This is a genomic window from Pseudoalteromonas sp. MBR-15, from assembly GCF_053628915.1.
In genome coordinates this window covers 1-57,671 of the sequence record NZ_JBRJHH010000006.1, presented here as the reverse complement: position 1 = coordinate 57,671, position 57,671 = coordinate 1, and the positions used below count along the sequence as shown (strand labels likewise).

General features: G+C 41.6%; 54 protein-coding genes (1 of these 54 running past the window's edge). 27 read left to right on the top strand and 27 right to left on the bottom strand.

The features are described from left to right. The 3 genes in view from djlA to ACSSVW_RS09745 are tightly spaced (at most 18 nt apart) and all read right to left on the bottom strand, a layout consistent with a single transcriptional unit that may run on beyond the window. On the bottom strand, nucleotides 1-716 hold the 5' portion of the coding sequence (djlA, locus tag ACSSVW_RS09755; protein ID WP_118844612.1) for a co-chaperone DjlA. 145 nt of this gene lie to the left of the window's left edge; only the first 716 of its 861 coding nucleotides appear in the window; its start codon is at nucleotides 714-716; its stop codon lies beyond the left edge, outside the window. 18 nt (nucleotides 717-734) lie between these two features. Beyond that, on the bottom strand, nucleotides 735-1,394 hold the full coding sequence (gene murU / locus ACSSVW_RS09750; protein ID WP_065979658.1) for an N-acetylmuramate alpha-1-phosphate uridylyltransferase MurU: 660 nt from the start codon (nucleotides 1,392-1,394) through the stop codon (nucleotides 735-737). After that, complete coding sequence (locus ACSSVW_RS09745; RefSeq protein WP_036965989.1) at nucleotides 1,391-2,392, bottom strand: aminoglycoside phosphotransferase family protein; 1,002 nt, start codon at nucleotides 2,390-2,392, stop codon at nucleotides 1,391-1,393. The genes murU and ACSSVW_RS09745 overlap by 4 nt, the downstream gene beginning before the upstream one ends. Nucleotides 2,393-2,495: 103 nt before the next feature. Between ACSSVW_RS09745 and lptD the strand changes: the two genes are divergently transcribed. The 7 genes from lptD (at nucleotide 2,496) to ACSSVW_RS09710 (ending at nucleotide 11,223) form a co-directional block, all read left to right on the top strand. After that, complete coding sequence (gene lptD, locus ACSSVW_RS09740) at nucleotides 2,496-4,742, top strand: LPS assembly protein LptD (RefSeq protein ID WP_065979656.1); 2,247 nt, start codon at nucleotides 2,496-2,498, stop codon at nucleotides 4,740-4,742. A gap of 36 nt (nucleotides 4,743-4,778) precedes the next feature. Next, complete coding sequence (surA, locus tag ACSSVW_RS09735; RefSeq protein WP_036965983.1) at nucleotides 4,779-6,071, top strand: peptidylprolyl isomerase SurA; 1,293 nt, start codon at nucleotides 4,779-4,781, stop codon at nucleotides 6,069-6,071. Nucleotides 6,072-6,076: 5 nt separating this feature from the next. Beyond that, nucleotides 6,077-7,066 (top strand): 4-hydroxythreonine-4-phosphate dehydrogenase PdxA, encoded by a 990-nt coding sequence (pdxA, locus tag ACSSVW_RS09730; protein ID WP_065979655.1) that lies wholly within the window; start codon nucleotides 6,077-6,079, stop codon nucleotides 7,064-7,066. After that, nucleotides 7,066-7,872 (top strand): 16S rRNA (adenine(1518)-N(6)/adenine(1519)-N(6))-dimethyltransferase RsmA, encoded by an 807-nt coding sequence (gene rsmA, locus ACSSVW_RS09725; RefSeq protein ID WP_065979654.1) that lies wholly within the window; start codon nucleotides 7,066-7,068, stop codon nucleotides 7,870-7,872. Before pdxA ends, rsmA begins: the two co-directional genes overlap by 1 nt. Continuing rightward, nucleotides 7,856-8,245, top strand: a complete 390-nt coding sequence (gene apaG, locus ACSSVW_RS09720) for a Co2+/Mg2+ efflux protein ApaG (RefSeq protein ID WP_036965974.1) — start codon at nucleotides 7,856-7,858, stop codon at nucleotides 8,243-8,245. Before rsmA ends, apaG begins: the two co-directional genes overlap by 17 nt. A 6-nt stretch (nucleotides 8,246-8,251) precedes the next feature. Beyond that, on the top strand, nucleotides 8,252-9,067 hold the full coding sequence (locus ACSSVW_RS09715) for a symmetrical bis(5'-nucleosyl)-tetraphosphatase (protein WP_036965970.1): 816 nt from the start codon (nucleotides 8,252-8,254) through the stop codon (nucleotides 9,065-9,067). A 140-nt stretch (nucleotides 9,068-9,207) separates the two neighbouring features. Beyond that, nucleotides 9,208-11,223, top strand: a complete 2,016-nt coding sequence (locus tag ACSSVW_RS09710) for a methyl-accepting chemotaxis protein (protein ID WP_036965967.1) — start codon at nucleotides 9,208-9,210, stop codon at nucleotides 11,221-11,223. Between the two features lie 387 nt (nucleotides 11,224-11,610). On the opposite strand, the gene ACSSVW_RS09705 is transcribed toward ACSSVW_RS09710, so the two are convergent. From ACSSVW_RS09705 to rplU, 5 genes are all read right to left on the bottom strand, one after another. Beyond that, the gene (locus ACSSVW_RS09705) at nucleotides 11,611-11,991 is read right to left on the bottom strand and encodes a DUF3718 domain-containing protein (protein WP_036965965.1); all 381 of its coding nucleotides are present in this window, start codon (nucleotides 11,989-11,991) and stop codon (nucleotides 11,611-11,613) included. Nucleotides 11,992-12,070: 79 nt separating this feature from the next. Then, complete coding sequence (gene folA / locus ACSSVW_RS09700; RefSeq protein WP_036969051.1) at nucleotides 12,071-12,550, bottom strand: type 3 dihydrofolate reductase; 480 nt, start codon at nucleotides 12,548-12,550, stop codon at nucleotides 12,071-12,073. Nucleotides 12,551-12,630: 80 nt separating this feature from the next. Then, nucleotides 12,631-13,785, bottom strand: coding sequence for an Obg family GTPase CgtA (gene cgtA / locus ACSSVW_RS09695; RefSeq protein ID WP_036965963.1), 1,155 nt, complete (start codon nucleotides 13,783-13,785; stop codon nucleotides 12,631-12,633). Between the two features lie 157 nt (nucleotides 13,786-13,942). Further along, complete coding sequence (gene rpmA / locus ACSSVW_RS09690) at nucleotides 13,943-14,200, bottom strand: 50S ribosomal protein L27 (RefSeq protein WP_036965960.1); 258 nt, start codon at nucleotides 14,198-14,200, stop codon at nucleotides 13,943-13,945. A gap of 16 nt (nucleotides 14,201-14,216) precedes the next feature. After that, nucleotides 14,217-14,528 carry a 50S ribosomal protein L21 gene (gene rplU / locus ACSSVW_RS09685; protein ID WP_036965957.1) on the bottom strand — a complete coding sequence of 104 codons (312 nt, stop codon included), beginning with the start codon at nucleotides 14,526-14,528 and terminating at the stop codon, nucleotides 14,217-14,219. Between the two features lie 410 nt (nucleotides 14,529-14,938). On the opposite strand from rplU, the gene ispB reads away from it, so the two are divergent. Then, nucleotides 14,939-15,910 (top strand): octaprenyl diphosphate synthase, encoded by a 972-nt coding sequence (ispB, locus tag ACSSVW_RS09680; protein ID WP_036965954.1) that lies wholly within the window; start codon nucleotides 14,939-14,941, stop codon nucleotides 15,908-15,910. A 98-nt stretch (nucleotides 15,911-16,008) separates the two neighbouring features. Here ispB and mdh read toward each other — a convergent pair whose 3' ends face one another. After that, the gene (gene mdh / locus ACSSVW_RS09675; protein ID WP_036965950.1) at nucleotides 16,009-16,944 is read right to left on the bottom strand and encodes a malate dehydrogenase; all 936 of its coding nucleotides are present in this window, start codon (nucleotides 16,942-16,944) and stop codon (nucleotides 16,009-16,011) included. A gap of 226 nt (nucleotides 16,945-17,170) precedes the next feature. Between mdh and argR the strand changes: the two genes are divergently transcribed. Next, complete coding sequence (argR, locus tag ACSSVW_RS09670) at nucleotides 17,171-17,638, top strand: transcriptional regulator ArgR (RefSeq protein ID WP_036965948.1); 468 nt, start codon at nucleotides 17,171-17,173, stop codon at nucleotides 17,636-17,638. 2 nt (nucleotides 17,639-17,640) lie between these two features. Here argR and ACSSVW_RS09665 read toward each other — a convergent pair whose 3' ends face one another. The 11 genes from ACSSVW_RS09665 to ampD all read right to left on the bottom strand — a co-directional run bounded on the left by ACSSVW_RS09665 (nucleotide 17,641) and on the right by ampD (nucleotide 33,243). Further along, on the bottom strand, nucleotides 17,641-18,540 hold the full coding sequence (locus tag ACSSVW_RS09665; protein WP_065979651.1) for a Dyp-type peroxidase: 900 nt from the start codon (nucleotides 18,538-18,540) through the stop codon (nucleotides 17,641-17,643). Nucleotides 18,541-18,604: 64 nt separating this feature from the next. Continuing rightward, a complete protein-coding gene (locus tag ACSSVW_RS09660) occupies nucleotides 18,605-19,648 on the bottom strand; it encodes an ABC transporter ATP-binding protein (RefSeq protein WP_065979650.1) in 1,044 nt (347 codons plus the stop codon). Continuing rightward, a complete protein-coding gene (locus tag ACSSVW_RS09655; protein WP_454179232.1) occupies nucleotides 19,645-21,279 on the bottom strand; it encodes an ABC transporter permease in 1,635 nt (544 codons plus the stop codon). The genes ACSSVW_RS09660 and ACSSVW_RS09655 overlap by 4 nt, the downstream gene beginning before the upstream one ends. Nucleotides 21,280-21,391: 112 nt before the next feature. Further along, entirely contained in the window at nucleotides 21,392-22,396 is a 1,005-nt protein-coding gene (locus ACSSVW_RS09650; RefSeq protein ID WP_036965938.1) for a Fe(3+) ABC transporter substrate-binding protein, read from the bottom strand. Between the two features lie 971 nt (nucleotides 22,397-23,367). After that, the gene (locus ACSSVW_RS09645) at nucleotides 23,368-24,057 is read right to left on the bottom strand and encodes a tRNA-uridine aminocarboxypropyltransferase (RefSeq protein WP_118844616.1); all 690 of its coding nucleotides are present in this window, start codon (nucleotides 24,055-24,057) and stop codon (nucleotides 23,368-23,370) included. A 241-nt stretch (nucleotides 24,058-24,298) separates the two neighbouring features. After that, nucleotides 24,299-25,723, bottom strand: a complete 1,425-nt coding sequence (lpdA, locus tag ACSSVW_RS09640; RefSeq protein WP_036965933.1) for a dihydrolipoyl dehydrogenase — start codon at nucleotides 25,721-25,723, stop codon at nucleotides 24,299-24,301. Between the two features lie 189 nt (nucleotides 25,724-25,912). After that, the gene (gene aceF, locus ACSSVW_RS09635; RefSeq protein ID WP_454179231.1) at nucleotides 25,913-27,838 is read right to left on the bottom strand and encodes a pyruvate dehydrogenase complex dihydrolipoyllysine-residue acetyltransferase; all 1,926 of its coding nucleotides are present in this window, start codon (nucleotides 27,836-27,838) and stop codon (nucleotides 25,913-25,915) included. A gap of 9 nt (nucleotides 27,839-27,847) precedes the next feature. Further along, on the bottom strand, nucleotides 27,848-30,514 hold the full coding sequence (aceE, locus tag ACSSVW_RS09630; RefSeq protein ID WP_074988948.1) for a pyruvate dehydrogenase (acetyl-transferring), homodimeric type: 2,667 nt from the start codon (nucleotides 30,512-30,514) through the stop codon (nucleotides 27,848-27,850). Between the two features lie 84 nt (nucleotides 30,515-30,598). Next, entirely contained in the window at nucleotides 30,599-31,348 is a 750-nt protein-coding gene (gene pdhR / locus ACSSVW_RS09625) for a pyruvate dehydrogenase complex transcriptional repressor PdhR (protein WP_036965924.1), read from the bottom strand. Nucleotides 31,349-31,825: 477 nt separating this feature from the next. Further along, a complete protein-coding gene (gene ampE, locus ACSSVW_RS09620; protein ID WP_075594500.1) occupies nucleotides 31,826-32,677 on the bottom strand; it encodes a beta-lactamase regulator AmpE in 852 nt (283 codons plus the stop codon). A gap of 23 nt (nucleotides 32,678-32,700) precedes the next feature. After that, the gene (ampD, locus tag ACSSVW_RS09615; RefSeq protein WP_180311088.1) at nucleotides 32,701-33,243 is read right to left on the bottom strand and encodes a 1,6-anhydro-N-acetylmuramyl-L-alanine amidase AmpD; all 543 of its coding nucleotides are present in this window, start codon (nucleotides 33,241-33,243) and stop codon (nucleotides 32,701-32,703) included. 189 nt (nucleotides 33,244-33,432) lie between these two features. Here ampD and nadC point away from each other — a divergent pair, with 189 nt between their 5' ends. The 3 genes from nadC (at nucleotide 33,433) to ACSSVW_RS09600 (ending at nucleotide 35,663) form a co-directional block, all read left to right on the top strand. Continuing rightward, the gene (nadC, locus tag ACSSVW_RS09610; protein WP_074988951.1) at nucleotides 33,433-34,281 is read left to right on the top strand and encodes a carboxylating nicotinate-nucleotide diphosphorylase; all 849 of its coding nucleotides are present in this window, start codon (nucleotides 33,433-33,435) and stop codon (nucleotides 34,279-34,281) included. 497 nt (nucleotides 34,282-34,778) lie between these two features. Continuing rightward, nucleotides 34,779-35,219: a pilin gene (locus ACSSVW_RS09605; protein WP_118844620.1), complete on the top strand. Its 441-nt coding sequence runs from the start codon at nucleotides 34,779-34,781 to the stop codon at nucleotides 35,217-35,219. Between the two features lie 18 nt (nucleotides 35,220-35,237). Then, entirely contained in the window at nucleotides 35,238-35,663 is a 426-nt protein-coding gene (locus ACSSVW_RS09600; protein ID WP_118844621.1) for a pilin, read from the top strand. Here ACSSVW_RS09600 and ACSSVW_RS09595 read toward each other — a convergent pair. After that, the gene (locus ACSSVW_RS09595; RefSeq protein WP_118844822.1) at nucleotides 35,660-36,268 is read right to left on the bottom strand and encodes a fimbrial assembly protein; all 609 of its coding nucleotides are present in this window, start codon (nucleotides 36,266-36,268) and stop codon (nucleotides 35,660-35,662) included. The genes ACSSVW_RS09600 and ACSSVW_RS09595 overlap by 4 nt on opposite strands. Before the next feature lie 131 nt (nucleotides 36,269-36,399). Between ACSSVW_RS09595 and ACSSVW_RS09590 the strand changes: the two genes are divergently transcribed. From ACSSVW_RS09590 to yacG, 5 genes are all read left to right on the top strand, one after another. Further along, nucleotides 36,400-37,626 carry a type II secretion system F family protein gene (locus ACSSVW_RS09590; RefSeq protein WP_454179230.1) on the top strand — a complete coding sequence of 409 codons (1,227 nt, stop codon included), beginning with the start codon at nucleotides 36,400-36,402 and terminating at the stop codon, nucleotides 37,624-37,626. A 179-nt stretch (nucleotides 37,627-37,805) separates the two neighbouring features. Then, nucleotides 37,806-38,702 carry a prepilin peptidase gene (locus tag ACSSVW_RS09585; protein ID WP_199524726.1) on the top strand — a complete coding sequence of 299 codons (897 nt, stop codon included), beginning with the start codon at nucleotides 37,806-37,808 and terminating at the stop codon, nucleotides 38,700-38,702. A gap of 2 nt (nucleotides 38,703-38,704) precedes the next feature. Next, complete coding sequence (gene coaE, locus ACSSVW_RS09580) at nucleotides 38,705-39,301, top strand: dephospho-CoA kinase (RefSeq protein ID WP_273008302.1); 597 nt, start codon at nucleotides 38,705-38,707, stop codon at nucleotides 39,299-39,301. A 174-nt stretch (nucleotides 39,302-39,475) separates the two neighbouring features. Further along, nucleotides 39,476-41,152, top strand: coding sequence for a type IV-A pilus assembly ATPase PilB (gene pilB / locus ACSSVW_RS09575; protein ID WP_118844625.1), 1,677 nt, complete (start codon nucleotides 39,476-39,478; stop codon nucleotides 41,150-41,152). A 67-nt stretch (nucleotides 41,153-41,219) separates the two neighbouring features. Further along, on the top strand, nucleotides 41,220-41,453 hold the full coding sequence (gene yacG, locus ACSSVW_RS09570; RefSeq protein WP_036965896.1) for a DNA gyrase inhibitor YacG: 234 nt from the start codon (nucleotides 41,220-41,222) through the stop codon (nucleotides 41,451-41,453). A gap of 61 nt (nucleotides 41,454-41,514) precedes the next feature. Here the strand turns inward: yacG and ACSSVW_RS09565 are convergent, their stop codons facing one another. Beyond that, the gene (locus tag ACSSVW_RS09565; RefSeq protein WP_454179282.1) at nucleotides 41,515-42,045 is read right to left on the bottom strand and encodes a Spy/CpxP family protein refolding chaperone; all 531 of its coding nucleotides are present in this window, start codon (nucleotides 42,043-42,045) and stop codon (nucleotides 41,515-41,517) included. Nucleotides 42,046-42,222: 177 nt separating this feature from the next. Between ACSSVW_RS09565 and ACSSVW_RS09560 the strand changes: the two genes are divergently transcribed. The 3 genes from ACSSVW_RS09560 to ACSSVW_RS09550 are packed head-to-tail and all read left to right on the top strand — an operon-like array spanning nucleotide 42,223 to nucleotide 45,241. Continuing rightward, nucleotides 42,223-42,912: a response regulator gene (locus ACSSVW_RS09560; RefSeq protein WP_454179229.1), complete on the top strand. Its 690-nt coding sequence runs from the start codon at nucleotides 42,223-42,225 to the stop codon at nucleotides 42,910-42,912. A gap of 1 nt (nucleotide 42,913) precedes the next feature. After that, a complete protein-coding gene (locus tag ACSSVW_RS09555) occupies nucleotides 42,914-44,299 on the top strand; it encodes an ATP-binding protein (protein WP_454179228.1) in 1,386 nt (461 codons plus the stop codon). Beyond that, a complete protein-coding gene (locus tag ACSSVW_RS09550) occupies nucleotides 44,300-45,241 on the top strand; it encodes an alpha/beta fold hydrolase (RefSeq protein WP_065979646.1) in 942 nt (313 codons plus the stop codon). On the opposite strand, the gene ACSSVW_RS09545 is transcribed toward ACSSVW_RS09550, so the two are convergent. Further along, nucleotides 45,220-46,128 (bottom strand): cation diffusion facilitator family transporter, encoded by a 909-nt coding sequence (locus ACSSVW_RS09545; protein WP_074988960.1) that lies wholly within the window; start codon nucleotides 46,126-46,128, stop codon nucleotides 45,220-45,222. The two genes, ACSSVW_RS09550 and ACSSVW_RS09545, sit on opposite strands and share 22 nt — an antisense overlap. 193 nt (nucleotides 46,129-46,321) lie before the next feature. Here ACSSVW_RS09545 and trmL point away from each other — a divergent pair, with 193 nt between their 5' ends. Beyond that, nucleotides 46,322-46,786 (top strand): tRNA (uridine(34)/cytosine(34)/5-carboxymethylaminomethyluridine(34)-2'-O)-methyltransferase TrmL, encoded by a 465-nt coding sequence (gene trmL, locus ACSSVW_RS09540; protein WP_036965886.1) that lies wholly within the window; start codon nucleotides 46,322-46,324, stop codon nucleotides 46,784-46,786. 106 nt (nucleotides 46,787-46,892) lie between these two features. Next, a complete protein-coding gene (locus ACSSVW_RS09535; RefSeq protein ID WP_454179227.1) occupies nucleotides 46,893-48,773 on the top strand; it encodes a putative bifunctional diguanylate cyclase/phosphodiesterase in 1,881 nt (626 codons plus the stop codon). Between the two features lie 51 nt (nucleotides 48,774-48,824). Here ACSSVW_RS09535 and gpsA read toward each other — a convergent pair whose 3' ends face one another. Genes gpsA through ACSSVW_RS09515 form a run of 4 tightly spaced genes read right to left on the bottom strand, consistent with a single transcriptional unit; the run spans nucleotide 48,825 to nucleotide 51,085 of the window. Continuing rightward, nucleotides 48,825-49,832, bottom strand: coding sequence for an NAD(P)H-dependent glycerol-3-phosphate dehydrogenase (gpsA, locus tag ACSSVW_RS09530; RefSeq protein WP_454179226.1), 1,008 nt, complete (start codon nucleotides 49,830-49,832; stop codon nucleotides 48,825-48,827). Nucleotides 49,833-49,835: 3 nt separating this feature from the next. Then, a complete protein-coding gene (secB, locus tag ACSSVW_RS09525) occupies nucleotides 49,836-50,324 on the bottom strand; it encodes a protein-export chaperone SecB (protein ID WP_036965880.1) in 489 nt (162 codons plus the stop codon). A gap of 40 nt (nucleotides 50,325-50,364) precedes the next feature. Beyond that, a complete protein-coding gene (gene grxC / locus ACSSVW_RS09520) occupies nucleotides 50,365-50,622 on the bottom strand; it encodes a glutaredoxin 3 (protein WP_036965877.1) in 258 nt (85 codons plus the stop codon). Between the two features lie 31 nt (nucleotides 50,623-50,653). Continuing rightward, nucleotides 50,654-51,085, bottom strand: coding sequence for a rhodanese-like domain-containing protein (locus ACSSVW_RS09515; protein ID WP_036965874.1), 432 nt, complete (start codon nucleotides 51,083-51,085; stop codon nucleotides 50,654-50,656). A 191-nt stretch (nucleotides 51,086-51,276) separates the two neighbouring features. Between ACSSVW_RS09515 and gpmM the strand changes: the two genes are divergently transcribed. The 5 genes from gpmM (at nucleotide 51,277) to ACSSVW_RS09490 (ending at nucleotide 57,556) form a co-directional block, all read left to right on the top strand. Then, a complete protein-coding gene (gene gpmM, locus ACSSVW_RS09510) occupies nucleotides 51,277-52,821 on the top strand; it encodes a 2,3-bisphosphoglycerate-independent phosphoglycerate mutase (protein WP_454179225.1) in 1,545 nt (514 codons plus the stop codon). A 3-nt stretch (nucleotides 52,822-52,824) separates the two neighbouring features. Beyond that, nucleotides 52,825-53,964: a murein hydrolase activator EnvC family protein gene (locus ACSSVW_RS09505; RefSeq protein ID WP_036965867.1), complete on the top strand. Its 1,140-nt coding sequence runs from the start codon at nucleotides 52,825-52,827 to the stop codon at nucleotides 53,962-53,964. A gap of 36 nt (nucleotides 53,965-54,000) precedes the next feature. Next, the gene (locus tag ACSSVW_RS09500; protein WP_118844631.1) at nucleotides 54,001-55,269 is read left to right on the top strand and encodes a S41 family peptidase; all 1,269 of its coding nucleotides are present in this window, start codon (nucleotides 54,001-54,003) and stop codon (nucleotides 55,267-55,269) included. 35 nt (nucleotides 55,270-55,304) lie between these two features. Then, on the top strand, nucleotides 55,305-56,081 hold the full coding sequence (locus ACSSVW_RS09495) for a divergent polysaccharide deacetylase family protein (protein ID WP_454179224.1): 777 nt from the start codon (nucleotides 55,305-55,307) through the stop codon (nucleotides 56,079-56,081). Nucleotides 56,082-56,535: 454 nt separating this feature from the next. After that, a protein-coding gene (locus tag ACSSVW_RS09490; RefSeq protein ID WP_454179281.1) for an IS630 family transposase occupies nucleotides 56,536-57,556 on the top strand; the annotation gives its coding sequence in 2 pieces (ribosomal slippage) (nucleotides 56,536-56,988 and nucleotides 56,990-57,556; 1,020 coding nt in all). Nucleotides 57,557-57,671 lie beyond the last annotated feature (115 nt).

Genomic DNA, 57,671 nt, shown 5'->3' with positions numbered 1-57,671 from the left:
ATATCACGCGCAGACGCATCCTTACTTAAGCCAAGTAACGCAAGTGCCTGAGCACGGTTCATGCTATTGTTTGGCGGGACTCGATGACCCTGCTGCTCATTATGAGTACTGTGTTGTTGGTTTTGTTGCTCATAAAAGCGCTGTTGCTGCTGACGAAATGCAAATTCAGCTTGGTAACGTTTTAGTAAGAATGAAAATTGTGTGCGTGAAATTCCTAACTGTTTACTCACCTCGTGCAATAATTGTTTTTCTTGTTCTGCGAGATGACCATCAGAGAATGCCATTTGAATTTGAATTTCTAGAAATAATTGCAGCAAGTCATGACGACGGGCAAAACGTTCTTTAAAATCATGAACCGTTTCTTTTAGTGAAAAATCGGCTTCTTTACCGCTTCGAAATGCATCTTGTGCTTCACGGCGCTCATCACCCGACAAGCCCATTTCATTCATAAAGACACTCGCAGCTTTAATGTGCGTTTCACTGACTCGACCATTTGATTTGGCAATATGACCCATAACCGCAAAGCAGCTTGAAAAAAACAGCGCTTGACGTTCATTAATATCATCACCTTTAAACAGGCCGGAGAAACCGCCCGCTTTATCAAAGTCTTGTTTTAAACTGCGATCAAACATGTGACCAAGGTACAACCCCAGCAAAGCGCCAACAAACCGGCCAAACATAAAGCCAAAGCAGAATCCCAGTACTTTTCCCCACATAATGATAAACCCTCGTTGTTATTTTACAGCTAAGCGCTGGTTTAGTTCGTCGAGTCTGGCTGGTGTGCCTATGTCGTCCCACTGACCAAGGTACAGCTCAGTGGATACTTGATACTCTGCCAGCTTCTCACGCAGGATAGGCCCTAGTGCAAGCACACCCGGTGTTAGGCCTTTAAAAAAGTCAGCATGAAAACGGCTGATACCTGAAAACGTGTACTTTTGACTATCGGGACCTAAATGGCGTAACGCAAAATCACCGTCAGGATTGTGGGCCGGGTTTTCAACCAAAACAAGGTGCGCTTCGCCGGGTTCTAAATGCAGTTGTGTGAGTGACGTCATATCGTAATCAGTAAATACATCCCCGTTAATCACCACAAAGTGCTCGCCAAGCAAGGGCAAAGCGTGAAGTATGCCACCGGCTGTTTCAAGCCCACCTTCGCACTCTTGGCTGTACTGTATGGTGACACCAAACGCTTCGCCATTGCCAAAATACTGCTTTATTTTATCTCCTTGCCATGCAAGGTTTATGACAATATCAACAATGCCTGCTTGGCGTAAGTTAATAATGTGGTGTGCTAATAATGGTTTACCTGCCACTTTTAACATCGGTTTAGGCAGCGTACTAGTCAACGGCATCATGCGTTTTCCACGGCCTGCCGCTAAAATCATTGCTTTCATTTAATCTCTTTGTCTAACCGCTTTTTAGTCTGCACAATGATAGTGTGTTCAATCCACTCACTGAGTGCACTTAACTCTGGGTAATCTTTACTTACATTACTAATATATTGAAGCGTTGGCAGCACATTATTTAAATAGCCAGATTTTCCATCGCGTAATTTTAAACGACAAAAAATACCGGCCGCTTTCAAGTGACGCTGTATTCCTGTTAAATCAAACCACCGTTTGAACACCTCAAACGTAATACCGTGAATTAACTGCTGCTTGGTAAATTCGTCATAGGCAAAATGCAGTAAATAGTCGAGTTCATGTTCAGGAAGTTGAAAGTAGCAATCTCGAAGTAACGACACTAAGTCATAACACACTGGCCCTTGCACTGCATCTTGGTAGTCAATAATCGCCCACTGCTGTCCTGTACGCATAATATTTCTACTATGAAAATCACGGTGTACGGTCACTATAGGTTGCGCCAGCGCATTATTGACCAGCAGTTGACAGGCATCTTGCCACATCTGTGTTTGCTCATCCGACAACGAACAATCAATAAACGCATCGACAAGCCATTCGCTAAAAATGCTCAATTCAAATTGCAAAAAGTCATCATCAAACACTTTCATATATTGAGCAGGCGGTGTTTGCGCCCATTGTGCACTGAGCTTTATGAGATGCTTATAATGTAGCGTGCGGTCTTCATCGCCAAGTAAGTCAGCTAAATGTGTATTGCCTAAATCACTCAGTAAAAAGAAGCCTTGCTTTTCATCAGCCTGAAGAATTTTTGGTAATTTAAAACCATGTTTAGAGAACACTTTGTTTAGTTCAATATAGGGCGTGTTATCTAATTTATCAGGATCAGAATCCATCACAATGAAGCTTTGTTCTGCGGTATTAATACGAAAATACCGACGAAAACTCGCATCGCCAGTGATGGCTGCTAATTGATATTCATCCTCCTTAAAATGAGGATTTAAAAACTGCTGTAAACTTTTATAACGATTCATTTAGTAAGATATCTATTTTTCACTAAGTCAATTACTGTATTTGCCATTGTTTTCCTTTATTATGTCTAGCTTATATCCAACCAAAGAGCATTAAGGTCATTAAATGAGCAAAACCTGGGGCATAATGATGCTAAGCGTACTTAGCGCACCATCGTTCGCCGAAACTGAACTGGCACACAACTTTTGTGGCACTTCAATGCAAACCAGAGCTTGGCAACCGCTCCCTGGCCTTGAACTTAATATGATCGATATCAAATCCGATGATATTGAACTATTGGGTACCCAAAGCGCAGAATTTACCGGTAATGTAGATATTAACACCCTAACGATGAATTTGTCCGCACAAAGTGCACTGATTGACAAACAACGTGGTCTACTTAATGCAACCGGCCCTATCGTTTATCGCGATAAAGTTAGCCAAATTAATAGCTCTGGGCTCAACGCAGATTTAAATAACTCTGAATTAAGCCTACTTGGCGCTGACTATAAGCTCACCGACCAGCTCGGTCATGGTGGCGCAGAAAAACTGACAGTCAATGAGTCTGGCCTAAACCTCATGAACGCAAGCTTTACTACCTGTCCGGGCGAAACACCGGTATGGGCAATTGAAGCAGATGAAATTGATTTATCGAGTGAAGATGGCTGGGGTGAAACTCACAATACCGTATTACGCGTATTCGATACGCCCGTGTTGTATATCCCTTATTTCACTTTTCCATTAGATGACCGCCGTAAGTCAGGATTATTAACACCTAATTTCTCAAGCTCTGGTCGCTACGGTCTTGAAACTATCACGCCGTATTATTGGAATATAGCGCCTAATTACGACGCAACAATTACGCCGCGCTATATGTCTAAGCGTGGCTTACAAATGATTGGTGAGTTTCGTTATTTAACAGAGCAAAATAACGGTTTAATCGCTGTAGAGTACCTTGATAAAGACGACGAAGAGCCAAGTGTTGACTCGCGCTATTTATTTCACTGGCAACAGCAAAGTTATTTTGGTGAGAACTGGCGCGGCAACATTGATATTACCAATGTGAGCGATGATAACTACTTAACCGATTTAAACTCGAATTATGCCACTCGCACAGATACCCAGTTATATCGTACAGGCTCACTAACGCATTTAGGTGATACGTGGCGTACCGACATCAAACTTCAAAGCTTTGAAGTGCTCGGTGATCACCGTGAATCTTATGCAGCATTACCACAAATTAGTTTTTCACAAACTAACCCATACGACTTTTATGGTGTCGATTTAACACTCGACGGTGAACTTAGCTACTTTACCAATAACAATGCAGTGATTGATGAAGCAAGCCGCCTTCACATTGAACCAAAAGCCAGTTTGGGGTATCAAGAGTATGCGTGGTCTTTTTTATCTGAAGTAAGCCTATTACACACCACTTATAATCAACACGGTGATCTAACGGGCACTGACTTTGAAGAAAAAGTCACACGTACACTGCCAAAAGTACGTTTATACAGCCAACTAAACTTTGAACGTGAAACCGCTTTTTTCTTCAAAGAAGGCATTCAAACGTTAGAACCTCAAATTCAGTATTTGTATACACCCAATAAAGACCAGTCGAATATTGGCCTTTACGATACCACCAAGTTACAAGATGACTTTTTTGGTTTGTTTAGAGATCGTCGCTTTTCGAGCATCGACCGCATTGCAACCGCAAACCAATTTACTTTAGGTGCAACAACGCGCTTATTTAGCAGCGACAATGAAGAAGTGTTTAATTTCAGTGCTGGGCAAATCTTTTATTTAAGCGATGATGCCAAACCGACTTCGCAAGGGATTCAGTCTGATACAAACTACAATGCCTTGTTTGCCGCGCAAACCATGTTACATTGGCACCGTCGCTGGTATTTATCTGGGGGGATTCAATATGACACCGATGGTAAAGAAATAATCCAGTCAAATATCACTTTAGATTATAAAGGTGACGATAAACAGCTCGTACAATTGAACCATCGCTATGCAAATGATGTCTCAGGCAATACAATCGAGCAAGTTGGTCTATTTACCAGCATTCCGCTAACACATGATTGGCAGTTTGTTGGCAGCTATCACCGCGATTTAGAAAGTGGTCGTAGCATTGAGGTTTTCAGCGGCCTGCAGTATGAATCGTGCTGCTGGGCGTTTCAAATCACTGGCCGTCGTCAAATCGAAACCGATTTGAATCAAGCGATTGGCCAAGAGCAAGCCACTTTTGATACCAGTATTGGCTTCAATATCGTGTTAAAAGGACTTGGTAGTAAAAGCCGTTATGATGCACAAAAATTATTACAACAAGGTATTTTTGGCTATCGTAGACCGTATTTTCTTAATAACTAGTACCGCAGTACTATTAGCAAGAGTATTAGAAAAAGTATGAATTTAAAAAAATTATTTGCATCAGCATTATTAACAGTTGGCTTATGCCAAAGCGTTTTCGCAAAACCTGTCGAAATAGACAAAGTTGTCGGCATCGTTAACCAAGGTGTTATCTTACAAAGCGAAGTCGACACAATTATTAATCGCGTAAAAGCACAAGCAGCCGAGCAAGGCCAAGAGCTCCCATCGGATGATACGTTGCGCATTCAAGCGATTGAACGACTTGTAAGCCAAACTCTTATGATGCAACTTGCAGAGCGTATGGGCCTTGAGATTTCGGATTCACAGCTTGACCAAACGCTAGAAAACATGGCTCGCGAGCAAGGTGGCACGATTGCTGATTTGCGTCGCACGATTGAAGCGGCTGGTGAAAGTTTTCCCGCTTACCGCGAAGAAATACGTAAAGAGATCACCACCCAGCAAGTTACACGTGCTAACGTCGATCGCCGTATTTACATCAGCCCACAAGAAATTGATAACCTTTTAAAAATAATGGAAACACAAGGTAAAAATGCCGAAGAGTACAATATCGGCCACATCTTGATTGATATTCCAAGTGATGCAACACCCGATGAAATTGCCAGCGCTAAAACACGTGCTGACAAAGTCATTGAATTTTTAAAAGAAGGTAAAGAGTTCAAGCGCATTGCAATTTCATCATCAAGTGGCTCAAAAGCGCTTGAAGGTGGTCAGTTAGGCTGGATGGGTATTAATGAAATGCCTTCACTCTTTGCAGAGGCTGTAAAAGGTCAGAAAAAAGACGATATCGTTGGTCCACTTCGCTCAGGCGCAGGTTTCCACATTATTAAAGTACAAGATGTACGTGGTCGCCAAGTAGTTGAAACCACAGAAGTTCGCTCTCGTCACATCCTTATTAAGCCGTCTATCATTTTAAGCGAAGAAAAAGCGCGCGAGATGCTTAAAGGCTTTGCGAAAGACTTGCGTGAAGGTAACGCCGACTTTGCTGAACTTGCAAAAGAGTACTCTGAAGATCCAGGTTCTGCGCTAAAAGGCGGCGAATACGATTGGACAGACCCAAGCACCTATGTGCCTGAGTTCAAAAACACCTTGTTGTCACTTGATAAAAACGAGATCAGTGAGCCATTCAGAACGCAATTTGGCTGGCATATTGTGCAGTTGCTTGATAAACGTGTCGCAGATAAGACTGAACTTGCTAAACGTAACCGTGCGCATCAACTGCTGTTTAATCGTAAGTTTAAAGAAGAAAGCTTCAACTGGCAGCAAGAAATGCGTGAGCAAGCTCATGTTGATATCTTCCCTGTAGAATAATCATTATGACAATAAGAGTAGCAATCACCCCAGGTGAACCCGCAGGTATAGGCCCTGATTTATTAATTAAGTTAGCGCAACACGCGTGGGATGCCCAACTTGTCGTAATTGCTGATGGTGCGTTATTAAAACAACGCGCCAAACAGCTTGGTTTAAACATCGACCTGATCAAATTTGATGAAGACCAAGCTCCAGCAATTGCACCGGCAGGCAGTGTCTATTTGCATCAGGTTGACCTAGCTGAAGAAGTTGAAGTGGGTGTCTTAAATGATGCAAACGGTCAATATGTCTTAGATACGCTTCGTATCGCCAGTGAAAAAAATATGGATGGCACCTTTGCGGCAGTAGTCACAGGCCCAGTGCACAAAGGCATTATCAACAAAGCGGGTATTTCGTTTAGCGGTCATACCGAGTACTTTGCGCAGCAATCTAATACAGCAGATGTAGTGATGCTGCTTGCAACCGAGGGATTACGTGTTGCCCTTGTCACTACACATATTCCATTAGCTTATGTGTCACGTGCTATCACCGTTGAGCGCCTAAGCAAGGTGGCAACGATTTTAAACCACGATCTACAGACTAAATTTGGTATCGAAAAACCCCGTATTTTGGTGTGTGGTTTAAACCCACATGCTGGTGAAGATGGTCATCTAGGCCGCGAAGAAATAGATACGATAGCCCCCACCCTCGAATTATTAAATAATCAGGGTATGAATTTAATTGGTCCGCTGCCCGCTGATACATTATTTCAAGATAAATACCTGTCACAGGCCGACGCCGTGCTTGCTATGTATCACGATCAGGGATTACCTGTGCTAAAATACAAAGGTTTCGGCAACTCGGTGAACATCACCCTTGGCTTGCCATTTATTCGCACATCAGTGGATCACGGTACGGCACTTGATTTAGCCGGTACAGGAACCGCCGATGTGGGTAGTTTTGAATTAGCGATCCGCGAAGCAATTAAGCTCGCCCATGAAAAAGCACAAAATTAATGACTGATAAAGTACATTTAGGACACCGCGCCAGAAAGCGTTTTGGCCAAAACTTTTTAAATGATGACATGATCATCGATAAAATTGTGACGGCTATCGATCCTAAACCCGAAGACAATTTAGTAGAAATCGGCCCTGGTCTTGGTGCTATCACCGAACCCGTTGCAGACTTAAGTGGCCATCTAACTGTTGTTGAGCTAGATAAAGACTTAGCAGAGCGTTTAGTAAGTCATCCTTTTTTAGGGCCAAAACTAACAGTGCATCAAGGTGATGCAATGAAGTTTGATTTTAGCACCCTGATTAAAGAAGACGAAAAACTAAAGATTTTTGGTAACTTGCCATACAATGTTTCGACTCCTCTGCTGTTTCATTTATTTGAATTTGCTGACAACGTTGAGCATATGCACTTTATGCTTCAAAAAGAGGTTGTTAAGCGCATGGTAGCAAGCCCTGGTAGCAAAGCTTTTGGCCGCTTAACTGTCATGACACAGTATTACTGCCATGCAATGCCAGTGATTGATGTGCCCCCAGAGTGCTTTAAACCTGCACCTAAAGTTGATTCAGCGGTCATTCGTTTGATCCCTAAGAAGCCTGAGCAACGTACAGCTAAATGTACCAAGCTTTTAAACACTGTGTGCTTAGAAGCGTTTAACCAACGTCGTAAAACACTGCGCAACAGTTTATCAAACCTACTGACTGCTGAAGAGCTTACAGGCATTGGTATTGATATTACACTTCGTGCAGAAAGTCTGTCTTTACAACAATTTATTGATATAGCTAATTGGATTTATGACAACAAGCAGTAATTTAGGTTCGCCAATTAAGGTCTCTGTTGAGACCTTCTACGTTGAAGGTCAATCGGAGCCTGAACAAGATAAATACGTTTTTGCTTACTCTATCACGATTAAAAATCATAGTTTGTGCAGTGCTAAGCTATTAAGTCGCTACTGGTTAATTACCGATGCCAATGGCAAGGAAGTCGAAGTTCAAGGCGAAGGTGTCGTTGGTGAAACCCCCACTATTGCCCCAGGTGAAAGTTATAAATACACCAGTGGCGCAGTGCTCGACACCCCTGTAGGGACAATGCAAGGTTATTACACCATGCGTAACGAATTCGGCACTGAATTTGAAGCCCCAATTGACGTGTTTCGTCTAGCACGCCCTAACATACTGCATTAAGTATCGATGGCTGACTACGCGATAGGGGATTTGCAAGGGTGCTACAGTGAATTTGACGCACTACTCAAGCGCGTTAATTTTAATCCTAGCAAAGACCACCTATACCTAGTTGGTGACATAGTTGCTCGAGGCCCAGATTCCCTTGGGTGCCTTGAGCGACTCTATGCAATGCAAGGCAGTGTCAGCATTACGCTTGGCAATCATGACCTGCACATGATCGCGTGTTATCATTTAAATAAACCACACAACCCAAAAGATAAGCTCAGTGCTGTTTTTAGCAGCTCTAAACTCACTGACTATATTCAATTTTTACAGCAACAACCACTTGCTCTATGGCTTGAAAAGTATGACATGTTCATAAGTCATGCCGGTTTAAACCCCAATTGGTCGATTAAGAAAGCATTGAAACGCGCTCGCTTTGCAAAGAATTGCTATCAAGGTGCTGATGCTCGACATTTTTTTAGCCATATGTACGATACTCATCCGCCTAAATGGCAGTCAACACTCAGTAATGAAGCTAAGTTTCGCTACATTGTAAATTACTTCACACGCATGCGTTTTGTAGACAAAGAGGCCCATTTAGACCTCACAAACAAAACCAGTACCAGTGCAAATAGCTCAACAATACCGTGGTTTGAACACCCGAATATAACGCAATTAACGCAGCAGATTGTTTTTGGTCACTGGGCGGCAATTGAAGGAAAAACCCAACGAGCAAATATACATGGCCTTGATACAGGCTGTGTGTGGGGAGGAGAAATGACTCTCATGGAACTCAGTAAAAAAGAGCGTTTTGTCGAAAGTTCTCACTCTTTTATCTAAATTAACTGAAAAATAACTGAACATCTGTTAGATTTATATCAATTAAAGTAAATTTAAATAAAAGCCAATTTAATTTAAATACTTAACTTATCAGCAACCCTGCCGATAAATACTGATTAGTACTATTAGTGGAATTACATATGAACTTGACCGTTAGACAGCGTATTTGGGGCGGCTTTATTGTCATTACCCTACTCTTGCTATTTATTGGTGGTAACTCATTGATCAGAATTACCAATATTGATCAATCTACACAGCGAGTTAATCAGCTGTCACTCCCTGCTCTCGATAAAAGCTATGAGCTACAGGTCGAATTCATCTTAATGAGTAAATCCGCACAAGCGAGCTTTTACACAGCATCACAAGATGAGCTAGCAGCGACACGTAGCAGCTTTAATGAACAGAAAAAACGTTATGATAATTCTTATCAAGATTTACAAAACGTGGTTAGTGATGACCCAAAACTAAAACAAAGTAGTCAACAAGTAGAACAAACCTATAAACGTTTTGCTAAATCGGTTGATAACCTGTTTAAAGATAAAAAAACGCAGCTTGAACTTAACAAAACTCTCAGTACTCAACTTGAAAGTATTGAGCTTAGCGCTGAAGATGCAAACTCTGTGGTACTCGATATTATTGATATTGATGGCTTAGAAGAGAATCACTCTCGTGCTTATCAAGCAGCAAACAACTTAGAAAATCATTTTCAATCATTAGTGACTAACAGCACTGATATGCTCACAGTGAAAACACTGAATACGCTAGAAATCATTAAAAAAGAGCAAATATATTACCTTGAAGAAATTGAGCGCAGCTTAAGCTTAATTCGCCCCGCTGTTATTGAGTCGAATGCAAGCCTATACAATGATTTAAACGGCTACTTTGAAACACTTGCCAACAATGTAAAAGGTTCAAATAGCTTATCGGCCAACAAAAAACGTTTAATTGATGCCATTGCTCAAACTGAAGCGGAGCTTGCTAATGCCGAAAACTCGACAACAGAAGCATTAACACAACTGCGTGAACTCGTTGATCATGCCACAGTGCTTGCCTTTGATTTACAGCAAGACGTCAGTGGTAACGTGACGACAGCGACACTTTGGACTTGGGTCGCTATGATTATTGCAACGCTCATTGCTATCGTTGTTGCAGCCATGACTGTAAACCGTATCACTAAGCCACTTTCTGAAGTAAACCGTATTCTAGATATCGTTGCCAGTGGTGATATGACACAACGTTTAGATGACACTGCAAAAGATGAATTTGGTGAGCTTTCACGTAGCTGTAATACATTAATAGAAAGCTTACGTACGCTAATCCAAGGTATTATTTCTCGTTCTACGCAACTTGCCGCTGCGTCTGAGGAAACATCGGCGATTACCGAAGAGTCAAGCCAAGCCATTCGTAACCAGCAAGCACAAGTAGAACAAGCAGCAACGGCGACGACAGAAATGAGCAGTACCTCTCAAGCGGTTAGCAGCAGTGCTCAACAAGCGCTGAGTGAAATTAAAAACGCAGATAAAGAAGCCGAGCGTGTTAAGGGTATCTCATCGCAAAACAAAGCGACGATTGAACAGCTTGCACGTGAAGTCGATGACGCGTCTCAAGTCATTAATAAGCTGCATAAAGACAGTGCATCAATTGGCGGTATCTTAGATGTGATACGTGGCATTGCAGAGCAAACAAACCTTCTTGCACTTAATGCCGCTATTGAGGCAGCACGCGCAGGTGAACAAGGCCGTGGCTTTGCTGTTGTAGCAGACGAAGTACGCTCTCTTGCGAGCAAAACTCAAGAGTCTACGCAGGAAATCCAAGCAATGATTGAATCACTGCAAATTGGTGCTGAAGCCGCTGTTGCCGCAATGTCTAAAGGTAAGCAACAAGCTGAATCATGTGTTGAGCAATCAGACCAAGCCAACACTGCACTTGACTCAATCACCGCAGCTGTTGCCCAAGCACATAACGTAAGTGAAGAAATATCGACAGCTGCGCACGAACAACAACAAGTCTCGCAAGAGATCAGTGAGCGCTTAGAGTCAATCGTTGCTATTGCTGAACAAACAGCTGAAGGGGCTAACCAGACGAACATTTCAAGCTCAGAAGTCGCTAAATTAGCTGAAGAGTTACGACTGTCGGTGGATGCCTTTAAAGTTTAAATAGCCTTCGCTATACCTAAATAGAAAAACCGTGTTTAGCATCGCAAACACGGTTTTTTTATTCCCCCTTCAGCTCATTCAATGATCCCCATTCATATCACTGCGCTTAATTAAGAGGTCTATTTTGAGGCAATAAAACCGCGTTGATAACAAGACAAAAATTTCGTTATTTAGTTGTTCTCGGCAATTGCTCCTGCATTACTCTCCCTCCGGCATCCATGCAGTCGTAAATCAGACATTTTTAACGCAGCTAGCGACTGGTGTAATCACTCAAAATAAGTAAGTATTATTGCAGATAGGTATTAGCATGATTTTGAATTGGTATTATTCACAGACATAAAAAAACCGCAACGAGTGCGGTTTTTATAAATCTGTTTGGCTTTACTATTAAAGACCTGCGCGCTCTTTAATAGCAGCAACAACTGGCGAGCCACCAAAGCCATTAGCTTCAGCCCATGCGATGTCTGCACCGTCTTCAAATGAAGAAGATGGTAAACGCTTAACAATATACTCACCCGTATCGTTTGCACCACTCACAATTGCATGACGAAGCATGTTGTTGTCATTGCACTTAAAAGCGTCGATGATATTACGGATCTTTACGCGTGAACTTTTTAGTTTATCACGTAAACGATTCTTATCATCTGCAGCAATGTACTCACAAAGTGAAAGCGCCAACTGTTGATCGTCGGCTTTAACAGGTGCTGTGTACGCAACTGAAGCCGTAACAACTGCTGCGGCTAATAACATATTTGGTAACTTCATCATATTTTGCCCTTATGTAATACTTTTAGCTTACCAAGCTTGACTATTATTGTACCAATCAAACAATTTTATCGCAATATTGTTAAGGTTTTTTATACAAAGTAACAAAAGTATACGGGTGTGGATTATTGTTATCTGGCAGTTTCTCTTCCTGCTCGACAACTGTCCAGTTAGCAACACTTTCGTAATCTGGGAACTGCGTATCTCCCTCTACATCAAGATCAATGAAGGTTAAATAAAGTCGCTCTGCGTGAGGAAGAAACTGCTGATAAATATTTCCTCCACCGATGATCATCACTTCATCTGCCTCTTTTACTAGGGCTAGCGCCGCATCTGGAGATGTTACAACCTCAATCCCTTCCGCTTTATAATCAGCATTACGGCTAATAATTATGTTTTGACGCCCTGGTAATGGTCGACCTATAGACTCAAAGGTTTTACGTCCCATAATCACAGGTTTAGCCATAGTAACCTGTTTAAAGTGCTGTAAGTCGGCAGGCAAATGCCAAGGCATTTGATTGTCTTGACCAATAATACGATTATTTGCCATTGCAGCAATCATTGAAATTTTCACACTACACCTTTAATACTTTTTTCTTATTAATAAAAAAGGAGCGCGAGGCTCCTTTTCCGTTTTAAACTTTAACGTTGGTAGATAACTTCAACATCGTAGTCATCATCGTCCCAATCATCCCAATCGTCGTCGTCATCTTTCGACGTTGCTTTTTGATGGTATGTATCCCATTTAAATTCAACTTCTTCTTTCTCTTCTTCAGCGAATTTTTCTTTCGGCATACTATCAAGCAACGCCATGATATCGTGACAAAGTGCTTGGGTATTTTGCTTGTTTGCGGCAGAAATTCGGTAAACATTGGTTTCTTCACCCAGCTCTTCAGCTATTTGTTGGCAAAGTGCTTCAGCTTCGTCTTCTGGCAGCAAATCTATTTTATTAAACACTAACCAACGCGGCTTATCAGCAAGTTTAGGACTGTACTGATGAAGCTCATTAACAATCGCAAACGCATTGTCCACTGGGTTAGTGCCATCGACAGGCATAATATCGATGATATGTAACAGCACACGACAACGCTCTAAGTGTTTTAAGAAGCGAATACCAAGACCCGCTCCATCAGAGGCACCTTCGATTAATCCTGGAATATCGGCTATGACAAATGACTTATTAGCATCAGGACGCACAACCCCTAAATTAGGAATAAGCGTTGTAAATGGATAGTCAGCAACTTTAGGTTTAGCCGCAGATACACTGCGAATAAATGTTGATTTGCCCGCATTAGGTAACCCCAGTAAGCCTACATCAGCAAGCAACATCAGTTCTAAACGTAAATTTCTTACTTCGCCAGGCGTACCTAATGTTTTTTGGCGCGGAGCACGGTTCGTACTTGATTTAAAGCGTGCATTCCCCAAGCCATGGAAGCCTCCTTTTGCAACAACCAGTTTCTGGCCATGCATCGTTAAATCACCTAATGACTCTTCAGTATCAACATCTGTAATACGGGTTCCAACAGGTACTTTAAGGACTAAATCATTGCCCTTCTTACCGGTCATATTGCGACCGTGACCATTGGTGCCACGCTCTGCTTTATGAAAACGCTCAAACTGATAATCAATTAAGGTATTTAAGTTTTCATCGGCCTGTAGATAGACACTGCCACCATCGCCGCCATCGCCGCCATCAGGACCGCCATCCGGCACATATTTTTCACGTCGGAAAGATACGACACCGCTGCCGCCATCACCCGCGTCACAACGAATTTCCACTTCATCTACAAACTTCATGATTACTCACTTTAAGATTGGCTTGTTAATAACTGTATTATACACCTAATTATATAGCTAAGCATCTTCGTACAGTGCCGAAGATGCTTAGCTATATAATCGAGTGCCTTAAAACAAAAAACCCCGCAAAGGCGGGGTTTTTCAAATATCGAGATGATTACTCAGCTACGATATTTACGTATTTACGGTTTAAAGGACCTTTCTGTTCGAATTGAACTTTACCATCTGCTTTTGCGAAGATAGTGTGGTCTTTACCGATACCTACGTTTGCACCAGCGTGGAACTTAGTACCACGTTGACGAACAATGATGCTACCCGCTAGAACTGATTCGCCACCAAAACGCTTAACACCTAGGCGTTTGCTTTCTGAATCGCGACCGTTACGAGTACTACCAGCTGCTTTTTTATGTGCCATTTCTAAGTACCTCTAATTAAGCGCTAATGCCAGTGATTTTAACTTCAGTGAACCATTGACGATGGCCCATTTGCTTACGAGAATGCTTACGACGTCTAAATTTAACAATCTTCACTTTCTCACCGCGACCGTGTGAAACAACCTCAGCTGTCACTTTACCACCGTTTACGAACGGTACACCGATCTCGATTTTCTCACCATCAGCAACTAAAAGTACTGAATCAAATTCAACTGCTGCACCAGTTTCAACGTCTAATTTCTCAAGACGAATTGTTTGACCTTCAGTCACACGGTGCTGTTTACCACCACTTTGGAAAACCGCGTACATAATTAACTCCGTCTGTGCGCCCTCAAATCGACGCAACTAAAATATTCTTCAATAGGGCGCGAAGTTTACGCTAATGCGCAAAAACTAGCAAGCCTCTTTTTAGATAAAATGAATAAAAAATAGCTGCATTAAGGGCAATTCAATATTTTCCCTTATTTTATCCTAAAAACACCGCTTGCCAAGCGGTTTTTGCGATCTTGTGACAATTAAATGACCGAGGCAAATATAGCTAATAAATCACTCTAGAATGTTCACTTATTAAACAAGCAGATAAAATTAAGTCGCTATAATTGAGCCGAAAACAGAAACTTTAACGTGTTTTTTTATTGAATCATCACAAAATATCGAGCAAGCGCAATTTTTGATGTACAATCAGCCTCGTATACCCATAAAAATTGGCTCGGAGATCAATGGATATAAAAGCTATCCAGGCGTTAATCGAAAATGAAATGGATGACGTCAATCAACTTATACATGCCCAAATGCGCTCAGATGTCGCGTTGGTTAATCAACTTGGTTTATACATAGTTAACAGTGGTGGCAAGCGTGTTCGCCCCATGTTGGCTATTTTAGCAGCTAAAGCTTTAGGCTATGAGGGTAAAGATCACATTACCCTAGCAACCATCATTGAGTTTATTCACACAGCAACTTTGCTGCATGATGACGTGGTTGATGAGTCTAATTTGCGTCGAGGTACACCTACCGCAAACGCAGAGTTTGGCAATGCAGCCAGTGTGCTCGTGGGTGATTTTATTTACACTCGCTCATTCCAGCTTATGGTTGGGCTTGGCAAAATGCCGATCATGCAAATTTTAGCTGATGCGACCAATGTCATTGCTGAAGGTGAAGTGTTGCAGCTTATGAACTGTAATGACCCTAACACCACCGAACAAAGCTATATGCAGGTTATTTACAGCAAAACCGCCAAGCTTTTCGAAGCCGCAACGGGTCTTGCCGCTATCATTACCGAGCAAGACGAAAAAGTCCTCGACGCATTAAACCTATACGGCATGCATTTAGGAACTGCTTTTCAACTAGTAGATGATGTACTTGATTACAATGCCGATGCACAGCAACTTGGCAAAAACATTGGTGATGACTTAGCTGAAGGTAAACCTACTTTACCGCTTATTTACGCGATACAAAAAGGCACACCAGCGCAAGTAAAACTAGTTCGTGAAGCCATTGAACTAGGCAATGGTATGGATCACTTAGACAGCATTCTAGCGACGCTCGCTGATACCAAAGCCCTTGAGTTTACAATGCAAAAAGCAGAGCAAGAAGCTGATAAAGCCATTGCATGCATTGCTTTTTTACCCGACACGCCATACAAACAAGCGTTAGAAAGCTTAGCGCGGATTGCGGTCGCCCGCGATCACTAAGCGATACTTTATTCGAGCCATTAAAAAAGCCTGCAATTGCAGGCTTTTTTGTTTTAAGCGCTTCAACATGCATGTGAAGCGCTTAGCATCAATCGGGATTAACCGTTGATGAAATCAACACCTTCTTGGATGTCTTTGTTAAGTGTCGCTAGCATGTCGTTCTTAGCTTGCTCTTCGAATGCACTTAACTCACCGTAAGAAAGAATTTCTTCAACACCGTTCTTACCTAAACGTACTGGGTGTGCGAAGTAAGCAGCATCACCATTTTCAACAGCAACGTATGCGTAATCTACCACGTCTTCACCTTGTAAGCCTTTCACTAAAGACATACAAAAACGAGCCGCTGCGGCACCCATTGAAAGTGTTGCTGAACCGCCACCAGCTTTAGCATTAACAACTTCAGTACCTGCATTTTGGATACGTGGAGTAAGTGCTGCAACTTCTTCATCAGTGAAAGTAACGCCTTCAACTTGTGAAAGAAGTGGCAGAATGGTTGTACCAGAGTGACCACCAATAACAGGGACTTTAACGTCAGTTGCGCTTAAGCCTTTAAGCTCAGCTACAAACGCTTCAGAACGGATCACGTCAAGAGTCGTAATACCGAATACACGGTTAGCATCGTAAGTACCCGCTTTTTTGAATACTTCAGCAACGATTGGCACAGTGCCATTTACTGGGTTAGTGATGATACCGACTAACGCTTTAGGGCAGTTTTTAACGATGCCTTCAGCTAATGTTTTGATGATACCTGCGTTTACGTTGAAAAGGTCCGCACGGTCCATGCCCGGCTTACGTGGCATACCCGCTGGAATAAGAACGATATCACAACCTACTAATGCAGCGTCCAAGCTGTCTGCACCAAAGCCTTCAACTTTAACGTCAGTTGGGATGTGAGAAAGATCAACCGCTACACCAGGAACAACAGGGGCAACATCGTATAACGATAATTCAGAACCTGCAGGTAAACTTGTTTTTAATAATAAAGACAATGCTTGGCCGATACCGCCAGCTGCGCCTAAAACAGCAACTTTCATTGGAATTCTCCGTAATTTGAGGTAGGAAATATTTGTGGCCCTAAAGATAATGAAATTAGCGACTAAAAACAAATTTATCCTGCTTATTTCGCGTATAATTTCGACCATAGTTGTAAACTTAGCTGTAACGTGACGGTATTTGGACGACAAATGCAAACAAATACTGCATAACTATGCAGAATTGTGTAGAATTACTTCATATTTGATGAATAAAAGAAACGACAACATGCAACCACAAGACAAACAAGAAGCACTGATCAAAGCGTTTAAATCGTTATTAAAAGAAGAAAACTTTGGCTCACAAGGTGAGATTGTCGAAGCATTAAAAGACCAAGGCTTTGATAATATTAGCCAAAGTAAAGTCTCACGCATGTTGAGTAAATTTGGCGCTGTACGCACACGCAATGCAAAACAAGAAATGGTGTATTGTTTACCTGCCGAAATGGGTGTGCCAACCGCAAAGAGCCCTCTTCGTCAGCTTGTTATCGACATCATGCACAACGAAATGATGATTATTATTCGTACCAGCCCAGGGGCTGCACAGCTGATTGCCCGATTACTGGATTCATTAGGTAAGGCAGACGGTGTACTGGGTACAATTGCAGGCGACGACACTATTTTTATCGCCCCTGCAAAAATTTCTGAAATCGATGTCACGCTAGACCGTGTTAGAACATTATTCGATACAGTTTAACGTTAAAGCTGCTTCAAAAAGTTTACTGACGGGGCGAAAAATGCAGACCCCATGTCGGCTTGTGTAAAATCGAGCCAATGGTCATAACATTCGCCCTGCCCTAATCGGCTTTTGAGTACCTGTTCAAACGCATCACCTTGCGCTGCACACGACACCATTAAAATGCCCTGTTTATGAACGTCACCAAACGGCATGCTTTGATTGAGTATGAGAGGCTGACCCTTTTCATCTTTTAATTCATTTCGTACTGCATGACTCGTTTCAACAGCTGGCATTATTAACGTGTTATCAAGACGTGTACGCCCCATGATTTGCTCTTGCTCAGATAACGACAAATGTTGCCACACGCTTAGGTCATGCACAAAACGCTGCACATGAATATAACTTCCCTGATCTTCAAAATGACCCGGCTTATCAATCAGTGCGGTGCTTCGCTTTTGTCGCCCATGCGGAGTGTCTCCCGCATAAATAAAGCCATTAAAATCGCGGCCATCTAAAAAGCGAAAGTTACGAACTTGTTCCACCAGCTCAACATCAGGTGTAAATAATTTAATGATTTGTAGAGCAAAAAGGTGATTTACATCTTCACGATCAGAGCGAATTTGCACAAACAAATCGAATGGCTGCGCACTCATGACGTGCTCACTGTGCGTCACATTTGGAAAGCTTTGTAATTGGCTTGGAATAAACTCTGGCAGTATATGCGGCCAGTACTGCGCACCAAGCGCAACCACACATGACAACATGGCTTCAGAGAATTGGTCTGCAAACTCGTCTTGAATGACGCTTACGCGTTTAAGTTTTTTGCGTAATGACTCATCGTGACCATCATAAACATTAAAAAACAGGTGCAAACCGTGTAAGTTTGCTTCAGCACAAATCCCAGATTGCGCTTGCGCCATAATGAATCCTTAGCTACTCGTTATCAAACATACAGACAAGGAATTCAGGATTATAACGTTCTGTTTAATCTTCGAAAAAATTGACCGTATGTGGCATTATTTTTATTTTTACTGGTTGCTCGACCGCTAGTACACGATCATTTTCGGCAGCAACTTCTAGCTCCTGCCCAGCAATACGTACCTTATACACATAACGCGTACCGATAAAACGTCTGTTGAGTATGGCTTGACTACTTACATCGCCGTGCTCTGCCTCACATAACTTAATATGATGAGGTCGTACATACACCACACCGTGTTGACCTTGATGCTTGCTTTCGGTTAGCGAATGTATGACACCATACGTCGTTTCATATTCAGTTGGCGTTAAGACTTTTGCCGTTAAGTATATGCCCGTACCAAGAAACTCTGCAACCTCCTTTGAGTTAGGTTGGCTAAATAACTGCTCGGGAGTGCCTTGTTGCGCTATTTTTCCACCGTGCATCACCGCAAGCGTATCAGCAAAGGCAAACGCTTCTTCTTTTGAGTGCGTCACAAAAACAGCGGAAACTTGTTGGTCTTTTATAATCCGACGAATATCAGCAATTAATTCAAAACGCACTTGGGTATCAATGTTCGAAAATGGCTCATCAAGTAGTAATAAACTGGGTTTATATGCCAAAGCTCTCGCTATTGCGACACGTTGTTGCTGCCCACCGGAGAGTTGATGTGGGTATCGTTTTGCACAGCCATCTAGTTTAACCAACCTGAGCATTTCACTCACGCGCTCACGTTTTTGTGCTTTACTCATATTGCTCAAACCAAAGGCAATGTTATCGCTTACTGTTAGATGCGGAAACAAAGCGTAATCTTGAAACATCATGCCGATATTTCGTTTTTCTGGCGCAATAAAGTGATGGTTGTCATTGACCACTTGTGAGTCGATACTCATGTATCCTTGCGATGGCTGTAAAATACCTGCAATTGCTTTTAACGTGGTGGTTTTACCACACCCACTGGCGCCTAATAAACAGACTATTTCGTCTTGCTTCACATTTAGAGTAAGCTCACTCAATACCTTAGTGCCATTATATTGGTAGGCTAAGTCTTTAATTATCAAATGACTCATGAGTGATTGTGCTCCATCGAACGATTAACGAAATACAAAGGAATTAGTCCTACTAAAACAATAAACAAGGCCGAAATAGACGCTAACTCTAATTGTTCATCACTGACATACTGAAAAACATGCGTGGCCAAAGTTTCAAAGTTAAATGGACGCAAGAGCAATGCGGCGGGTAGCTCTTTCATACATTCAATAAATACCAATAATCCTGCGGTTAATATACCGCGTTTTAGCAAGGGTAAATGAACTTTATACAGGGTTGTAAAAGGCCCTTTGCCCATTGATTGACTCGCCATATCGAGTGAGGGGCTGATACGTAAGAAACTACTTTCAAGCGCTCCATGCGCAATTGCATAGAAACGCACTATATAAGCAAAAACCATCGCAAATAGAGTACCACTTAATACTAGGCCTAACGAAAAACCGTGCGGCTCTAACCATGCATTCAGTAAGTCATCAAGCTGCGTTAAAGGCAGTAAAACGGCGATAGCAAGCACCGTGCCTGGTAGTGCGTACCCTGTACTCGCTAGACGTCCAGGAATAAGGGGGTAACGGTCTTTACTTATGCGTTGATAAAACAGCACACATAAGCTCAGTATAATAGTCGCCAGACTCACGACGACAGCAACCTTGAGGCTTTGCCATGCATAATTTAAAAATGCACCATTCCACGCATCTTCCGCATACACAATAGCGTACTTCACAAGCACTGCCACGGGTAATAAAAACGCCAGCACCAAAGTAAGGCTACAGGCTATTGTTGCCCCCCAGGCTGCGCTGCCTTTTAAGCTGTATAACGTCGCACTATTAACACTTGATTGGCGCTCATACACGGCTTGGTTTCTTCGGCTGTAGCGCTCAAGCATCAGGGTTAAGAATAAAATGAGCAGCATAATACCAGAAATTTTTGCAGCCGCAGTGAGAGAGTAATACCCCAACCAGGTATCGTAAACGGCGGTCGTCAATGTACTCACAGCAAAATAGTTCACTGTTGCAAAGTCAGCCATCGCCTCCATGCTAATTAAGGTAATACCCGCCACAATAGCGCCGCGGCCAAGTGGCAAGCTTACTCGTAAGAAGCTTTGCAAAGGTGACAGCCCCATTAACTGGCTGGCTTGCACAAGTTTAAATGATTGCTCTCTCAGTGCTGTTTTGAAAATTAAATACAGGTAGGGATACAACACAAGGGCAATCATCACAATTGCTCCTGTTAAGGTACGAATATCGAAAAACCAATAGTCATCCGGCGATTGCCAACCAAACCAATCACGTAGCGCAATTTGTACGGGACCTGCATAATCGAGTAAGTCCGTGTAAACATAAGCAATTAAGTAGGTCGGCATGGCAAGTGGCAGCATGAGCGCCCACTCAAATTGCTTTCGCCCCGGAAACTCACAATACGCAGTCAACCACGCTAATGGCAGCGCGATGAGGCAACTTAAAAGCCCGACTCCAGCAATCAAGAATAGAGTATTGCGGGTGTAATCCCACAACACAGTATCAAACAAGTGCTGAAACACATCTGAGCCTCCTTGCAGAGACTCCACTAATAAAAAGCCAAGAGGTGTTACAAGCAATAACCCGATAAACCAAGCTATTAACTGCCAGCGAGACAACGAAAACTTCACATGCATACGAGGCTGTTATTCCTTAATTAATAACAGGGCGATATAAAACAAAAGCTGTTTAAGCAATGCCGCTTAAACAGCTTTTTCAAATTTTTAAGCTGGAATAACGCTTTGTGCGTTATAAATCAAACTTCACTTCATCAATTAGCTTAAGTGCCACAGGGCGATATTTGCTAATTTCATCAAGCGACAAAGTATCTTCTTTAAATTTGCCCCATGATGCCACCATATCAGATAAAGCAACCCCTTGTTTTACTGGGTACTCCATATTGACTGAGGCATACATATTTTGCGCTTTATTGTCAGTCATATACTCAATCAGTTTCAAGGCATTTTCAGGGTTTTTGGCATATTTCGTCATCACCACCCCCGATACATTAATATGTGAGCCTCGGTTTGTTTGATTAGGGAAGTTAATATGCACCGCTTCAGCCCATGACTTTTGCTGCTCATCCTGCAACATTTTACCAAAGTAATAACTATTACCTAAGGCAATATCACACAGCCCTTCTTTTACCGCTTTAACTTGTGCACGGTCGTTGCCTTGTGGTTTACGAGCTAAATTTGATTTTACGCCTTCAAGCCATTCTTTTGTTTTTACTTCACCGTGATGCGCCACCATAGACGCTACTAGGCCTAAGTTATAAGGGTGCTTACCAGGGCGCGTACATAATTTACCTTTGTATTTTGGATCGGCTAAGTCTTCATAACTCAGTGTGGGTAACGCGCCAACTCGCTCTTTTGCTGAGTAGACATTGCGCACTCGTTTAGTAAGTGCAATCCACTGCCCTTGTTCATCACGAAAAGTACTGGGGACATTTGCATTAACAATATCACTGTTAATTGATTGCGTTAAACCAAGCTCTTCTAACTGTACAAGCGCACTAAAATTTGACGTCAAAACGAGATCAGCCTTGCTATGCTTACCTTCGCGCTTTACGCGTTCAATCAGGCCCTTTTTAGCAAAAACAACATTGGTTTTTATGCCCGTTTGCTGAGTGAAATCATCTAAAATTGGTTGAATTAAAAAAGGTTGTCGGAATGAATATATATTAACGACATCCGCTGAAAGTGCAGGTGTGCTTAGTAAAGCCGTGAATAAGACTAACGCTGTTTTTTTCATTATTTAACACCTAAATAAAAACAATTCTCAAAATATTTTACCTACACTTAAGGCAAAGTGCACCTGTTAATAGTCATAAAACAATCATGTTAGCTGCCATTTAGGAAGTTACTTGTGAGAGATATCTTACCTACATGGCAGCTATTGAGTAAAAGCAGACAGCAAAAACCACATAAAAACCCATAACAAACTGAAAATAAACAATTTAATTAAAATGACAATAAAATGACCGCTATTTTAAGCACGATTTTGACCTACTCGCGCTTGGCAATTTCTCTATAATTAACTTATCAGCTAAGCATGAAGCTTTATGAGTAGATGGATAGGGAAGCATTACTCATATCAAACCTCGGATAAGGTTCATTAGGATAGTAAGGATATTAGGACAGGCTCAGGAAGAGTAACGCAAGGGAATGACAGCTTATGGACAGCATCAGGATGATGTGAAATGGAATAACAACAGGGTGTTGTTATACAGGAGTTCAAAAAGTGGAATAAAGGACAGGTCGTAAGGACAACGCAAGGGAATTGCTAATAAAGGGATAGCATCACGATGATGCGTAATGGAAAGGTAAAGTATTTACCAGCACGGATGTAAAGGAATGGACAGGATATAGACCCGGAGAGTCTTTATTACACAGAACAACTAAGTACAGTGTAATGGCATGGATTTGCAAAGTTTATGGAGTTGATTAGATTCAATTGCAGGATGCAGAAAATTAAGAAGATTCCGCAAGCGCGACTAGAGATAGTTCGCGCTTTTCTTTTGCATACTACCTACCCGCAATAATACTCAATCATTTTGAAGGATTAAAAGCTGACGTAAACAACGTTAAAAGTTTCTCATTTAATAAAACCTAATCACAAAACTGATACCTTGTTACCGACGCGCTTTTTTACCTCTGACTTTTATTGCCTCAACTTTTATTGCCTCAAAATAGAGCGCTCAATAAATCAAATTGATACAAGAATTACTCTGGGCGACCTTTGTTTCTTTTACCAAGCAAATAGGCATCTCTAAAGTTAATAAAGTGCTCTTCTAGCCTGCTGGTTGCTTCTTCTTCACCGGCAAGTGCCAAAACCATAATAGCGACTTCAGCCGTTCCTAGCTGGTGTTCATGGGGAGCGACACGTAAACGATAATCAGACAACTTTTCAGGCGTGATAGACAGCACGGGTAAGTGATCTAAGTAGGGACTTTTACGGATCATCTTTTTAGCTTCACGCCAAGTGCCATCTAAAAAGATAAAAAGCGGACGCTTGCCTTGTTCAGGTATCACCTCGGTAATCACACGGTTTTCGTCCTCAACATCACTGGCAGGAAAAATAACCATCGGCTGATACTGAGGATCGGCCAATAAACTTAGAAGCGCGGCATCAGGGTTTGTTCGATCCCATTTAAATGCGTGGTTATCGGGAATGATTTCGGCAATTAAGCGCCCTGTATTAGAGGGTTTAAAACTCTCGTTATGATACATCAATAGGCATACAGCGGCTTCACATTCAGCCTGTTGAACACCTTCACAAATGCAGTAGTGTTCTGCTAATAAGCACCTTTCGCAGCGTGTGAGTTTTGCTCCTCGGGCTTTAAATTCTCGGCGAGATTCGCCCAATTGTTTAGCACGAAGTACCAAGACGGAGTTATTTGAGATAGTAGCCACTGTGTTTACCAGAAAATTGAACGGCGCGTATTGTAGCTAAAAATAGCAGGAATAGAAATCAATGCGAGTGGTTAGTGGTTAGTGGTTAGTGGTTAGAAAATGAACCATTAACTTTAAGTAAGCTTTTTTATGTGTGTGATCTGACGTCTAATTTCTAACCTCTAAATTCTAATTCCTAATCCCTAGAAATAACAAAAAACCCAGCCGGAGCTGGGTTTTTAAAACGATTAGTCAAAAGAACTTACTTCTTTTTAACTGCTTTTTTGTTTGGAAGGTCAGTAATTGAACCTTCGAAGATTTCAGCAGCTAGACCGATTGATTCGTTTAGCGTTGGGTGAGCGTGAATAGTTAACGCAAGGTCTTCACCGTCTGCGCCCATTTCAACTGCTAAGCCGATTTCGCCTAGCATCTCACCAGCATTGATACCAACCATAGCACCACCGATAACACGACCAGAGTCTTTATCGAAGATAAGCTTAGTTTGACCTTCAGTACGTGCTGAAGCGATTGCACGACCAGACGCAGCCCATGGGAATACAGCTGTTTCGATGCTTAAACCTTGCTCTTTCGCTTCTTTTTCAGTTACGCCAACCCATGCAATTTCTGGATCTGTGTAAGCGATTGAAGGGATACACTTAGGATCGAAGTAGTGCTTCTGACCAGAGATAACTTCTGCCGCAACGTGTGCTTCATGAACCGCTTTGTGCGCAAGCATTGGTTGACCAACGATATCACCGATAGCGAAGATGTGATCAACGTTTGTTTTAAGTTGCTTATCAACATTAATGAAGCCACGCTCATCAACGTTAACGCCCGCTTTATCTGCATCAAGTAGTTTACCGTTTGGAGTACGGCCAACAGCAACAAGTACTTTGTCGTAACGTACAGGCTCAGCAGGTGCGTTTTTACCTTCAAATGTTACATATAAACCGTCGTCTTTTGCTTCAACGCCAGTTACTTTAGTAGATAGCATTACGTTAAACTTGTTCTTAACGTATTTTTGGTAAATCTTGATAACGTCTTTATCTGCAGCGGGTACTAATTGATCAGCAAACTCAACAACGTCGATTTCAGAACCCAGTGCACGGTACACTGTACCCATTTCAAGACCAATGATACCACCACCTAGTACAAGTAGTTTCTCAGGAACGTCTTTAAGCTCAAGCGCACCAGTCGAATCAATTACACGGTCATCTTCAGGGATGAAAGGTAGATTTACTGGTTGTGAACCTGCAGCAATAATAGCATTGTCGAATGTGATTGTTGTAGTACCTTCTTCACCTTCAACAGCCAGGGTGTTGCTACCAGTGAATTTACCGTAACCATAAACCACTTTCACTTTACGCATTTTAGCCATGCCGTCTAGGCCGCCAGTTAACTGACCGATTACAGACTCTTTCCAATCACGGATTTTGTCTAGGTCAATTTCAGGCTTACCAAAAGTAACGCCGTGAGATGACATTTCTGCTGCGTCATCAATCACTTTAGCTACGTGTAAAAGTGCTTTTGAAGGAATACAACCCACGTTTAGACATACACCGCCTAATGTGTTGCGAGACTCTACCAATGTGACTTCTAAGCCCAAGTCAGCAGCACGGAAAGCTGCAGAATAACCACCAGGACCACCGCCTAGTACAACAACTTGAGTTTTTAATTCGTTGCTCATGCTATTACCTTAAATGTTTGAACGGGAACACTGCCCCTAAGTTAAACTGCCATGTTTCTGCAAGGCAGAAAGTGAGAGCAGATATCTATACAAAGATTGTTCTATGGCAAAGATTGTATCATTGCCAATGGTAAAAATCCCAGCAAAAAACACCTTGCTGGGATTTGATTCTTATAAATTATGACGCGATTACATTACCAATTGGCGAATATCGCTCATATAGCTTGCTAGCGTCACAGTAAAGCGTGCTGCTAGTGCACCGTCAATAACCCTATGGTCGTATGACATTGATAATGGAACCATTAACTTAGGTTCAAACTCTTTGCCATTCCATTTAGGTTTCATCTCCGATTTAGAGACACCTAAAATAGCCACTTCTGGTGCATTTACGATAGGCGTGAATGCGGTACCACCGATACCACCAAGGCTTGAAATTGTAAAACAACCGCCTTGCATGTCAGATGACGTTAGTTTGCCATCACGCGCCTTAGCCGACACGTCCATTAGCTCGCGAGAAAGCTCAATGATGCCTTTCTTATCAACATCTTTGAATACTGGCACAACCAAACCATTAGGTGTATCGACTGCAACACCAATGTTGATGTATTTCTTCAAGATTAAACTTTCACCGTCTTCAGACAACGAAGAGTTAAATGTCGGGAACTCAGCCAGAGCTTTCGCTGCTGCTTTCATGACAAACACAAGTGGCGTGATTTTAACACCCAGCTTTTTCTTCTCAGCCAGTGCATTTTGCTCTTTGCGGAATACTTCAAGACTGGTGATATCAGCTTCATCAAACTGTGTAACGTGTGGGATTTGCACCCAGTTACGGTGTAAGTTAGCACCTGACAGTTTTTGAATACGTGATAATTTTTTCTCTTCAATCTCACCAAACTTGCTAAAGTCAACTTTTGGCCATGGAATAAGACCCAGCTCACCACCGCCTGTATTGCCTTTGCCTGTATTGCCTTTGCCTGTATTGCCTTTGCCTGCATTGCCAGATTCAACTTGCTTCACAAGTTCTTTAACGTAGTTTTGCACGTCTTCTTTAACAACACGATTTTTACGACCCGTGCCTTTAACGTTTGCTAAGTTAATACCAAACTCACGCGCTAAACGACGAACAACTGGCGATGCATGTGCATACGCGTTGTTATCGGCAAACTCTTCTTTGCTAGCTTGTGCTGAAGCTGGCTTAGCCGCAGGGGCTGCCTCTGCTTTTGCTGCTGGCGCAGGTGCCGACTCTGTTTTCGCTTTAGGCGCTGATGCTTTTGCACTGCCCGCAACTTCAAATACAAAGATAAGAGAACCTGTTGAAACTTTATCGCCTGCAGCAACTTTGATTTCTTTAACCGTACCAGCAAAGGGGGCTGGTACTTCCATTGAAGCCTTATCACCTTCAACGTTTAAGATTGATTGATCTTCTGACACGCTATCGCCAACAGCAACCATAACTTCGGTTACTTCAACTTCATCACCACCGATATCAGGCACGTTAACTTCTTTTGTGCTTGATGCAGTGTCAGCGGGCGCTTCGTCAGCAGGTGCAGACTCTGCTGTCGGAGCGTCAGAATCACTAGATGCTGTTTCGAAAACAAAGATTAAAGAGCCTGTTTTAACTTTATCGCCTGTCGCGATTTTGATCTCTTTAACGGTACCCGCAAATGGTGCAGGTACTTCCATTGACGCTTTGTCACCTTCAACGCTTAATAAAGATTGCTCTTCTTCAACCGTATCACCAACAGCAACCATGATGTCAGTCACTTCAACTTCGTCGTCACCGATATCTGGTACCGTTACGTCTTGCGTCGCTGAACCTGAAGATTGCTTAGCAGGCTCTGGCTTTGATTCTTCTTTTGCTTCAGAAGATGCAGAAGCTTGCTCTTCACCTTCGAAGATCATAATAAGTGAACCCGTCGTAACAGTGTCACCTTCGGCTACTTTAATTTCTTTAACCGTTCCTGCTTGTGCAGCAGGAACTTCCATTGATGCTTTATCGCCTTCAACCGTTAATAACGACTGATCAACCTCAACCTTATCACCAACGCTAACAAGGATTTCGGTTACTTCAACGTCATCGCCACCGATATCTGGTACTTTAATTTCAATACTCATTGGAACCTCTTATGCGTATAGCGGGTTAACTTTATTAGTGTCGATGTCGAACTTCTTGATTGCTTCTGCAACCACAGACTTCTCAACTTCACCACGTTTAGCAAGTTCAGATAATGTTGCAACAACAACATAGCCTGCATTAACTTCAAAGTGACGACGTAAATTTTCACGACTATCAGAACGACCAAAACCGTCTGTACCAAGTACTTTGTAGTTACTGCTTGGTACGAATGAACGAACTTGCTCTGCGTAGTTCTTCATGTAATCCGTTGCAGCAACTGTTACAGCGTCTGACAATGCTTCAGTGATGTAAGCAGTCTTTTGCTCTGCATCTGGGTTAAGCATATTGAAACGCTCAACATCTTGACCATCACGTGTTAATTCATTGAATGAAGTCACTGAGAATACATCTGAACCAATACCGTACTCTTCACTTAAGATTTGGGCAGCTTTACGTACTTCAATCATGATAGTACCCGAGCTTAGCAACTGTACTTTCGCTTTATCGCCAGCCACGGTTTCAAGCTTATAGATACCTTTACGAATACCTTCTTCAGCGCCTTCTGGCATTGCTGGTTGATGGTAGTTTTCGTTCATCAGTGTTAGGTAATAGAACACGTTCTCTTGATCTTCACCGTACATACGACGAATACCGTCTTGCATAATAACTGCAACTTCGTAAGCGTAAGTTGGGTCATAAGAAATACAGTTAGGCACTGTGTTAGCAAGAATATGGCTGTGACCATCTTCGTGCTGCAAACCTTCACCATTTAACGTTGTACGACCTGCAGTGGCACCTAATAAGAAACCACGTGCTTGTTGGTCACCCGCCATCCATGCCATATCACCAACACGTTGGAAACCAAACATAGAATAGTAGATATAGAATGGGATCATAGGTAAATCGTTGGTGCTGTATGATGTTGCAGCAGCAACCCATGACGACATTGCACCTAACTCATTGATACCTTCTTGTAATACTTGACCTGATGTAGCTTCTTTGTAGTAAGAAACGATGTCACGGTCTTGAGGCGTGTAATTTTGGCCATGTGGGTTATAAATACCGATTTGACGGAATAAACCTTCCATACCAAATGTACGTGCTTCGTCAGCAATGATAGGCACAATATTTTTGCCAATACCTTTGTCTTTAAGCAACACATTAAGTGCACGAACAAAGCCCATTGTTGTAGAAATGTCGCGCTTTTGCTCTTCAAGTAATGGTTTAAATGCCTCTACTTCTGGTAAGACTAACTTTTCAGAGAATTTAGCAATACGCTTCGGTGTGTAACCTTGAAGTGCTTCACGGCGAGCGTGTAAGTATTTGTACTCTTCTGAGCCTTCTTCAAGTGTTAAGTATGGAAGATCAGCTAATTGATCATCTGACACAAGATCTTGTAAACCAAGACGCGAACGTAAGTGTGCTACGTGTGTCATGTCCATTTTCTTAACTTGGTGTGCGATGTTTTTACCTTCAGCCGCTTCACCCATGCCGTAACCTTTAACCGTTTTCGCTAAGATAACAGTTGGACGGTCTTTCGTTTCTTCTGCTTTTTTGAATGCTGCGTAAAGCTTTGATGGCTCATGACCACCACGCTTAAGTGCGAAGATTTCTTCGTCTGTCATATCAGCAACAAGTGCTGCTGTTTCGGGATAACGACCAAAGAAGTGCTCACGCACGTAGGCACCGTCTTTTGCTTTATATGTTTGGTAGTCACCGTCAATAGTTTCGTTCATTAACTGTAGTAACTTACCGGTTGTATCTTTAGCAAGTAAGATATCCCAACCGCTGCCCCATACAACTTTAATCACGTTCCAGCCTGCACCTTTAAATAGGCCTTCAAGCTCTTGAATGATTTTACCATTACCCATTACTGGGCCATCTAAACGCTGTAAGTTACAGTTGATTAGGTAACATAGGTTATCTAATTTTTCACGTGCAGCGAATGAGATTGCACCACGTGATTCTGGCTCATCCATCTCACCATCGCCTAAGAAAGCATATACGCGTTGGTTTTTAGTGTCTTTTAAGCCGCGACCATCTAAGTACTTTAAGAAACGCGCTTGGTAAATTGAAGCAATTGGACCCAGACCCATCGATACCGTAGGGAACTGCCAGAATTCAGGCATTAATTTCGGGTGTGGGTACGAAGGAAGACCTTTACCATCAACTTCTTGACGGAAGTTATCAAGCTGCTCAGCTGTTAAACGACCCTCAACGAATGCACGCGCATAGATACCTGGAGAAATATGACCTTGATAATAAACTAAGTCACCGCCGTCTACATCGTTTGGCGCTTTAAAGAAGTGATTAAAACAAACTTCATAAAAAGCCGCTGAAGACTGGTAAGACGCCATATGGCCGCCTAAGTCGAGATCTTTTTTCGACGCGCGTAATACGATCATAATCGCATTCCAACGAATGATTGAACGAATACGACGCTCAACATTCACATCACCTGGGTAGGCTGGTTCTTGATCTACTGGAATGGTATTAACGTAGTTAGTAGTTGTGCCAGTAGGCATATCAACACCGTCTAAACGGGCTTGCTCTAACACTTGCTCAAGTAAGAATTGAGCACGTTCTACACCTTCTTCACGCACAACAGACTCAAGGGCTTGTAACCACTCTTGTGTTTCTAGCGCGTCTACGTCAATTTTATTGACTTCAGACATATGGAGGTTTCCTTATGTTTAAAATACTAATTATTTTAATAAATCTTAAATTAAGTAGTTAACTAAACTTAGCTAATCACTTGCTTAATGTTGTTTGGTGCGTCTTAAACTACGTTCAATCCGCGAATGCTCTTTGCCAGCCTCAAGTAAGGCTTCTTCGATAAAGGCCAAGTGAGCATTACTAGCAAGGCGTGCTTGCTCTGGGTTTCCTTCAATAACCGCATCCATTAACAGTCGTCTATGCTCTGCGAGCTGCTGGCTGATTTGCGGCTTTTTTAACAGTACAGTTAAATTTTGTAATACATTTTGCTCAAGCAATGCTTGCATACCACGCACTAAGTGCAGCAACACGACATTATGAGACGCTTCAGCTACGCTGAAATGAAATGCATTAATTGCTTTTGCTTTTTGCACAATGTCATCATTTACAAGCGCAATATTGTCAAAGCTTTGTTTTACTTTTTTAAAATCATTCGTCGTACCACGCATTGCAGCATAATAAGCTGCGATTCCCTCAAGAGCATGACGAAATTCAAGTAAATCAAATTGTGATTCAGGATGTTTACTTATCAAATCAAAGAGTGGATCAGTAAGCCCCTCTTCAAGCTGATTTTTTACAAACGTGCCACCCCCTTGACGACGCGTGACTAAGCCTTTAGCTTCCAGCTTTTGAATCGCCTCTCGAAGTGATGGACGCGATACTTCAAACTGTTTCGCTAACTCACGTTCAGGAGGTAATTTTTCGCCTGGCGCTAACGACCCCTCAAGAATCATATTCTCAAGTTGTTGTAAAATTACATCAGATAATTTTGCTGCTTTTATCTTTAAAGACATTTATCAACGTCCGCGTTGTTTCGGCCAAGCCCGCTAAACACAGGGTTTTTAGCCATAAGACTCAACCAAAAGGTAAATTGGTCATACCAAATTTGTAGCATACGTTATCAAAAACCGGTATTTCTGTCAATTTCACTGCGCTCAGCGCCAACTGACACGGTACTCCATTTTGCATAAAGATTAAACAGTATGGAAGAAAGTCGCTATTTCGGAAGAAGAAAACAATAAAAAATAAATGGTCAGACCAGATTAACAAGCACGCTCTTAGAAGTCAGCTATTCGATGTTAGCTGATTTGAGTGGCTTTGTAGAAAGGCAAAGTAGAAAGCATTACAGTGCTGAAAAATCAAAACTCAAACGACGTACATTAACAGAATGATTCATGACTGAAATCATTCCTACAAGCTTTACTCTTGCAGCTCGCTGACTTTAAAAGCCGTTCCCGGCTAAAGCCAGCCCTTGCAACTCGCTAACTTTACTACGCCAACCCACCAAATAGAGTGAGTGCGGCAATAATGACTAAAAAGAACAACACATTACGTTTTACGAGTTTCATCATACAGGTTGCCTCATAAGTGCAACCAACATACTGCTGCTCAATTTGCTCTGCAGCCAAAGCTGTTTGAGTAACCACTTTGCGATTGCTTACTGAAAAGTCCAACACGTATTTCAACCAGCAACTGGTTCCTTTATTAAAGTTGCCAATAACAAGATAACCAAAACTTGCAATGCGCGCAGGTAACCAATCTAACCAAAATAATAAGGTATGAATTAGTTTAAAGCGTTTTGCATACACCATATTATGGTTTTCTCTTACCTTGTCAGCGTAAGTACGCACTAAGGCATAGAGTATTGCCCCAGGTACACCCAATATCACAAACCAAAAAATAACAGCACAATAAAAGCGGAAATTAAGCCACGCGAGTGTTTGCCCGAATGTTTCCCCTTGGGGCTCAGCTTCTGTTTTCTTTTGGCCCATTTGTAATGCAAATAATGTCGCAGCTTCTTGATCGTTTCGCGTTAGAGCATTGAGATAAGACTTATACAGTGCTCGTTGCTTAGCACAGCCAAAACACGTTAATAACACCACGGTGTTAACCGCTAATTGCCATACTATAAAATCTGATAACTTATAAACTAAGGCAATAGCAATCACTGGTAACATTAACCAGATCAGAAAACCAACGGGCGAATTAAATAAGCCTTTTTCTGATAAGTGTTTTTTAGAGTGCTTTAGGTAGTGATCGGCATAAAAACCAATTTGCCAGTAATCAGCCCGCGCCCCAAGACGCTCAATGACTAGCGCAACTATAATTGAAATCAAGATCATGCTTGTTACCTATATCCTTTAAATTAAAACACTAAATCAAAAAAGTATGGCCAATCAAAACTCTCGCCCGGATCCGTTTTTCTACCGGGTGCAATATCGCAGTGGCCGACAATACGAGAGCGGGTTATTTTTGGGTATTTATCCATAAGTGCCTTTGTCACTAAGTGTAATGCATTATATTGTGCTTGGGTATACGGCTCAGTATCAGTACCTTCAAGCTCAATACCTACACTAAAGTCATTACATTGCTGACGGCCATTAAACTCAGACACACCTGCATGCCAAGCACGCTTTTCAAATGGCACATATTGAATCACTTCACCCGTACGACGAATAAAACAATGCGCAGATACTCTAAGCCCCTTTAAGTCTACAAAACTATCGTGTGCCTCACAGTCTATGCAACCCATGAATAAATCATCCACATATCGCGTGCCAAACTGCCCTGCGGGTAGCGAAATATTGTGAATCACAAGTAATGACACTTCATTATCAGGACGCGCATCATAATGCCTGCATGGCCGCTGTAACACACTGTTTAACTGGCCTAATTCGTTTATATGCATATTAAAAACTAACAATGACAATAAAGTTAAACAGTGTAAATGGTTCGCTACTCAGGGTCTAGCTGCATTCATTTGTGTAGCCACCCACAAGGACTTTTAATCCACGTTAGCGATAAATCTTTAACTTCTAATACAAGGTCAAACATAGTAAAATTTAGCCAATTTATTAATAAACAATGAGCTTTCGACATGTCAGTCCCTCACTCTTTAATTAGCCAACTGGTTAAACTCGCCCTTGATGAAGATTTGGATTACCAAAATGCAAACGACGGTGATATCACGGCTCAACTCATCCCTGAAAACGAGCAAGCGAATGCCAAAGTAATTACTCGTGAAGACTGTGTATTTTGTGGCAAAGACATTATTTTAGAAGTGTTCAAGCAAGTAGATGCAACGGTAAAAGTTGATGTATTAGTAAACGATGGTGATAAAGTCGCTGCAAATGCCACCTTATTTACAGCGTCTGGTTCTGCACGTGCCATTTTAACCGCAGAGCGTACAGCGCTTAATTTTGTGCAAACGCTTTCGGGTACAGCAACAACCACAGCCCACTACGTTAAAGAACTTGCAGGAACAACCACGCAGTTACTTGATACTCGTAAAACGATTCCGGGCTTACGTGCGTTGCAGAAGTACGCAGTCAAATGCGGCGGCGGCGCGAATCATCGTATTGGTTTATTCGATGCATTCTTAATTAAAGAAAACCACATTGCAGCATGTGGTGGCATTGATAAAGCCGTGGCACAAGCAAAAGTTAATCATCCATCAAAACCTGTAGAAGTCGAAGTTGAATCTTTAAATGAGCTTGAGCAAGCCATTCATGCGGGTGCTGATATCATCATGCTTGATAACTTTACTGTGGAACAAATACAGCAAGCCGTCATCCTTACTGATAAGCGAGCAAAATTAGAAGTGTCTGGCAATATGACCCTTGAAACACTAAAAGCTTATTCGCAAGCAGGTGTTGATTTTATCTCAAGCGGCGCACTTACAAAAAATTTACAATCAATCGACCTATCGATGCGCTTTAACGCGTAACCCCACCCCATTTTTGCGTATTTAATGTTTACCTAATTCGTTGACAACGAAATAAAAAAAGCATTAAATACGTAAAAAGCCTGAATCGGTAACAAAAAATCAATAACTTTTCAGTTCTTTTAGTTCTTTAGTATCATTGTGTCCTAATGACTTACGTAAGTTTACAATTAATTCAATAAGTTCCAGCAAGGATGCATGTGTATAAATAGTTCAATTATGGATTTTTAAGCTTGATCTGTCTCAAACTAAAGTAGGAAACTTCTGAAAAACCAGTTATCTAGCCGGAAAATTGCTTTCAAATACATTAATTGATGCTAAAGTAAATTAACAAACACTTAATGAACAAAAGTTTAAAATCAACTTGTTAACAATCACGATTTTTAACAGAGGTTTTAAGTAAAACTGTAAGAATAGTCCTGTATGTTTAGCATCGATTTTACAATGCTGATCTAACAGCTAAACTTACAAAACATCATATCCTTTAGGAGAGGAACAAAATGACACAACAAAAGCAACAGGGTTTCACCCTAATTGAATTAATGATTGTTATCGCAATCATCGGTATTCTTGCAGCAATCGCTCTACCGCAGTATCAGACTTACACCAAAAAAGCACGCTTTTCTGAAGTTGTTTTAGCAGCATCTTCGGCGAAAGGCTTAGTAGATGTATGTTTTCAAACACGTGGGGCTGGTACTTTAACTAACTGTGATGAAGCTTCAGAGATTGGTCTAAATGCAGCTGGTGCAGCCGCAGGTGAGCACGTTGCTAGCGTAGCAATCGCACCCACAACTGCAGCTATTACCGCTACAGGAGCTGCAACAGTAGATAGTGTAGATTATGTTCTGACACCAACTCCAGCAACTGATGCTGGTGGTAACTCTTTAGGTACACTAACTTGGGCACAAACTGGCTCATGTATTGCAGCTGGTATCTGTTAATAATTTAAGCCAAGTTTTGTGATTAGACATAACGGCTTTACGCTAATTGAGCTAATGATAACAATTGCCATAATTGGTCTATTATTATCATTAGCCCTTCCTGCATATAATAATCAATTTAAACGCTCTAAGTTTACTGAAGTTGTACTAGCTACCAATGCGGTTCAAAGAGCCATTGAACTTTGCTACCATAGAAATTCTGATCTTTCTAAATGTGATAGTTTCACAAAGCTGGGCAGAAAAAAATCTGATTTTACAGCACCAAAATACATTTCAAATATAGTGATAACTAACGCCGCCGGTTTAATCATTACATCAACAGCAACAGATGCCGCATCTCTATCTTACGCGGACACATATATCATGGAAGGCAGTTTAAATAACGGCCAACTTATATGGCATCGTTCTTCAAGCAGCACCTGTATTAGCAATGGTACTTGTTAGAAAAAAACTAATCCTTCATCTGTACTTTTTAGCTTAACTAATCCCGATTTAGTAATTACCTTGCATGGTGAGAAACTGCATTCACTCGATACCGGAACACTCAAAAAATATTCATACATTTCTATTGGTGGTATAGCATTTTTTATCATCATTTCATAAAAAGCCCTCCCATTGCTTTGAATTGTTGGCTCATTAAAGTGATACATAGCTTCTTCATGAACAGGACGTCTATCTTCACCTTTTAAGACAGTGAAGTAAGAGCCTTCCCACTTAACTATATAGGCTAATCGTTGCCCATCTATCTGTGTAATACCATATACTAAGGATATGACTTGTAAAATAACTATAAAACTAAAGTTAATAGCATTCTCGAGCTTAGTTTTGAATGGTGATAATAACCAAAAGTTAAATAATGGGCCTATGATGAGGTCTATAGAAAAGATAATTACTGCTAGTCCAACCAAATCTGTTAGCATATATCTTCCATTATCAAACCAGCTAAAGAAAAGCCAAGTAGCAACTAGAAATAAGAGCAGCCCACCCACTAGAAAATGAATAAAACTCCAAACAAACTTTGTTTTATAAACCGTTAACGTATTTTGCACAATTGAGACCCGAATCCTCTGAATCTTCGTATTTAAGCAAGATAACATCACCTTATCAATTGTTTCAGCCTCAAAAGGCCGCTACTATTAAGTAAGATATTAAACATCAATCAGTAACATATGGATTTACAATGAGTAAAGTTCAAGAAAAGCAATCTTTAGATACTTTTGAATGGGTTGGTGTAAGTGCTCGAGGCAAGAAATTAGAAGGAGAGCTTTCAGGGCAAAGCATTGCCTTAGTCAAAGCTCAATTGCGTAAGCAAGGCATCACCCCTTCAAAAGTAAAACGTAAGGCAAAACCTTTATTTGGAACTCGGGTTCAAAAAATTACCCCTAAAGACATTGCTTTAATTACACGCCAAATAGCGACCATGCTAATGGCAGGTGTACCGCTTATTCAATCTATTGAAATGATAGGTTCAGGTGCTAAGAATAAAAGTGTTGCTAGGCTGATGGAAGAAATTGGTGACGAAGTGAAAGCGGGTGTGCCACTCTCGCAAGCTTTACGCAAACACCCCCGCTATTTTGATGATTTATATTGCGACCTTGTTGCGTCTGGTGAGCAATCGGGTGCCCTTGATAAAATTTTCGACCGTGTCGCACTTTATAAAGAAAAAGCCGAAGCATTAAAGTCTAAAATCAAAAAAGCAATGTTCTACCCGATTGCGGTATTAGTTGTGGCCTTAATCGTTACCTCAATCTTACTTATTTTTGTGGTGCCTCAATTCCAAGATATTTTTAACGGCTTTGGTGCTGAACTTCCTGCCTTTACTTTAATGGTGATAGGTATATCTGAATTTATGCAAGAGTATTGGTGGATGATGCTGATTGCTGTTATTGCTTTTGGTTATGCCTATAAAGAAGCCCTGCTTAAAAGCAAAAAACTCAGAGATGCCAACGACAGAGCTATATTAAAGTTACCTGTTATTGGCATGATTTTAAATAAAGCAGCAGTAGCTCGCTATGCACGCACTCTTTCAACAACCTTTGCTGCAGGTGTACCCTTGGTTGATGCGCTCGACTCCGCCGCGGGAGCCTCAGGTAATGCAGTGTACCGTTACGCTATTTTAGAGATAAAAGCAGAAGTTAGCTCAGGTAATTTGATGAACTGGGCGATGCGGAACTCTAAAATATTTCCTGATATGGTGATCCAAATGGTTGCAATTGGTGAAGAGTCAGGCTCATTAGATGGCATGCTTGCTAAAGTAGCCACTATTTATGAGCAAGAGGTTGATGATGCGGTCGATGGCCTTTCAAGCTTATTGGAGCCGCTGATCATGGCTGTACTTGGTGTGCTGGTCGGTGGTTTAATTATTGCCATGTATTTACCTATTTTCCAGTTAGGTTCCGTCATTTAATCGATAAATAAAAATTGAGTTGATATATTGATGCTGTCTAGGCTTTCACTAATCACAGCTTAGGTAGTCGATTACAATTTTGAATGGCTGTTGATTAAAATAATAAAAAAGACATTAAGTAATTCGTTCAGGCTCGCAAACCTAAACTTGTTTCTCAAAGCCAAAAATTAGGTAGTTTAATGCAAAATTTTTTCCTTGATATAGCCACCGTGATGCAATCTCAACAGTGGTTTTATTTGTTAACTGTAGGACTTGTGAGTCTGTGTATTGGTAGCTTTTTAAATGTCGTTATTTACAGGTTACCACTGATGATGAAACGAGAATGGCAATCAGAGTGCCGTCTGTTATTGGCCGATGAGCTAACAATTAACCATACTGAAGAGCCTACTCCCTTTAATTTAGTCACACCCAATTCAACCTGCCCACAGTGTAAGGCACCGATTAAAATTTGGCAGAACATTCCTGTTATCAGCTGGTTAATACTAAAAGGCCGCTGTGCAAGTTGTAAGGCACCAATCTCTGTTCGCTACCCCATTGTTGAAATGCTAACAGCCAGCTTAAGCCTCGCGGTTGCAATTATATTTGGCGCATCTGAACTTGCCCTACTTTATATTGTAATCACATGGGTGCTCATTGCGCTTACGTTCATTGATATTGATCATATGCTTTTGCCAGACCAACTTACCTTACCGCTTGTTTGGCTTGCATTGATTGCAGCCGTGATGAACATCACAATCGCCCCTTCTGATGCGATTATTGGCGCTGCAATTGGCTATTTAAGTTTATGGAGTGTGTATTGGCTCTTTAAACTTGCTACTGGAAAAGAAGGCATGGGGTATGGCGATTTTAAATTACTCGCGGTATTTGGAGCGTTACTCGGTTGGCAGGCTATTTTAACTATCGTGTTGCTTTCGAGTGTCGTTGGCGCTCTTATTGGTATGCTGCAAATTATTATTCAAGGCAAAGATAAAACCACGCCTATTCCCTTTGGCCCCTACCTTGCGATAGCCGGTTGGGTAACCTTATTGTGGGGTGAGCAAATTCAAACTATCTATTTTAGCTATTTAGGTCATTAAATATGGCAAACTGGATTTTAGGCCTAACGGGTGGCATTGGCTCTGGCAAAAGTGCTGTTAGTGCGATGTTTGAAAAGTTAGGGATCACGGTTGTTGATGCCGACATCGTCGCAAGAGAAGTCGTCGAGCCAGGCAGTGTCGGTCTCAAAAAAATTGTTGAGCATTTTGGCAAAACTATTCTCACCAGCGAGGGAGTGCTTGACCGCGCGAAGCTTAGGGGCATTATTTTTGATAATGAAACAGAAAAAGCATGGCTCAATGCTTTACTACACCCGTTAATAAGGGAATCCATGCTTAAGCAACTGCAACAAGCCACCAGCGACTATGTAATTTTAGTTGCGCCCTTATTATTTGAAAACGGTTTAGAAAAATTGTGCAACCATACGTTGCTCATCGATGTCCCCGTCACAACTCAAATTACTAGAACCAGCGCACGCGACAATGTCTCTGAGGCTCAAGCGAAAAAAATTATTGCATCACAAATGTCTCGTGCCGATAAACAGCTAAAAGCCGATGATATTTTAGACAATGATCGCGCTCTATCTGAAGTTGCGATTGATGTGAAAAAGCTGCATCAAAAATATTTAACTCATGCTTAAACTCTATGCTAAAAAACACATATCCATCTAATACAAAAACATTAATACAGATTATAAATACCTGAGTTAAAGGGTGAATTTATTTTGCAATTTTGCCTAAATCGACAAGACTGATGTTATACCCTGCTTTTTTCTGATAGATTTGGCATAGAAAGGATCAAATTAAGGTGCGCAATGAATATTAACTCACCGTTACTGAGAAAATTTATCACATTAGGTCGCATTGATGCAGAGACCGTCAAATTAAAGCAACGAGAATATAACTCCACAGCTGAGCTCATTTCTAAGAGCTGCGGTATAGACGCGCATGAATTAGCAGAGCAATGCACTGACTTGTTCCGTGTTCCCTATTTTGATATCAAAGACTTCGATGTATCACTTATTTCTGATGAGTTAGTAAAAGAAAAGCTCATTCGCGAGCATCATATCCTCCCGCTGATAAAGAAAGGCCGTAAGCTATATATAGCGGCATCGGACCCTACTGATTACGGTGCGTTTGAAAACTTTGAATTTAGTACAGGTCTGTCTTGTGAAGTTGTAGTGGTTGATTACAACCAGCTAGAAAATAAAATAGAGCAGCTGCTCGATGCGGCCGGTAGCTTACATTTAACGGATGACGAATTTAAAGAGCTTGGCGATCTCGACACAGATAAACCACGCGATATGCCAAGTAATGATGAAGACAAAGACGATGCGCCTATTATTGTCTACATCAATAAGATTTTGATGGATGCAATAAAAAAAGGGGCATCAGATTTACACTTCGAGCCATACGAGCATCGTTATCGAGTGCGCTTTCGGATTGATGGCATTTTACACGAAATGGCAAGCCCACCGAATAGCCTAGCAAGTCGATTATCTGCGCGCATAAAAGTTATGTCACGCTTAGATATCGCCGAAAAACGTAAACCACAAGATGGCCGCATTAAATTAAAAATTACTGAACGTAAAAGTATCGACTTTCGTGTCAGTACCCTGCCAACGCTGTGGGGCGAAAAAATTGTTATGCGTATTCTTGATTCATCAAGTGCTATGCTTGGCATCGATGTATTGGGTTATGAGCCTGAACAGAAAAAACTCTACATGGATGCGCTCGAACAGCCGCAAGGGATGATACTAGTGACAGGTCCTACAGGCTCTGGTAAAACAGTATCTCTTTACACCGGCTTGAATATTTTGAACCAACCTGAGCGCAATATTAGTACTGCGGAAGATCCGGTTGAGATCAACCTTGAAGGCATTAATCAAGTACAAATTAACACAAAAGCAGATATGACGTTCGCCAACGCGTTAAAAGCGTTCTTACGTCAAGATCCCGATGTCGTCATGGTCGGTGAGATACGAGATCTAGAAACAGCTGAAATTTCCATTAAAGCAGCGCAAACAGGCCACCTAGTCTTATCGACACTGCACACAAATTCAGCGCCAGAAACACTGACTCGATTGTTAAACATGGGCGTTCCGGCATACAACGTTGCAAGTTCAATAAGTCTTATCATTGCACAGCGACTGGCTAGACGTTTATGTCCGAAATGTAAAACCCCAGAAAAACTGCCCGATGAAGAACTTATTCGCCAAGGCTTTGACCCCGCAACATTGAGTAAACTCACGCTGTTTTCTCCAAAAGGCTGTGATAGCTGTACCGATGGCTATAAGGGACGAGTAGGTATTTACGAAGTCATGCAAATTACCCCTGAAATTGCGCAAATTATTATGCGTGGAGGTAATTCACTCGAAATTGCTGAGGTTTCTTTAAAATCAGGATTTAATAACTTACGTCTATCGGGATTAAAAAAAGCGGCGGATGGTGTCACCTCGCTAGCTGAAATAAATCGGGTCACGAGTTTTTAACTCGCGACTCGATTCTTAGGCTGAGCTTTAGTAAGATCAGCTAAAATTGCTTAATAGAGATCACACCATGCCAACCGTTGTAAACTGCCCGACCTGCAAAGAAAAAGTAGAATGGTCAGAACAAAGCCCCTATCGCCCTTTTTGTTCAAAACGCTGTCAGCTGATCGATCTAGGTGAGTGGTCATTTGAAAATAACAAGATTTCTTCACCCATCACCAGTGCAAACGAACTTAACCAAGATATGATTGAAGATATCGAGGCTATGCTCGCTAAGAATGATGATTCATTTTTCAAAGAATAAGTATTAAGAAACGCGGCTTCATTAGCCGCGTTTTCTAGTTTAACGAATGCGCCGGAACATATTAGCTATTTGTTCTTTCAGCCTTATTACGCTCACCATCAACTCTGTGTAGCCCCTTTTTGTGACCTTTTTTACGCAGCTGTTTTTTAATTTCTTGATAGCTTTCACGCTGCTCTGCGTTAAGAACTTGCCAGATTGCATGCTCTGATTTCATTTTAATTAACGCAAATTGCTCACCTTTTTCTTGGCGGGCTTTAATTAGTTCGCGTGCTGCATTTTCATCAAATGCGTGGGTCGCTAATAGTGCATCCATTTTCTCTTTGTAGGCTATTCTATTGTCTTTCATGCTGGCTTTATCACCACGAAGAGCCTTCATTTGTGTTGTTTGCTCAGCAAAAATCGCTTTAAGTTGGGCTTGCTGTGCTTCTGTTAATTGTAATTTATTAATTCCACGCTCAGACAATAAAAAACCGGCTTGCGGATTCATGCCTCGGTGCATATCCCCTTTTGCCATTACTGATGTTGCGCCAACACTTGCTGCAGCTAAACCACAAACAAGTACGAATTTAGAAAGCTTATTTGAAATAGTCATAGTCATAGTCATTACCTTTTGTTGGGTTGTGTTCTGTCGTTATTTTTAACTGATGGATTCACTATACTCACTTCAATGCAAAGGAACGCAAACCAGTGTAAAGGTTGTGTAAAGATTCACTTTTACACAATTTACTGAGTAGAATAGCCTTAAAGAAACAGTGCAATAGGTGCCACAATGAAATTACTTATGATCGACGATGATACAGGGCTGTGCGAGCTGTTAAGCGAGTATTTAACAGCACAAGGCTTTACAGTTGATTGTTATCATGATGGCGCACAAGGCCTAAATCAGGCCTTAAAATACAACTACGAATTAATTTTGCTTGATGTCATGCTACCGTCGATGGATGGCTTTGAAGTACTCAAGCAACTTCGACAACATAAACTCACGCCTGTCATTATGCTCACAGCCAAAGGGGAAGACTTTGACCGTATTTTTGGTTTAGAGCTTGGTGCAGATGACTACATACCAAAGCCATTTAATCACAGAGAACTACTGGCGCGAGTTAAAGCAATAACCCGTCGTATCGAACATATTAATAGTCTATCGAGCCAGCAAACAAATTCACTCAGTGTCAATAGTATTCACATTAACTTTGCGACTCGTGAAGCGTCTGTCAGTGGCAATGTATTAAGTTTAACGGGAACTGAGTATGAAATATTGGCCATGCTAGTCCGCCATGCCGGTGAAGTGATCAGTAAAGAGCAAATTAGTGAGCAAGTTCTTGGCAGACGACTAGCCCCTTTCGACCGCTCCATTGACATGCATGTGAGTAATATTCGAAAGAAAATTGCTGAGTTTATAAATAGCGAGCGTATCAAAACCATGCGTGGTAGCGGTTACGTACTTATTCAAGGTGAATAATATGACCTTTCCGAGTTGGATAAAAAAGCCACATCATTATTTGTTCTTAAAAATCTTTGCATGGTTTTGGGTTACAGTCATAGCAACCATTACTCTGCTAGTCTTTTTAAGCCAATTAACCAGCAATGTAGGGAATGATGAGTTACGCGGCCCCATGCTTAAAAACCTAGAATACACCGCGAAAAGTATAGAACGTATTGTGGCAAAGCATGGTAAACCGACTCAAGAAATTGTATCGCACCCTCGCTTATCTAAACATAAGTTACTGTATTTAAATGGCGAAGTTCATGGCGTCGAAATGCTCAGTGAACCCGTCTCGAAAGAGATTGATTTGAGCTTGTTAAATTTTACAAAGCATATGCGCCCACAAGTTATTTTTACTGATGAATACCAAGCGTATGGTCCTGTAGAAATTAACGTACCCGAAGGTAAGTTTTACTTATATGAAATTGACGAAAAACGTAAAAAGCCTTTTTTTGTCGGGTTGTGGTTAATGCCTACTTGGCTCAAGTTATTGATTGCCGTAATAGCCTCGCTTATGCTGAGCTTTTTCTTTAGCCGAAACTTAATTGCCCCTATCAATAGTTTAAAAGAAACTGCAAAAAAACTTTCCCACGGTGACTTAACCGCACGAGCAGTTTTCTCAACGGCTCGCGAAGATGAACTGGGGGTGTTAGGACGTGACTTTAATACAATGGCGAGCCAGCTTGAGCAGCTTATAACAGCACAAAAACGCTTACTTGCAGATATTTCTCATGAACTACGCTCACCACTTACACGCTTAAAAATGGCAACAGGCCTTGCACAAATGCAAGCTGATGATAGTCAGCAGACATACCTCGAACGAATAGAAAAAGAAGCAAACCAGCTTGATAAAATGATTGCCGATGTATTGCAACTATCAAGGCTTGAAGCCCGAAGCCAAGCTTTATCCTTAAGCAAGCAATCGGTTCAAGTTATTGTTGATCATGTATTAAATGATGCTCGCTTTGAGGCCAAACAATGTCACAAAGAGCTGACGATTAATGGCCAATTACACACAGATATACCATGCGACGAGAGTTTAATCGCCAGTGCACTCGAAAATGTACTACGCAACGCGATTAAATATGCACATCATCATATCTCTTTAAGCTTAGCTGAGTCTGATGCGCTCTATATCACCATTTGTGATGATGGAAATGGGGTTAAAGAAGCCTACTTAGCTAGACTGTGTGAGCCATTTTTCCGTCAAGAGCATGCTCGTGATAGAAATTCGGGTGGCACGGGCTTAGGACTGGCTATTGCAAAGAATGCGATCTCAGCACATGATGGTACACTAACACTCGAAAACCAAGAACATGGCGGACTCTGCGTTAAAATCCGCTTACCAATAAAGAGTGAGTAAATGTTTTACAGCGATGAAGCACACCTTACTATAAATGCTAAACAGATAAATGCATTTTTTAATCAGCAATTAAAACAAGATTTCTTAAGCACTGAACATGGTACCTTGTATTATGGCTTTGCCATTCCAGAGCAAGCTAAAAAAGCCATTGTTATTAGTAGTGGCAGAATTGAGTCGTTATTCAAATACAAAGAGTTACTGTGGGAGTTTTACCAAAATGGTTATGCTGTTTTTATTGTTGATCACCAAGGTCAAGGCCGTTCATATCGCCATTTAAAAAACGCTCATAAAGGCCATGTCACACGTTTCACTGATTATGCAGATGACTTTGCCGTTTTTAACGAGCAGGTAGTCAATGCTCATTGGCAGGGTCAACGAGTATTACTCGGACACTCAATGGGCAGTGCAATTGCCTATGATTACTTGTCTCGCTACACACATTCTTTTTCGGGCGCGTTTTTATCTGCCCCCATGTTTGATATTTATACCAAAGGCACACCAAAACCAATTGCAAAACTAGCCGCGAAAATAGCCTCACAATTAGGCTTAAGTCATCGTTATGCATTTGGTCAAACAGACTACTTGCCCGTTGATTTTTCGGTTAATGAATTAACCAGCAGTGAGATAAGGTACCAGCAATTTAGAGCGCTTTATCTTGCAGAGCCCGACTTACAACTTGGTGGTGTGACGTATGGCTGGCTCAATGCATCGTTTGAATTTATCGCCTCATTGGTCGATAGAAAAGTAGATATTCCACTTTTTATCGCCAGTGCCGGGCGCGATACCGTTGTCGATAATGCGGCGCAACATGCGCTTGCGCATAAACAAACACAGGCTAAATTAAAAAGTTACCCTGATGCTCGCCACGAATTATTTTTCGAGCGAGATGAAATCAGGCAGGCAGTATTGAGTGACTTATATCAGTTTTTTGAGGCACTCTGACGAGACTTTTTAACCACCGAAAGTGGATCTAAGTGCACCAGTATATCCAGTTCGCAGGCAAAGTGAGTTTGTATCATTGTTTCAACTTCATCGGCCACCTGATGGGCACGAATTAACGAGAGACTGTCTTCAAGTTCCAAGTGCATTTGAATAAACTTAATTTTACCACCTTGTCGCGTGCGGATATCGTGGGCCCCAAAGACATCTTGGTGACTATTAACGATGGTTAAAATTTCTGTTTTTTCATCCTCTGGCAGCTCTTTGTCCATAAGATGGTCGGCACTATCACGGGCAATATCCCAACTGTTATATAGTAAGTAAACAGCCACCCCAATAGCAAAAATAGGATCCGCATACGTCATGCCGTACTTTGCCAATAGGATGGCAAGCAAAACAGCTAAATTTAAAATAAGGTCGCCTTTGTAGTGAACTGAATCCGCCTTTATTGCAATTGATTCGGTATGATTAATAACCTTGGTTTGCACAAACACCACCACCAAAGTACAAACAATAGCAAATAAACTCACCCAAATACCTAAGTCTGAATGTTTAAGTATCACAGGGTTAAAAAGACGTTCAACACCATGAAACGCTAAAAAACAACCAGAACCAGCGATAAATGCAGCTTGAGCTAGCCCAGCAAGAGCTTCCGCTTTGCCATGACCAAACCGGTGGTCATCATCAGCAGGGCGTAGCGCATAACCTAACACTAAAAAGCTCATTAAAGATGCGGTAATATCCATTAAAGAATCGGTGAGCGATCCCAACATCGATGCAGAGCCTGAAGCAAGCCATGCCCAACTTTTTGCTGCAATCATTAAACTCACCATAGCAATGGTGACTATGCTGGCGGTTTTTACCCAAAACTCATAACTGCGATGTTGCACAACATTTTACCTTCAGACATTACAAGGTTTTAGTATATCATCATATTAGAGGGTTTTACCCCATGTTACATAGCGCTATTTAGAATAAATAAAGCACAGCTATCGGCGCTAAACAAACTTAAATCCTGCAAGATCCTCACGCTGCAGTTGTGTATAATCTGCCGCAGATCATAATGCTAATAATGAGACAAACATGCTTGATATCGTTTTATACCAACCAGAGATTCCGCCCAATACAGGTAATATCATTCGCTTATGTGCCAATACAGGCTATGCCTTACACCTAATTGAACCATTAGGATTTGAGTGGGATGATAAACGCGTAAAGCGTGCAGGGCTTGATTATCATGAATTTAGCCACGTACAACGTCATGCATCATTCGAAGATTACCTTGCTAAGTGCAAGCCAAAAAAAGTCTATGCCTGTACGACCAAAGGCAGCCAGTTTCATCATCAAGCACAATATCAACCTGGCGATTGTTTAGTATTTGGCCCTGAAACACGCGGCCTACCCGATGAGCTTATTCAGTCATTACCGAAAGAGCAGCGTGTGCGTATTCCGATGCAAAAAGACAGCAGAAGCATGAATTTATCAAATTCTGTCGCCGTTTTTGTCTATGAATCATGGCGTCAGCTTGGTTTTGTAAACGGTCAATAACTCATTGAAAATGCGCATTAAATAAATAATTTATAATTATTTAGCACGACCTTTTTTTTTGAACTAATCTAAATAGATGATTTTTTGTTCTAAATGATGATTATTAATGCGCTTTTTAACCCTTGTATACAGTCTCATTTTACTTTTGCAGCACTCTGTGGGCGCTGCAACAACAGCTGACCTTAATTTAGCGCAACCACACAACTCAACCCCGCTGTTCTTTCTCGTTTTACTTGTCATTATTGCACTGTTCATTGCGGTTATTTATTACCAGAAGAATCAAAAAATGATGTTAATTGATGCTCTTTTATCACAATCGAAAGATGCGATATGGGTTTGCGATGAACAATTTAGAATACTAGACATCAACAGTGCCTTCAGCGAAATAACAGGCTACAAAAGAGGGGATGTTATAGGGAAAAAATTTAAAGCACTCACACAAGATGGCCGCGTTCGACAACTCGAAACATTAATCCAACAAGAGCTCGCACAAGATGGATATTGGTCTGGTGAAATCTGGAACTTGCGCAAGGATGGTCAGCCTTATGCACTTGATTTATCAATCACAAAAGTCTCAACACCACGATTTACTAAACGAGCTGTTAACTATGTAGGGCTTTTTAGTGATGTCACCGCTCGTAAGAATAACGAACGTACCATGCTCACGCTAACAACTCGCGACTCTGTAACTGGGCTCTCAAATAGAGCCATTTTTATTGAATCGCTCGATAAAGCGATTAAAGCCTGTAATGACGAATACCCTAGCCTGCTTATTATGTTTATCGACATCGACAATTTTAAGAAGATAAATGATTCCCTCGGCCATACTTTAGGCGATGTATTATTAAAAGAAGTGGCATGTCGTTTAACTTCATCACTTAATTCTGGCTTTACTATTGCGCGGCTTGGAGCTGATGAATTTGCTATTTTAGTGCCGCCTTATCTCTATGCTGGCAAAACCATTTTCTTTGCTAAAAAGACCGCAGATACAGTGCTACAACAATTTAAGACTCCATTCATGCTCGATGGTATTGAAACCTCACTGTCAGCGTGTTGCGGAATTGCCATCTATCCAGACAATGCTTACAACGGTGAAAACTTAATGCGCAGCGCTAACAGCGCACTTAATCACGCCAAAAAATTGGGCCGAAACACCTATCAATTTTTTGATAAAGAACGCCACACGTTAGACCCCACCGAGCTAACAAAAGAAAGTGCCCTCTTTAAATCAATCACCAACAATGAATTTGTACTGTATTTTCAACCAAAATACGATGTACAACACAATCGCTTACATGGCTTTGAAGCACTCGTTCGCTGGCCACAAGATGATGGCAGTCTAATTTACCCAGATGAATTTATTCCGCTTGCAGAGCAGAATGGTGCAATCATCCCCCTTACCCAATTATTAATGAAGCAATTACTTCAACAACTTGCAAGCTGGCAAAAACAAGATGTGCCTTTTGGCAATGTTGCCATTAATATCTCTGCGTTGCATTTTCAGCAAAATAGCTTAATCGAAATGCTCGTTGATTATTTAACAAAATATAATGTACCTGCTCGTTGTTTAGAGTTAGAAATCACAGAAAGTGCAATGATGAATAACCCCGAATTTGCAGAGCAGCAAATGAAACGCATAAAAGCCTTAGGAGTCAATATTACGCTGGATGACTTTGGTACGGGGCACTCTTCGCTGAGCTACCTTAAGCGTTTTCCTATCGACACATTAAAAATAGACAAATCGTTTGTAAAAGATATTGATAAAAATGAGCAAGATAGAAATATCACCGCCACCATTGTCCGGTTGGCTAAATACCTAGACATTAATGTTGTTGCAGAAGGCGTTGAAACCGAAGAGCAAGCGTATATGCTCCATATTATGGGGTGTCATTATCAACAAGGTTATTATTACTCTAAGCCACTTAAAGCAGAGCAAGTAGCCAATTTTATTGATAAAAATGAAGTAGATAAACAATCTGTAAAATAAAAAGCCTTGTTTTAAACAAGGCTTTCAAAATAGTTTCTCAGCAAACAGTGGCTATTCAGATTTTTGCTCACGACCTAGTAAAGCCATCGCCGCTTCTTTTACATCTTTATTTTCATAAAGTACTTTGTAAATTTGCTCAGTGATGGGCATTTCAATACCGGCTCGTTGTGCCAGTAAATACACTTCTTTGGTATTTCGATAACCTTCAACAACCTGACCAATAGAGTCAATTGCAGCTTCGACTCCTTCACCCTTACCTAATGCTAAACCAAATCGACGGTTGCGTGATTGGTTATCTGTACAGGTTAAGATCAAATCACCTAATCCTGCCATTCCCATAAAGGTGTCAGAACGCGCTCCAAGTGCACAACCTAAACGGCAAAGCTCAGCTAAGCCTCGGGTAATAAGCGCTGTACGAGCATTCGCACCAAAACCAAAGCCATCCGACATCCCCGCGCCGATAGCAATGACATTTTTTACGGCTCCACCAAGTTGTATACCAATAAAATCATTATTGTTATACACCCTAAATGAGCGTCCGCAATGTAATAACTCAGCAAGTTGTTTGGCAAACTCTGTCGATGTGGCAGAGACCGAAATAGCGGTTGGTAAGCCCATTGCCATTTCTTTCGCAAACGTCGGACCAGACAACACAGCAAGAGGAATATCATCCCCAAGCTCTTGCACCGCCACTTCTTGTAATAAACGCCCTGTATTAGGCTCTAAACCTTTCGTTGCCCACGCCACTTCTGCATCATTATTCAGCCAAGGCTTAATTTGTTGAAGCGTTGCTCCAAAAGCATGGCTAGGCACGACAACCAGCACTATTTGGCTTGCTTTTACAGCGGTTTCTAAATCGGCTTCTAATTGAAGCGTTTCAGGAAAGCTGACATCTGGAAGATAACGTTGGTTCTTTCGCTCAGCTGCAAGCGTGGCAACGTCATCGCTATTTCGTCCCCACAAAGTAACGGGGTGACCATTTCTGGCGAAACAAATAGCAAGGGCGGTGCCATAAGACCCCGCCCCTAAAACTGTAACAGCTGACTGTGCTGTAGTCATAACTTATGCGTCTGCAGTAACCTGTTGATCTTGCGCTGCACGCTGTTGCATGTATTGAGCAAACAGTGCATCAAAATTCACAGGTGCTAAATTTAACTGTGGGAAAGTACCACGGTTAACAAGGTTAGACACCGCTTCACGCGCATATGGGAAAAGTACATTCGGGCAGAAAGCACCTAGCATATGAGCTAATTGAATTTCTTCTACTTCCGCAATCGTGAAAATACCAGCTTGCTGAATTTCACAAAGGAATGCCGTTTCTTCACCAATTGTTGCTGTCACTGTCAGCGCAAGAATAACTTCAAAAACACCTTCTTCTAACTTGTTAGAGCGTGTGTCTAAATCAAGTTTAACTTCTGGAGTCCACTCTTTTTGAAAGATAGCTGGTGAGTTTGGCGTTTCAAATGAAACATCTTTCGTGTAGATGCGTTGAATAGTGAATTGAGCGCCTGCTTGTTGTTCTGCTGCTGCGTTTTGGTTTTCTTCGTTCATTGTAATTCCTAACTTGTATTCGTTTTTATAATTAAATTTATTAAGCGTTAAGCTTTGCGTCTAAAAGGCCTTGCGCTTCAATTGCCATCATGTCGTCACAACCGCCGATATGCTCATCATTAATAAAGATTTGTGGCACGGTATATCCACCGTTAGCTTTATCGATCATTTCTTCACGACGCTCAGGCTGCACACCAATATCAATGTTTGTGTAACTTACACCTTTACTATCTAATAACGCCATAGCGCGTTGACAATATGGACAGTATGCTTTTGTGTAAAGAACAACATTCGTCATAATAATTCCTCTATCGGGCTGTTACGTGTTGTTAGCGGCCAGTCGTTGTTGGCAAACTTGCAGATTGCCAAGCTCCCATACCACCAGATAATACATAAACACGTTCAAAACCTGCTTTATGCATAGCCGTTGCGATACCTGAGGCGGTCATGCCCGTGGTACATACTAGTATAATGGGTTTACTCTTAAACTTTTCAAGGCTTGAGAAATCAGATTGTTTGGCTTTTTCTGGATTTAAGTGCGTTGCACCTGCAATACGACCTGAGTTGAATTCTTTTTGCGCTCGAATATCAACAACCTGACCATCTTCGCGGTTAATTAACAACGTAACTTGCTGCGGGTTAATTTGGCGAATCGCTGAAAATTTACTTTTAAACCAACTGCTGATCAGCATCGCTACCAATGCCAGCCAGATGATACTTAAAACCGGATGATTTGAGATAAATTCAATATATTGATCCATGCGTTTTCCACTAAGAAATTGGGTACCACAGCGCATAGCCATGGGATTATTAAAATATGCCACGCAAGTATACGTGCTTGAACCGAAAATGCTAGGGCGTGAAATATTTTAATATGACATATTGATAGCTGATCAAAACCTTAAAACACGGTATGCTAGTAATATATAAGTGCCAATCTTCAGGAGCTATAATGACAGAGCATAAAAAACCATTGGTATTAATGATCTTAGACGGTTGGGGATACCGTGAAGACACAGAAAGTAACGCAATACTCGCTGCTAATACACCCGTACTCGATAACCTGTGGGCAACACGTCCGCATACCTTAATTTCAGGTTCGGGACTTGATGTAGGTCTACCTGCAGGACAAATGGGTAACTCTGAAGTAGGTCACGTAAACTTAGGCGCAGGTCGCATTGTTTATCAAGATTTCACTCGCATCACAAAAGCAATCGAAGATGGAGAGTTCGCGAGTAACCCTGCATTAGTTGATAACATAGACAAAGCCGTTAAGGCAGAAAAAGCAGTGCATATTATGGGTTTATTAAGCCCAGGTGGTGTACACAGTCACGAAGACCACATTGTAGCGACCATTGAATTGGCTGCAGAGCGTGGCGCAAAAAACGTCTACTTTCATGGTTTCTTAGACGGTCGTGACACCCCACCTCGCAGCGCTAAAGCGTCTATTGAGCGCATCGAAGCTTTATTTGAAAAATTAGGTTGTGGCCGCTTAGCCAGCCTTATTGGCCGTTACTATGCAATGGACCGCGATAATCGCTGGAACCGTGTTGAGCTTGCCTACGATGTAATGGTAAGTGGTATCGCGCAGCACACCTACACAGACGGCGTAACCGCACTTGAAGCAGCGTACGAACGTGATGAAAATGATGAATTTGTAGCGGCAACAACCCTCGTACCTGAGGGACAAACGGCGGCTGAAATTAATGATGGCGATACCGTTATTTTCGCCAACTTCAGGGCCGATAGAGCACGCGAAATGACGCGCGCATTTGTTGATGCTGATTTTAGTGGTTTTGAGAAAAAGAAATCTCCAGCACTGAGCGGCTTTGTAATGATGACGGAATACGCCGCAGATATTAAAGCCCCTGTCGCCTTTGCACCAGAGCCACTAACCAATGTGTTTGGGGAATGGTTAGAAAAGCAAGGCAAAACACAACTACGTATTTCTGAAACAGAAAAATATGCACATGTCACATTTTTCTTCAGTGGTGGTAGAGAAGACGAATTTGTGGGTGAAACACGCGAGTTAATCCCTTCTCCGCAAGTGGCCACTTATGATTTACAACCTGAGATGAACTCTGAAATGCTGACAGATAAGCTCGTTGAAGCTATTGCCAGCGGCAAGTACGACGCAATCATTTGTAACTACCCTAATGGTGATATGGTAGGTCACTCAGGTGTGTTTGAAGCCGCTGTAAAAGCGTGTGAAGCAGTCGACCACTGTATTGGCCGTGTTATAAACGCACTTGAAGAGCACGGTGGCGAAGCACTCATCACTGCGGATCATGGTAATGCTGAGCAAATGGCTAACCCAGCAACAGGCCAAGCACACACCGCACATACCAGCGAGCCAGTGCCATTCATTTATGTAGGCCGTGACGCAACCCCACAAGATGGAAAAACACTCAGTGACGTAGCACCAACCATGCTGCACTTAATGGGTTTAGAACAGCCAAGCGAAATGACTGGCACTCCAATTATGACGCTGAAATAAACGATGAGCAGACGTATTAACCACTTACTCAAAACTGGTTTAATACTGACTTCATTAGTAGCAACTTCGGTTGTTGCTAATGAAGCTCAAACCAAAAAAGACTTATCTGATATTCAATCAGCCCTACAAAAAACCAAGGCCGAGCTTGAAGGTCAACGCAAGTCGATAGCCGATATGCGCAAAGATCTTCGTGCTCACGAACTCGATATTGCTAAAAATGCTAAGGCATTAAACCTAGCAGCACAATCGGTCAAAGAAAACGAACAACAACAGCGCGAACAACAGGCCAAAGCTCAGCAACTTCAAGCAGAGCAAACAAAACGTCAAACCCTCCTCGCAGCACAATTAAAAAGTGCGTATATGGCAGGTAGCCATGATTACTCAAAAATGCTGCTGAACCAACAAGACACGGCCAAAATTGAACGTACGCTCAGTTACTATAACTATTTAAACAAAGCACGCATTGAGCAACTCGAAGAGCTGAAAGCGTTGCAAATAAAAATTGCTGAAAATCAAGCGGAACTAGAACAAACAAAACTTCGTTTAGTTGAATTACACAACGAGCAGAAAAAACGCCAGCAAGCTTTAATTGCCGCTCAAGAACAACGAAAACGCAATCTCAACAAATTACAATCAGCGCTTAAAGAAACAAAAAGTTCGATTGATTATTTAAAAGAGAACGAGAAAACCCTCGTTACCGCCATCGAAGAGTTAGAAAAAGAACGAAGCGAAAAAGTTGAACTTCTCGGACTACAAAGCAGTAAAGGAAAACTCGACTGGCCGACCAAAGGAAAACTCCGTCACAGTTTTGGCCAACGCAAACATGGAAATATCGATTGGAAAGGCGTGTTAATTGGCGCGAAGGAAGGGAGTAACGTCAAAAGCGTACAAAATGGTCAGGTCGTTTATGCTGACTGGCTCAATGGCTTTGGTTGGGTTATTGCTATTGACCACGGCGATGGGTTTATGAGCTTATATGGGCATGCACAAACCCTACTTCGTGATGTTGGCGACCTTGTCAGAGAAGGTGAAGTCATTGCATTAGTAGGTCAAAGCGGCGGACAAACAGATCCTGGTCTATACTTTGAAATACGCCACAAAGGACGCGCAGTAAATCCTGTAAAATGGTGCAGACGTATTTAATTGATTAAATCAGCTGCGCCCTATGAGGAGCAGCTGATGCTAAATATCAATCACATAGACAAAATCCATTTCATCCCATCTAAGCGCTTCTTTGGGCTACATCTTATTTTACTCTTAGCCTTACTATGCTTATTAATGCAATCATTTAATGGGGTTGCTAAACCATCTTTAAAATCATTACATCACCAGCAACTCAATGAAATTTTGTTTAATATAAATACTTACTATGTTGACGATCTTCAACTTCATAATAGCTTTGAATCTCAGCCAACGAATCAACAAGTAGAAGCATTATTTGAGCGTTTAGACCCCTATTCTAAATATTTAGACGAAACTGAGCTCGATGCCATATTTAGTAGTACCAATGGGCGTTACACTGGGCTTGGCATAGAGGTTAAAGTTACCGATGGTCGCGTATATATTGTTAATACGATTAAAAACTCCCCTGCTGAGCAAGCTGGTCTGCAAGTTAATGATGAGCTAACCGCTATAAATCAACAACCGATTGTCAATAAAAGCATAGAAGAAGTTGCAAGGCTTATTCGTGAAAGTGGCCAAGCTGCCGTTGATGTTTCCGTAAAACGAGAGCAAGTAACCGAACTCAACTTTTCAATAAAGCGACAACAAATAAACCTAGAAAGCGTGCAAAGCTACCTTGCTGATACAGGCGTTGCGCTATTGAGTATTAATGCTTTCAATAACCATACATTGCATGATGTCGCACGAACCGTGGCTAAAATGCAAATTAATAATGGTTTTCCGTTATCAGGGTTAATTATTGATTTACGAGATAATCCTGGAGGAACACTACAAGGTGCAATTGAAGTTGCAGATCTGTTTTTAGATAGTGGTACGATTGTTTCTACAAAAGGACGCTTCAATGAGGCAAATCAATACTATAAAGCACATAGCGGTGATATTCTTTCTGGCGCGCCAATCGCCGTATTAATTAATGAAAACTCAGCATCTGCAGCAGAAATATTAGCCGCAGCGCTGAGGGATAACCAAAGAGCGACCTTGGTTGGAGAGACCTCATTTGGTAAAGGCTCAGTACAATCTTTGATTCCACTAGGAAATGGAAATACAGCTCTCAAACTTACCACAGCACGTTATTATACACCTGCTGGGCAATCTATTGATGGTAAAGGGATCGCACCCGATGTGAGTATAAATCAAACAATGCTTTCAGAAATTGACCAAGACGTTATAATAAAAAATATACAAGGGTTGTCGCTTTTTAGCTCACTCCTTGATAAACAAGATAAAAAGCAACTTACTGCAAAGCAGTTAATAATTATGCAGTAAGTAAGCACACACAATGGATATAATAATTACAAAAAGTGAATTTACGCAAAGGCTTACTACTGACGCTGTGTTGCTTACCACTATTTTGCCAAGCAAAGCAAATAGCCATCGTTATAGATGACATAGGCAACCACCAACGCGATCTTGATATCTTGAATTTACCAGGGCAAGTGACCTTTTCAATCTTGCCCCATACACCTTACTCACAAATTTTTGCCGAGAGAGCGAGCAAAACCAACAAAGAACTTCTCTTGCATATCCCCATGCAGGCGCTAGACAAAACAAAAGCTTTAGGTCCTGGTGCTTTAACAGACTCAATGAGCAAAACACAGCTGCAAACCACACTGGGGCACGCACTCGCATCATTGCCACAAGTCAAAGGCGTAAACAATCACATGGGCTCTGAGTTAACACAATTAACAGAGCCTATGAAGTGGACGATGGAGCTCCTCAAAAAACGAGATTTATACTTTTTAGATAGCCGAACAACAAGCCAAAGTGAAGCACAAAATGTCGCTAATCTTTATGGTGTTGCCAATGTTTCTCGACATGTATTCCTAGACAATATCGTGACTGAAAGCCAGCTTAAGCACCAACTAGAAGAACTTAAACTAAAAGCGACGCATTTTAATTATGCCATCGCTATTGCACATCCCTACCCAGAAACAGTCGCGTTTTTGCATCACGCCCTACCAGAACTTCAACAGCAAGGTTTTGAGCTTGTGCCTCTTTCACAATTGGTTGAAAACAAATACATCCAATTAGCTAATGCAGAGCAAAAGCAAGCTGAGCATCGTGCAAATGATGAATGAAAGAGCGACATACTCAAATAGGATGTAAATATGCCGAAGTTTCCTTCATTAAGGATAGACGCAGAGGTCGCACAACATCACCTTTGATCGATACATCGTGATTATAAAGCGTAGTAATGGCTCTAGCCGTGAATGTCAGGGTTATGTGTGAAGGGCATAATGAGATACTTCGGCACTAAAGTACCTCCTACTACGCCCTAATTATTTGAGTCATAAGTGAAATGAGCGATTTTAGAGCCTCTAGCACTTCTGTCATTGTGATTAAGAAGCGTGGGAACGGCTTTAGCCGTGAATGTCAGTGGTTATGTATGAAGGGCATATCAGACACTTTCGGCAATCAAGTGCTCCTACGTCTCTTCACCTTGCGCTTATGCGCCTTTTATACCATTCCGCTTAAATATCTGATCTAATATAGGCTATATAAAATCACCGGTTAATAACATTGAACCAAAACATAGCTGAACAGCTTTTAGCGCTTTCGCGAAAAGAACCAAATGCACGAAAACGCATACGATTACTCGCAGTGTCATTATTTTATGAGGGGAATAGCAGAACTGATATTGCAAAACGTCTTAACATAGCACGAAGTAGTGTTAATAAATGGGTTTCTAGTTACCTAGAACAGGGGCTGTATGGCTTAGACAATAAGCCTATACAAGGGCGTCCATCTAGATTACAACAGTCACAACTTGAGCAACTGTCTGAATTTATAAAACGCACGAACACAGAACTTCAAGGTGGCCGGCTTACCGGTGAAGACATTGTGCATTACATTAGCACTGAATTTGGTGTTCATTATCACTTAAATCATACTTATAAAATACTCAAGCAACTTGCCTTTAGTTGGATCACAAGCCGTTCGAAACACCCTAAACACTCATTAAAAAGCCAAGAAGCTTTTAAAAAACTTCCAACTGGAAACGATCATTCACACACCCGGACACCTTCCACTTGACCGTATCGACGTATGGTTTCAGGACGAAGCACGATTTGGCCAGCAAAATCCGACTACGCGCATTTGGGCTGAAACAGGCACTCGGCCACGGATAGTAAAACAACAGCAGTTTGACTATGGGTATTTATTTGGTGCGGTATGTCCTGCCACAGGCCAAACAGAAGCGCTAGTAAGCCCATTCGTCAATAAAGAAGCAATGACGCAGCACCTGAGTCAGATATCACAAGCTACACCAGGTGGCAGACATGCTGTCGTGATAATAGATGGCGCAGGTTGGCACACATACGATACAGCCGCAGAATTTAACAACCTCACGCTAATAAAGCTCCCTCCTTATTCACCAGAGTTAAACCCAATAGAGCAAGTATGGAGCTGGATACGACAACACTGTTTATCCAATAGAGTGTTTTCGGGTTATGACGAAATTGTTGATGAAGTTTCAAAAGCATGGAATCACTTTATTTCAATACCGGAGCGAGTGATGAAGATGTGTAATCGAGAATGGATAAAGTTGATTTAATCTTTATGCGGAATGGTATAATACCATTCCGCTTAAATATCTGATCTAATATAGGCTATATAAAATCACCGGTTAATAACATTGAACCCAAATATATCTGAACAACTTTTGGCGC

Excerpts from the sequence above, each read along its gene's own strand:
- murU (WP_065979658.1), bottom strand. The coding sequence starts at position 1,394 with ATGAAAGCAATGATTTTAGCGGCAGGCCGTGGAAAACGCATGATGCCG.
- ACSSVW_RS09745 (WP_036965989.1), bottom strand. The coding sequence starts at position 2,392 with ATGAATCGTTATAAAAGTTTACAGCAGTTTTTAAATCCTCATTTTAAG.
- lptD (WP_065979656.1), top strand. The coding sequence starts at position 2,496 with ATGAGCAAAACCTGGGGCATAATGATGCTAAGCGTACTTAGCGCACCA.
- surA (WP_036965983.1), top strand. The coding sequence starts at position 4,779 with ATGAATTTAAAAAAATTATTTGCATCAGCATTATTAACAGTTGGCTTA.
- pdxA (WP_065979655.1), top strand. The coding sequence starts at position 6,077 with ATGACAATAAGAGTAGCAATCACCCCAGGTGAACCCGCAGGTATAGGC.
- rsmA (WP_065979654.1), top strand. The coding sequence starts at position 7,066 with ATGACTGATAAAGTACATTTAGGACACCGCGCCAGAAAGCGTTTTGGC.
- apaG (WP_036965974.1), top strand. The coding sequence starts at position 7,856 with ATGACAACAAGCAGTAATTTAGGTTCGCCAATTAAGGTCTCTGTTGAG.
- ACSSVW_RS09715 (WP_036965970.1), top strand. The coding sequence starts at position 8,252 with ATGGCTGACTACGCGATAGGGGATTTGCAAGGGTGCTACAGTGAATTT.
- ACSSVW_RS09710 (WP_036965967.1), top strand. The coding sequence starts at position 9,208 with ATGAACTTGACCGTTAGACAGCGTATTTGGGGCGGCTTTATTGTCATT.
- ACSSVW_RS09705 (WP_036965965.1), bottom strand. The coding sequence starts at position 11,991 with ATGATGAAGTTACCAAATATGTTATTAGCCGCAGCAGTTGTTACGGCT.
- folA (WP_036969051.1), bottom strand. The coding sequence starts at position 12,550 with ATGATTGCTGCAATGGCAAATAATCGTATTATTGGTCAAGACAATCAA.
- cgtA (WP_036965963.1), bottom strand. The coding sequence starts at position 13,785 with ATGAAGTTTGTAGATGAAGTGGAAATTCGTTGTGACGCGGGTGATGGC.
- rpmA (WP_036965960.1), bottom strand. The coding sequence starts at position 14,200 with ATGGCACATAAAAAAGCAGCTGGTAGTACTCGTAACGGTCGCGATTCA.
- rplU (WP_036965957.1), bottom strand. The coding sequence starts at position 14,528 with ATGTACGCGGTTTTCCAAAGTGGTGGTAAACAGCACCGTGTGACTGAA.
- ispB (WP_036965954.1), top strand. The coding sequence starts at position 14,939 with ATGGATATAAAAGCTATCCAGGCGTTAATCGAAAATGAAATGGATGAC.
- mdh (WP_036965950.1), bottom strand. The coding sequence starts at position 16,944 with ATGAAAGTTGCTGTTTTAGGCGCAGCTGGCGGTATCGGCCAAGCATTG.
- argR (WP_036965948.1), top strand. The coding sequence starts at position 17,171 with ATGCAACCACAAGACAAACAAGAAGCACTGATCAAAGCGTTTAAATCG.
- ACSSVW_RS09665 (WP_065979651.1), bottom strand. The coding sequence starts at position 18,540 with ATGGCGCAAGCGCAATCTGGGATTTGTGCTGAAGCAAACTTACACGGT.
- ACSSVW_RS09660 (WP_065979650.1), bottom strand. The coding sequence starts at position 19,648 with ATGAGTCATTTGATAATTAAAGACTTAGCCTACCAATATAATGGCACT.
- ACSSVW_RS09655 (WP_454179232.1), bottom strand. The coding sequence starts at position 21,279 with ATGCATGTGAAGTTTTCGTTGTCTCGCTGGCAGTTAATAGCTTGGTTT.
- ACSSVW_RS09650 (WP_036965938.1), bottom strand. The coding sequence starts at position 22,396 with ATGAAAAAAACAGCGTTAGTCTTATTCACGGCTTTACTAAGCACACCT.
- lpdA (WP_036965933.1), bottom strand. The coding sequence starts at position 25,723 with ATGAGCAACGAATTAAAAACTCAAGTTGTTGTACTAGGCGGTGGTCCT.
- aceF (WP_454179231.1), bottom strand. The coding sequence starts at position 27,838 with ATGAGTATTGAAATTAAAGTACCAGATATCGGTGGCGATGACGTTGAA.
- aceE (WP_074988948.1), bottom strand. The coding sequence starts at position 30,514 with ATGTCTGAAGTCAATAAAATTGACGTAGACGCGCTAGAAACACAAGAG.
- pdhR (WP_036965924.1), bottom strand. The coding sequence starts at position 31,348 with ATGTCTTTAAAGATAAAAGCAGCAAAATTATCTGATGTAATTTTACAA.
- ampE (WP_075594500.1), bottom strand. The coding sequence starts at position 32,677 with ATGATCTTGATTTCAATTATAGTTGCGCTAGTCATTGAGCGTCTTGGG.
- ampD (WP_180311088.1), bottom strand. The coding sequence starts at position 33,243 with ATGCATATAAACGAATTAGGCCAGTTAAACAGTGTGTTACAGCGGCCA.
- nadC (WP_074988951.1), top strand. The coding sequence starts at position 33,433 with ATGTCAGTCCCTCACTCTTTAATTAGCCAACTGGTTAAACTCGCCCTT.
- ACSSVW_RS09605 (WP_118844620.1), top strand. The coding sequence starts at position 34,779 with ATGACACAACAAAAGCAACAGGGTTTCACCCTAATTGAATTAATGATT.
- ACSSVW_RS09590 (WP_454179230.1), top strand. The coding sequence starts at position 36,400 with ATGAGTAAAGTTCAAGAAAAGCAATCTTTAGATACTTTTGAATGGGTT.
- ACSSVW_RS09585 (WP_199524726.1), top strand. The coding sequence starts at position 37,806 with ATGCAAAATTTTTTCCTTGATATAGCCACCGTGATGCAATCTCAACAG.
- coaE (WP_273008302.1), top strand. The coding sequence starts at position 38,705 with ATGGCAAACTGGATTTTAGGCCTAACGGGTGGCATTGGCTCTGGCAAA.
- pilB (WP_118844625.1), top strand. The coding sequence starts at position 39,476 with ATGAATATTAACTCACCGTTACTGAGAAAATTTATCACATTAGGTCGC.
- yacG (WP_036965896.1), top strand. The coding sequence starts at position 41,220 with ATGCCAACCGTTGTAAACTGCCCGACCTGCAAAGAAAAAGTAGAATGG.
- ACSSVW_RS09565 (WP_454179282.1), bottom strand. The coding sequence starts at position 42,045 with ATGACTATTTCAAATAAGCTTTCTAAATTCGTACTTGTTTGTGGTTTA.
- ACSSVW_RS09560 (WP_454179229.1), top strand. The coding sequence starts at position 42,223 with ATGAAATTACTTATGATCGACGATGATACAGGGCTGTGCGAGCTGTTA.
- ACSSVW_RS09555 (WP_454179228.1), top strand. The coding sequence starts at position 42,914 with ATGACCTTTCCGAGTTGGATAAAAAAGCCACATCATTATTTGTTCTTA.
- ACSSVW_RS09550 (WP_065979646.1), top strand. The coding sequence starts at position 44,300 with ATGTTTTACAGCGATGAAGCACACCTTACTATAAATGCTAAACAGATA.
- trmL (WP_036965886.1), top strand. The coding sequence starts at position 46,322 with ATGCTTGATATCGTTTTATACCAACCAGAGATTCCGCCCAATACAGGT.
- ACSSVW_RS09535 (WP_454179227.1), top strand. The coding sequence starts at position 46,893 with ATGCGCTTTTTAACCCTTGTATACAGTCTCATTTTACTTTTGCAGCAC.
- gpsA (WP_454179226.1), bottom strand. The coding sequence starts at position 49,832 with ATGACTACAGCACAGTCAGCTGTTACAGTTTTAGGGGCGGGGTCTTAT.
- secB (WP_036965880.1), bottom strand. The coding sequence starts at position 50,324 with ATGAACGAAGAAAACCAAAACGCAGCAGCAGAACAACAAGCAGGCGCT.
- grxC (WP_036965877.1), bottom strand. The coding sequence starts at position 50,622 with ATGACGAATGTTGTTCTTTACACAAAAGCATACTGTCCATATTGTCAA.
- ACSSVW_RS09515 (WP_036965874.1), bottom strand. The coding sequence starts at position 51,085 with ATGGATCAATATATTGAATTTATCTCAAATCATCCGGTTTTAAGTATC.
- gpmM (WP_454179225.1), top strand. The coding sequence starts at position 51,277 with ATGACAGAGCATAAAAAACCATTGGTATTAATGATCTTAGACGGTTGG.
- ACSSVW_RS09505 (WP_036965867.1), top strand. The coding sequence starts at position 52,825 with ATGAGCAGACGTATTAACCACTTACTCAAAACTGGTTTAATACTGACT.
- ACSSVW_RS09500 (WP_118844631.1), top strand. The coding sequence starts at position 54,001 with ATGCTAAATATCAATCACATAGACAAAATCCATTTCATCCCATCTAAG.